The sequence below is a fragment of the Pseudomonas sp. N040 genome (assembly GCF_015637705.1).
In the GTDB taxonomy this organism is placed as follows: Bacteria; Pseudomonadota; Gammaproteobacteria; order Pseudomonadales; family Pseudomonadaceae; genus Aquipseudomonas.
Map to the genome: position 1 here is coordinate 57,062 of NZ_JADOBE010000002.1, position 57,671 is coordinate 114,732.

Sequence of the window (57,671 nt, forward strand, 5' to 3'; positions counted from 1 at the left end):
CATCGCCATGCACACCCCCGGAGCCCCCGCATGAACGTCCTCATCGTCCACGCCCACCACGAGCCGCAATCCTTCAATGCCGCCATGAAAGACCTCGCCGTCGCCGAACTGCGCAGCCAGGGACATGCCGTGGAGGTGTCCGACCTCTACGCCATGCACTGGAACCCGGTCGCCAGCGCCGCGGATTTCGGCGTACGCCAGCAGCCGGACTATCTGGTCTACGCCCTCGAGCAACGCCACAACCAGCAGCAACAGGCGCTGGCCGCGGATATCCGGGACGAGCTGGACAAGCTGCTGCGCGCCGACCTGGTGATCTTCAACTTCCCGGTCTACTGGTTCTCGATGCCAGCGATCATGAAAGGCTGGCTCGACCGCGTGCTGGTTTCCGGCGTTTGCTATGGCGGCAAGCGCTTCTATGACCAGGGCGGCCTGGCCGGCAAGCGGGCCATGCTGGCCATCAGCATCGGCGGGCGCCCGCACATGCTGGTCGAGGGCGGCGTGCACGGTGAACTCAACGACATGCTGCGGCCGATACTGCGCGGCACCCTGGCCTATACCGGGATGACGGTGCTGCCACCCTTCGTCGCCCACCATGTCCCGTATATCACCCATGAAGCGCGCGTGGAGCTGCTCGAACAATACCGTCAGCGCCTGCGCACTCTGGATAGCCTGCCGCCGCTGCAGTTCGTCCGCCTCGACCAGTTCGACGCACAGCTGCATCCGCTGCCGGCCTGAGCGGCGCGGCACCCCGCAGCGAGCGCCGCAGTTACAATGGCGCTTTGCCCGGAGCCCCTGCGATGAGCCAAGCACCCACTTACGGCGTCGGCGACGCCTCCTACCAGGCCGCCGGCGGCATCGACGGCCTGCGCCGGCTGGTCGATGACTTCTACCGGCTGATGGACCAACTGCCGGAGGCCGCGGCGATCCGCGCGATGCACCCGCAGAGCCTGGAACTGGCGCGCGACAAGCTGGCCTGCTTTCTCAGCGGCTGGCTCGGCGGGCCGCGCCTGTTCAGCGAGCGCTACGGCCCGATCGCCATCCCGGCCTTCCACGCCCAGTGGCCGATCGACCAGGCACACAGCGCCGCCTGGCTGCACTGCATGGCCGGCGCCATCGCCCGGCAGGCTTACCCGGCCGACTTTGCCGAGTACCTGCTGGCCCAGCTGCACGTGCCGGCGCAGCGCATCGTTCAGGCCAGCCGCAACCGGCATGGCGACTGACAGCACCGCTGGCTAATCCCACCGAGGTGCCGTCCTACGCCCGGGTAAACTGCACACTCACTTCAAAACCGTCTGCCCGCCCCGTTGCCGGTGAAGCCAGTGCCAGGCTGGCCCCCACACCCCGGGCGATGGTCGCGGCGATGGCCAGGCCCAGACCTGAGCCCTCCGCCACGCTGCCACCGCGCACGAAGCGCCCGGTGAGCTGGGCCAGCACAGCCGCCGGCACCACCGGCCCGGCATTAGTGATGCGCAACAGCGCATCGGCACTCAGGGCGATTTCCACCGGCTGACTGGCAGCGCCGTGTTTCAAGGCATTTTCGATCAGGTTGCGCAGCAGGATGGCGAAGGCATCGGCATCAATGCTGGCCAGCACCGTATCGGTGGCCGGCAGTTGCAGAGCGAGCCGGGCGGCGGTGTTGCTGCGGCTCAGCTCATCGACCACATGACGGAGCAGCGGCAGCAGGTTTTGCGGGGTTTCAGGCAGCAGGCTGCCGCCTTCGGCCTTGGCCAGTTGCATCAGTTTCTCCGACAGCCTTGCCAGTTCGCGCAGGGACTTCTCGATCTGCGCCGCACGCTCGCGCAGTTTGCCCTCCGGCGCCTCGCTGTGCAGGCGCTGCACCTGCGCCAGGGTTGCCGCCAGCGGCGTGCGCAGTTCATGGGCACTGTTGGCGGTAAAACTGCGTTCGGCATCCAGCGCCCGGCGCAAACGCTCCAGCAGGTGATTGACGGCCCTGGCCAGTGGATCGATTTCCGCCGGCAGTTGCACCGCCCGGATCGGTGACAGATCCCCTGCCCCACGCGCCTCAATGGCGCCGCGATAGACCAGGATGCTGCGCAGGCTGAAGCGCACGAACAGCCAGCTGCCGAGCAAGCTCAGCGGGATCAGCACAAGCAGTGGCCAGAACAATGCCAGAGCAGCCTCCAGTGCTGCCTCACGGCGATGTTCGAGGCGCTCGGCAACCTCGATGAACAGCGTTTCGCGCAGGGCACTGGCGGTGTAAATACGGTGCGTGGCGGTGTCGGTGAAGCCTTCCAGCGGGAACCGATTGAAGATTGCCGGATCCGCATCGTGCGATTGCATGAGGATCTTGCCCTGCTTGTCGCGCACCAGATACGTCAGATGTTCCTTGTGCGGTTGCAGTGCGGCAATGCGCTGCGAGCGGCCATCTTCCTCGCGGTTGACGATTTCCAGCACGGCCAGCGGCAGGATGCGCTGCGCCGTTTCCTCCAGCCCGCTGTCGAACGTCTCGTTCAGCTCTTCGCGCGCGGCCAGGCTGGCGACGATGGCCGCGATGATCCACAGCAGCGCGATCCCTGCGGTGAGGCCGATGCTCAACCGCCGTTGCAAGCTGACCGCCGGCTTCATGCCGTCACCAGCCGGTAACCCATGCCGCGCACGGTTTCGATCAGCTCGTGCCCGAGTTTCTTGCGCAGGCGGCTGATGTACACCTCGATGGTGTTGCTTTCGATTTCCGCACCGAAGGCGTACAGGCAATCTTCCAGCTGTGCCTTGGACAACAGTGCGCCGGGGCGCTGGATAAAGGCTTCGAACAACGCCCATTCGCGCGCGGTCAGGTCGACCTTCGCACCATCCCGTTCAATCGTGCGCGCGGCATTGTCGATATGCAGTGGGCCCAGCTGCAGCAGCGGGTTGGGATTGCCGCTGTAGCGCCGGGCCACGGCGGCCACCCGCGCCGACAGCTCGAACAGGTCGAAGGGCTTGACCAGGTAATCATCCGCACCGGCGTTCAGCCCGGCGATGCGGTCGGAAATCTGGTCCCGCGCGGTGAGGATGATGACCGGTGTGGCATCGCCGGCGGCGCGGCGCCGGCGCAGAAAATCGACGCCACTGCCGTCGGGCAGCATGAGGTCGAGCAGGATCAGGTCATAGCGCGTGGAGCGCAGGCTGGCTTCGGCATGATCGAGCCGCTGCATCCAGTCCACCGCATGCCCGTCATCGGCAATCTGCTCCTGCACGGCCTGCCCCAGCGCCTGCGTGTCTTCGACCAGCAATACCCGCATGAAACCCTCCTCGGCTAAAGGCAGCGTAGCGACTGTCGCTGACGACAAGCTTAACAGGCGCCATGTGCGTCTTCAGGTTGCTGTCAGCAACGGCCGCTAGGGTATGCCACATCTGTACAGACCAGAGGAACGAAGATGAACCGCCGACTCACATTCAGCCTCGCCACGCTTGGCCTGCTGCTCAGTTCAGGTGTTATGGCCGAAGAGCATTGCACCGACCCGGTGGCCGACTGGCAGCCGCGCGAAACCCTGCGCGAGCAGGTGCGGCACTACGGCTGGGAAGTGCAGCGCATCAAGGTCGATGACGGCTGTTACGAGGTCCGCGGGATTGACCGCAAGGGCAACCGCTTCGAGGCCAAATTTGCCCCGGCGACGCTGCAGGTCCGCGCCCTGGAAGTGGAGTTCGACACAACGGCAGACACCTCTGACTACCTGCTGCAACTGCAGTAATGCGGCGCCTGGAAAACGAATGGCCGCCCGTTCAGCTGGCTGTCAGCTCAGCCCGATAGGCTGACAACCATACCGATACCACCGGAGAGACATGATGAAACCTGCTCCACTGAAACAGCTCGCTGCCGCCATTTGCCTGGCCGGCGCCATTGCCCTGCCCGGACTGGCCCAAGCCCGCACGGTAACCCTGAACACCCAACTGCAAGACTACGGCGGCCGTGACGCCTACCTGGCGTTCTACCTCACCGATGCCCAGGGCCAGTACCACAGCACCCTGTGGGTCTCCGGCAAGAAGGCCAAGTACTACAAGCACCTGCGCGACTGGAAGCGCGGCAGCAGTGCTGACAGCGCGTCATTTGACGGCATCACCGGCGCCAGCGTGGGCAGCGGTGAAACCCTGACGGTCAAGGTGGAACTGGCCGATGCGTTGCTCGATGCCGGCTACGAAATCCGCGTGGACAGCGCCGTCGAGAACAAGCGTGACAACCGCGCCGATATCCAGGTGCCGCTGACCACCGCCGGCGCCGGCAAGCCATCCAGCGGCAGCGGCTACATCGAAACCTTCAGCTACGACCTGTAAACGGGAGAAGCCCATGTTACGTCGGCTGCATTCATTGCCCGGCCTGTTCGCTGCCCTGCTGGTCATGCTGCTGGCCATCAGCGGCGCGGTTTTGTCGCTCAATCCGGCACTTGAACGCCTGGACAGCCCGGTGCCGGCTGCAGGACAGCTGAACGTCGCCGAACTGGCCGGAAGGGTCGCGCAGTTCTACCCCAATGCCGAGCAGATCCAGCGCACGCCTTCGGGTTCGGTGATCGTCTATTACAGCCAGGACGGCGACACCGGCATTGACCGTATCGACCCGGCCAGCGGCAAAGGAATCGGCGCTTACGCCCCCTCCGAGTTTGCCGGCTGGGTCAAGGATCTGCACCGCTCCCTGCTGCTCGACACCACCGGGCGCGCCATCGCCGGCATTGGCGCACTGGCAATGCTGCTGCTGTCACTCAGCGGCGCGGCCATGCTGGCAAAGCGCTTGGGCGGCTGGCGGCAGTTGCTGCGCCCGCTGCGCGGCAGCTTCAACCAGCGCTGGCACGCCGAGGCCGGGCGCTTTGCCCTGTTGGGCTTGCTGCTGTCTTCCCTGACCGCGCTGTACCTGTCCGCGGCCACCTTTGGTCTGGTCAGTGATGGCACGCAAAGCGAGCCAGACTTCCCCACAGCAGTAGCCGGCGGCCGTGCCGCGCCGGTAACCAGCCTCAAGGCCCTGCAAGCGGTTGACATGAACGACCTGCGCGAGCTGGTCTACCCCAACCCGCAGGACCCGAACGATGTATTCACCCTCAGCACAGCGCAGGGCGATGGTTTTGTCGATCAGGCCAGCGGCGCGCTGTTGTCCTATCAGGCCCATGACGCCAGGCGCCGCACCTATGAATTCATCTATCAATTGCACACCGGCGAAGGCCTCTGGTGGCTGGGACTGATCCTTGGTGCCAGCGCATTGTGCGTGCCATTAATGAGCATCAGCGGTGCAGTGATCTGGTGGCAGCGCCGTCAGGCGAAGCCGCGGATTGCCCACAACAGCCCCGCGCAGACGGCCGACACGGTGATTCTGGTCGGCAGCGAGAACAACAGCACCTGGGGCTTTGCCCGCACGCTGCACTCCGCGCTGGTTGCAGCCGGCCAGCGCGTGCACAGCGCGCCGATGAACCAGCTGACCAGGGACTACCGCAACGCCAGACAGCTGCTGGTGCTCACCGCCACCTATGGCGATGGCGATGCGCCCGCCTCGGCCAACCAGTTCCTCGGCCTTCTGAACAAAGCGAGCCTTGACCAAAACCTGAAGTTTGCCGTGCTTGGCTTCGGCGACCGGCAATTCCCGCAGTTCTGCCAGTTTGCCCGGCACACCGAGGCCGCGTTGCTGGAACGCGGACTGACACAACTGCAGGAGCTGGACTGCATCGACCGCCAGTCCGCACAGGAATTCGCCCGCTGGGGTAAAACCCTTGGGGCACGCCTCGGCGTTGAACTGAATTTACTGCACACGCCCCGGCAACCCGCAACACGGCAGCTGCAATTGATCGAGCGCGTGGAATACGGCGAGCAGGCTGATGCGCTGACCTGTGTGCTGCGCTTCAAGGCCAGCCCCGCGCACACCGCCACTGAACGTGTGCTGCGCCGGTTTGGCAGCAGCGGCTTGCCGCGCTTCGAGGCTGGCGATCTGGTCGGCATAGTCCCGCCGGGCAGTCCGCTGCCACGCCTGTATTCACTGGCCAGCAGCCGCCGCGATGGCGTGCTGGAAATCTGCGTGCGCAAGCATGCGCAGGGCCTGTGCTCGGGCTATCTGCATGATTTACCAGTGGGTGGCTGTATCGAAGGTTTCATTCAGCACAACCCGGACTTCCGCCCGGCCAGCGGCAAGGCGCCGGTCATCCTGATCGGCGCGGGTACCGGTATCGGCCCGCTGGCCGGCTTTATCCGCAACAACAGCGAGCGGCAGCCAATGCACCTGTACTGGGGCGGGCGCAATCCCGACTCCGATTTCCTCTATGAGCCGGAGCTCAACGACTACCTCGCAGACCAACGCCTGACCGCACTGCAGACCGCCTTTTCCCGCGTCAACAACGGCAGCTACGTGCAGGAGCGCATCCTCGGTGATGCCCTGCAGATGCGCCGCCTGATAGAGACAGGTGCGCAGGTGCTGGTGTGCGGCAGCCGCGACATGGCCAAGAGCGTGATGCTGGCACTGGATGTGGTGCTGGCACCGATGAACCTCAGCGTAGTCACACTGAAATCCCAGGGGCGCTACCGTGAAGATGTGTATTGAAGCGCAGACCGCAACAACCCGCGCGCTGCAGCGCTACAGCCTCAACGGGCAGACCATGGGCACGCGCTACAGCGCGGTGTTCTACGCCCGCCCGGGACTGGATCAGATCGCCATCAGCCGCAGCCTGTTTGCCGCCGTTGATGAAGTCGACCGGCAAATGTCGCCGTGGAAGCCGGACTCCGCGCTGAATCGCCTGAATGCCGCACCGCTGCAGCAATGGCTGCCTATTCCCCGGCAACTGCTGCAGGTGCTGCAGTGTGCGCTGCAGGTCAGCCGGCTCTCGGGTGGGACCTTCGATATAGGAGTTGGCGATCTGGTGAATGCCTGGGGCTTTGGTGCCGAGCGCAGTCAGCCGGATCCCGCACGGATTGACCAGTTGCACACCCAGCCACGGCAACTGGCGGCCGATGTACTGCAGCTCGACATCGCCAACAGCCGGGTGCTCAAACAGGCCGCCGTGAGTCTGGACCTGTGCGGCATTGCCAAAGGTTATGGCGTCGATCAGCTGGCGTGCTGCCTGGATGACTGGGGCATTACGAATTATCTGGTCGGCATCGACGGTGAAATGCGCGCGCAAGGCTGCAAGCCGGATGGCCAGCCCTGGGTCGTAGCCATGGAAAAGCCGGTTCGCGGTGTACGTGAAGTGCTGGGCGTGCTGGAAATCGGCAACGCCGCCATCGCCACCTCCGGCGATTACCGGCACTGGGTGGAGCTGGACGGAAAAACCTTCTCTCACACCATGCAGCCAGGGCAGCAGGCGCCCGTCTCCGGCAGCCTGACGGCAGTCAGCGTCATTGAATCCAGCTGCATGCTGGCCGATGCCTGGGCCACTGCCCTGCTGGTGGCTGGCCCGCAGGCCGGGCCTGCACTGGTTCAGGCGCGAGGTATGGATGCTGTGTTTGTGCTGCGCGATGGCGATGGGTTCCGCGAGCTGTCCTCTGTGCAGGGCCGACTCCAGCCATAAGCAGGCCGCGGCAGCCCTGGGCAGGGGTGAACGCCCGCAGGCTGCAAAGGCTCGGATTTCGGCCGAACGTTTCGACATGGCCTGGCTGACCCCGATACTAGCTGCTGACCACAGCCAAAATGCGTTACAACTGACAATCACCTCCTCGCCGAGTGTCACTGGATGAACAAGGACTGGCTGAATCCGGCACTGCTGGGCTTGACCCTGCTGGCCCTGCTGGCCGGTGGCGGCGCACGCTGGCTGGACCAGCCGGCGGTGGCCGCCGGACTGTGGAACCTCAGCGCCCTGCTGGTGGCTGCGGTGCTGCTGGTGGAAATCGTGCAGCGCCTGTTGCGCCGCGAAGTTGGCGTCGACCTGATCGCCCTGCTCTCGATCGGTGCGGCGGTCCTGCTCGAGCAGGCGCTGGTCGCAGCGGTCATCGCCATCATGCTGGCCAGCGGCCGCACCCTCGAGTACTTCACCGCGCAACGCGCCGAGCGCGAACTCAAGCAGTTGATCAACCGCGCGCCGCGCTTTGCCACGCGCCTGGACAGCGGCCAGCTGGTGCAGATCCCGGTGGAGCAGGTCGCGGTAGGCGATCAGTTGCTGCTGCGCATGGGCGAGGTGGTGCCGGTCGACAGCGTGCTGCTGTCGGCCGTGGCCATCCTCGACGAGTCGGCGCTGAGCGGCGAGTCACTGCCGGTCACCCTGCATGCCGGGGCGAGCATCCGCAGTGGCGGGGTCAATGTCGGCGACCCGCTGCAATTGCGCGCCAGCCAGACCGCGGAGCGCAGCACCTACGCCGGCATCGTGCGGATGGCGCAGGCAGCCAGCCAGTCGCGGGCGCCCTTCGCGCGGCTGGCCGACCGCTACGCGCTGGCCCTGGTACCCCTGACGCTGCTGCTCGGCGGACTGGCCTGGCTGCTCAGTGGCGATCCGTTGCGCGCGCTGGCGGTACTGGTGGTCGCCACGCCCTGCCCGCTGATCCTGGCGGTGCCGGTCGCCATCATGTCGGGCATCTCGCGCTGCGCGCGGCGCGGCATCCTGGTCAAGGATGGCGCCACCCTCGAGGCACTGGCTGGCGTAGAAGTGCTGTTTCTCGACAAGACCGGCACCCTCACCAGCGGCCATGCCAGCGTGCAGTCGGTGGAAAGCAGCGGGCGCTACCCGCAGGAACAGTTGCTGCAGCTGACGGCCTCGCTGGCGCAGGCCTCGCCGCACCCGATTGCCGCAGCCATCGTCAGCGCGGCAGTCAACGCCGGGCTCCGGCTCAGCGCGCCAGCGCAGGTGCAGGAGCAACCGGGAGCCGGGCTCTCCGGCACGATCGACGGACACCTGGTCAAGCTCGGCGCGCATCACTTCATCGCCGGCCAGCAGCCGGCCGCGGAGTGGGATGCGGCCGTCCTCCGGCGCATGGACTACCAGGCCTGCAGCGGCAGCTTCATCGGCATTGACGGGGTCATGGCCGGCGCCGTGCTGTTTGCCGACCCGCTGCGCCTCGAATCCCCGTACGCCTTGCGCCGGCTGCGCCAGGCCGGCATCCGCAAGGTGGTGATGCTCACCGGCGACCGTCTGGAAACCGCGCAGATGATCGGCCTGGCGGCCGGCGTGGACGAGATTCGCGCCGGTCTCGATCCGGCCGCCAAGGTAGCCGCCGTGCAGCAGGGCCGGCAGTTTGGCCGGACGCTGATGGTCGGCGACGGCATCAACGATGCCCCGGCACTGGCGGTCGCCGATGTCGGCATCGCCCTCGGCGCCAGCGGTGCGACCGCCTCCTCCGAAGCCGCCGGCGTGGTGCTGCTGGTGGACCGCCTCGACCGCGTCGCCGAAGCCCTGCAGATCGCCCGCCGCTCGCGGCGGATCGCCGAGCAGGGCGTGCTGGTCGGCATGGGCCTGTCGCTGCTGGCGATGCTGGTGGCCGCGCTCGGCTACCTGCCAGCACTGAGCGGCGCGATCCTCCAGGAAGTGATCGACGTGGCGGTGATCTTCAATGCCCTGCGCGCCCTTGGCGCCGGCCGCAACGCCAGCACGGCAGAGCCTCTGCAGGGCACCAGCATCGACCAGCTCAAGCACGAGCACGCCGACCTGGCCCGCGTGCTGGAGGCCGTGCACAACCTGGCCAGCCAGCTGGCGAGCTATTCACCGGCGCAGGCCAGATCCGAACTGCAGGGTCTGCTGGAACAGCTGCAAACCCACCTGGTGCCCCACGAGCAGAATGACGAAAGCCAGTTGTACCCGCTGCTGACCACATACCTGCATGGCGACGACCCGCTGGCAGCGATGAGCCACACCCACCGGGAAATCTTCCGCCTGACCCACCTGCTGGCGCGCATGCACGCAGACCTGGCGAGCAGCCGCAGCAGCCTGACGCTGGAGGAAATCCAGCGCGTGCTGCTGCGCCTGGATACCGTGCTGACCCTGCATTTCGAGCAGGAAAACGAGCTCTACCACAACCTCGACCGGCGCTAGGCGCCGCTGCTGCCTGCCTCCCGAGCGCGGCGCGGGCGTCGCCTACCCATCAAGGGCCGGCGCAACAGGGCAGGCAGGTCAACGTTGACTTGGGTCATTCGTCTGACACATCGAGCTGGTAACGTCGAAAGCCCTGCCGGATCGCACGTGTTTCTACATTTTTTTCACACGAGAAAACCGACATTGGGCTATACATGATTCGTCGATGGATCCCGCAATACCCCGCACAAGCAAACTTGCAGCAATCTCAGCTGCCATCGTCCAACACAAGGAGTGCCACCACCATGAACATGTCCCGTCAATGGCTTACCGGTATAGCGCTGGGCAGCCTGCTGCTCACCGGCTGCACCTCGATGGTCACCGAAAAAAGCCAGTACTCGGGCTTCCTGCCCAACTATGACGGCCTCGAGGAAGTCACCACACCGAGTGGCGCCACAGCCATGCGCTGGGTTGCCGAAGGCTTCCAACCCTCGGCCTACAACACCGTGGTGTTCAAGGGCCTGCAACAGTATCCGGCACCCAAGCCGAATGAGCGGGTCAACACGCAGACCCTGCAGGAACTGCAGGCCTACACCGACAGCAATGTGAAGAGCACCCTCGCACAGAAATACAAGGTCGTATCCAGCCTGCAAGCCGCGCCAGCCGGTTCGCGCACGCTGGTCCTGAACGCGGCGATGACGGGGGTTTCCGCCTCCAACGAAGGCATGAAGTGGTACAACGTGATTCCGGTTTCAGCCGTGATCTCCGGCGTTCAGGTGGCCACCGGAACCCGCGATCAGGACACCGAACTGTATATCGAGGCCGACATTATCGATGCTGCCAGCGGTAAGCCGGTGGCAAAAGTGGTGCGCAAGGTCTTCGGCAAGCAACTGGACAATGACAGCCAGGAGATCACCGCCGATGACTTCAAGGAAGCCATCAAGGGCATGACCGACGACATGGCCGTCATGCTCAAGTAAGCGCACCCGCCACACACCAGGCCGGCAGCGCCAATCAGGGCTGACCGGCCTTTTTTTGGCTCCGGCCTTTTGTTGCACCGCCCTCCCACCCGGTGCCCCGCCGAAGAGAAGCGCGGCTTGCCGGCGACGACTGCATGGATGCAGGAGGTAGAGCGAAGCAGGATGCCAGAGCCGATCCGCTTCGAGCAGCAGATCGCCAGCAAGCTGGCTCCTACATAAAATCGATCTATTTGCAGGCCGAGCCTATAGATGCCCAACCTTTGCAACGCAAAGGTCCAGACATTCCGCCGGGCAAGGATTCACCTTCAGCCTTTTGCCAAGCCACGAACCTCATCACGAAATAGCCGCGGCGAGATACCTGCCCAGCGCTTGAACGCGTGGGTAAAATTCCCCGGCTCGGTATAGCCCAGCAGCACTGCGATCTCCTGCAGCGGCAAACTGGTTTCACTCAAATACTGCCTGGCCAGACTAAAGCGCACCTCGTCGAGTATCTCCTTGTAGCTGGTGTTTTCCTCCGTCAGATGCCGCCGCAGGCTGCGCTCGGACATGCCGATCTGTTCGGCAATCACGCTGACTTCCGCAAAGCGACCCGGATGACTCAACAGCAACTGGCGGACCTGCTGCACCAGCGGATTTTGTCGAGTCATACGTGCCAACAGCAGCTGGCATTGCTGACGCAATTGTTCAGAGGCAACCGCATCATGGTGCGGCAGGGGCTGATCGAGAAATCCGGCATTGAATTGCAGACTCGACGGCATGCCGCCAAACGCCACCGGGCAGCCGAAGAAATCCCGATACACCGCTTCACGTCGATGTCCGTCGTGGGGCAATGTCACCCGCTCAAGCGGCAAGCGCTGGCCGAGCATCTCGCCCAGGTCGACCCACACCGCCGCACAGTCGCGGTCGTGCAGCAGATTGCGCACATCCGCCTCGATCTGCAGCCGGTCACTCAGGGTCAGCAGCACACTGCCCTGCCTGACGCTGTAAGCCAACTCGAACCAGCTGAAACTCAGCGCCACAAAATGCGCTGCCATGTTCACCGCATGGCCCAGGGTAGCGGCGCTGAGCAGTGCATAGCCGAAGATGCCGTAGCGCTGGGGCACGAAGGCGGCACCAAGGCGCAGGCCGATTGCCGCATCGCCGGTCAACTCCAGCAAGTTGCGATAGAAACGCACCTCCTGCTGCAGGGTTACTGAGCGGGCAGGCTCATTCAGTTGTTGCACCTGCAGGCCGGTGCCCTTGAGACAAGCCTCGGCGGCATACCCTTCGCCCTGCATCATTTTCAGCGGAGGCAGCAGGCCGGCCACCGGGTGGGTCATGGCAATGGTCAGGGGCATCTGGACTCCAGCAGCTTCAAGGTTGCTGGTCTACCCTAAGCGCCATGACCGTTAATCACAAGTAGCAGGCCGCCAAGCACATTCTCAAGCCGGGGTCGGCACTCTACAGTCCTGGGTACTTCGTGTCGGGTGCACAACGCAGGGTCGCCGTGGGACGGCCGTAGGGTGGGCTTCAGCCCACCACAAGGTGCGGGCCGCTATCGGTGGGCTGAAGCCCACCCTACGTGCCCTGCGCTCGCCTGGAACAGGTAACTGGGGACATAGCCATTTCGATGCAACTCTGGAGCGAACAGATCACATGAACAACGCCGCCCCCAACCGCCAACCGCCACGGGTAGTCATCATCGGCGCCGGCATGTCCGGCCTGGTCATGGGCATCAAGCTGCGCGAAGCCGGCAACGACAACTTCCGCATCTACGAAAAGGCCGAACGGGTCGGCGGCACCTGGCGCGAGAACAGCTACCCCAACGTCGCCTGCGACGTCCCGGCGCAAAGCTATGGCTACTCCTTCGACCCCAACCCGGAGTGGAATTTCCGCTTTGGTCGCGGCGAAGAGATCCAGCGCTATTTCGAGCGCTGCGAACGCAAGTACGGCCTGACCCCGTTCATCCGCTTCAACACCGGCATCGCCTCGGCACGCTGGGAAGACGGCCGCTGGCAGATCCGCACCTGCTGCGGCGAGCAGGACTGGGCCGACGTGCTGGTTTCCGCCGTCGGCGCGCTGCATGAACCGCGCTATCCGCAGATTCCCGGTGTAGGTTCATTCAAGGGCCCGGCTTTTCACACCGCGCGCTGGGATCACACCGTGGACATCCGCAACCAGCGCGTGGGCATCATCGGCACCGGCTCCACCGCCGCGCAGATTGTCCCCGGCATCGTTGACCGAGCTGGCGAGGTCAAGCTGTTCCAGCGCACCGCACAGTGGGTGCTGGCTGTGCCGGACAAAAAATTCAGCCGCGCGCACAAGGATCGCCACCGTGAACTGCAGTGGCTGGCCAGGTTCAAACACTGGTTCGGCCTGCACCTGTTTCACGCCCTGTTCGGCAGCGCCACCCGTGGCAACCCGCTGACCCTGTGGCTGCTCAATCGCAGCGTGAAGGCCAACCTGCAGACCATCCGCGACCCCGAACTGCGCCGCAAGATGACCCCGGACTACCCGCCCGCCTGCAAGCGCCTGATCATTTCCGAGGACTTCTATCCGGCGATCCAGAAAGACAATGTCGAGATCGTCACCGACGCCATCGACAGCATCGTCCCCGAGGGCGTCAAGCTGGCCAGCGGACGTGTGGTCGAACTGGATGTGCTGGTGTATTCCACCGGCTTCATTCCCTACCACACCTCGGTCGAGGTGGTCGGTGAGAACGGCCTGACGCTGGCCGAGCGCATGCAGGGCAGCCCGATCAGCTATCGCACCATCGGCGTGCCGGGCTTTCCCAACTACTTCTCGCTGTTCGGCCCGTACAGCCCGATCGGCAATAACTCGATCGTGCAGAACTCGGAAATCCAGGTGCGCTACATCATGCAATGCCTGGAGATGATCGCCAGCGGCAAGTTGAAAAGCCTCAATCCCAAGCTGGAAGTGGCGCTGCGCCTGAAGGACGAGATTCGCCAGGGGCTGAAGGGCACGGTGTGGACCAGCGGCTGCCAGAGCTGGTATCTGGACGGCAACGGCGACCCAATCGTCTACCCCTTCGGCATCGCCCACTTCACCCGCGAATTGCGCCGGCCGAAACTGGAAGAGTTCGAGGTCGGCTGAGCCAGGCAGTGCACGGCCACTTGCGGCCATCTGCAGAGGGGTTCGGTGTCAATTATTTTGTGGCGCTCGTCGTGAGTGATTGATTAAAAAAATCACTCCAACCTCTGTCGTTACACAGTGCTCCGGGACAATCCACGCAGCGCCGCCATTGCCTCCTGCGCCTGATCGACAGGAACAAACAGGTGGTCGTGGTGAACGCCGGCAACCACATTGCAACTGATCCCGGCCTGCCCAAGCGCACTGGAAAATGCGGCAGTGAGGCCGATCGCCGCAAGATCCGAATGGACGGTCAGAGTGATCCAGGCCGCGGTGAATGCCACCGGCAAATCCAGCTCAAGCGCAACGTGCTCTGCAACAATGACCGAGAGGCCTTCTGGCTCGCGCACTGACGCCACGATCAGACTTGAATCAAGCATCACGTTGCTCGGCACGGCAACGAATGCATAGCGCCCGGAATTGAGTACCGGCTGCATGTGGGTCAGCAGTTCTTTTAGATCGGTAACAGCCTGCATTTGATTACCTGAGGTAAAGCTGAGGCAAAAGGCTCGGAGTCAATTATTTTGTAGCACTCACCGTGGGTAATTGATTAAAAATAAATCACTCCGACCCCATTAGTTGTTGGGCGGCTTAGCACCCGTAATACGACGCCAGACCGCACGCGCCGACAACACCGGCAATGCCAGAACGGCCAGCCATCCCACCCCCAACACGACTACCTCCAACCAGGAAGGTAGAAGTCCAGCATGCGGACCGGCAAGAACAAGGACAAGAAAGAAGGACAAAGCAGCGACCACGGCCAAGGAAATGACGTAAGAGACTGCAGTGACGATGATCCTCACATACTTCTCCTTCACACAATTACGCAGCCGCCCAACTACAAACAGCCCCCAAACAGGCCAATAACGCTTTCACCGGCTGGATGGATAACACTCCTTGCCCTCTTCGCTATCCCTGTCCAGACCGGGCGGTGCAGCGGGCGGATAACCCAATAAGGGCGTCATGCACCATGGCTGGAAAGCCACGATTGCTCATGCAGATGCGCGAGCAAATTCGCCTCGAACACTACTCGATTCGTACCGAGCGGGTCTATTGCGAATAAGCGCCCCCTCAGGCAGCCACTCCGGCCAGTGCCTGCAAGGCCGGGAGATCCTGCAGGGTGATGCGCGAGTAGGAAATCGACAGCACCGCCATCTTCTCCAGCGCTTTGAGTTCGCGGTTGAGGCTCTGCCGGGTCACGCCGAGCATGGCGGCGAATTCGTCCTGGGAAAGCTTCAGCGCCAGTTCGATGCCAGTCACGGCATCCCGCCCGTGCTGTTCCAGCAACAGCAGCAGCAGGCGCGCCACCCGCGCCCGCAGCGGCAGCAGAGTCTCCGAGGCCATGTTGTCGTAGATCGAGCGCGAGCGCTCACAGAGCACATCCAGACACATCAGTGCGAGGCTTTGGTCAGCCTGCAGGGCTGCCTGAAAAGTTGCGCGCGGCACATGCAACAGGACCGCCTCGGTATGCGCGCGCAGGTTATGGATTGCGCCCTTGCCGTCGAGTATCGGGATCAATCCCATCCACTGGCCAGGCGCGAGGTACCAGACGATGGAGCGGCGGCCGTCGCTGCCTTCCATGCTGACTTCCAGGCTGCCTTCCAGCACAAACAGCAAATTCGCCATGGGCTGGCCGCGCATGGAGAAGGTGCGCCCGGGCGGATGGCGCTGGATGCTGCTAGCCGCGAGCAAGTCGTCAAGGGTTGCGGCGGCAACCCGGTGAGTCAGTTCGGTCTGTTCGAGTAACCGGCGAGCCAGCGGCAGGTAGCTATCCAGCACGATGATTTTCCTTTTTCGTCACATTTGCGACAGAGCTGCCGGGCGCGGCGCTTTATCGTCCGGGGTATTTACTCGGGAGGCCATGCAATGTCCATTCTTCGCCAGACTTCACGCAAGTTCGCTGCGGCACTGCTGCTGTGTTTCTCGGCCAGCGGTGCGTTTCCAGTTAGCGCCGCCGAGAGCTTAGCACCGGCGGCCTCGCCTCCGGCAGCCACGCCGTGGAACGAAGAGTTCGCCTACCTGACCGGCATGCAGGCTTATATCTATGCGTTCCCCGCCATCATGTACGCCAACCTGCGCTACCAGTGGATCGAGAGTGGCCAGGGCCAGGTGCAAATGGGCGTCAACCAGTACTGGCATTCACGCGGTCTGTCCGACCCGAAGCTGCAGTACGGTGGTTCACCCAACCGCGAGACGCCCTACTCGCTGGCCATGCTTGATCTGCGTGAACCCATGGTGCTGAGCGTGCCGGCCAACCCGGACGAGCGTTACTACACCCTACAGCTGATGGATTTCTACTCCGACACCATCGGCTATGTCGGGGTGCGCGCGACTGACAACGTCGCTGGCGATTATCTGGTGACCGGGCCGGGCTGGCAGGGTGAGGTGCCCAAGGGCATCAAGGGCGTCATCCCGTCCTGGACACCCTGGGCCTTCATTGCCGGCCGCACCTACACCGATGGCAGCGCAGCCGATCTGCTGAAAATGCGCGCGTTCCAGGATGGCTACCAGATCACGCCCCTGTCGCACTATGGCCAACCGGCCGCTCAGGTTGCAGTGCGCCACGACGTGCTGGATGTAGCGCCGAAGACCGACCCGCTGGGCGCGTTCAAGACCATGAATGCAGTGCTGCGGGAAAATCCGCCGCCAGCGCGCGACGCCGCCCTGCTGACGCAGTTCGCCCTGGTCGGCCTCGGCCCGCAAGCCAAGGGCAGCATTGATGAGCTCGATCCAGCCATCCAGCGCGGCCTGCAACGGGCGATTGTCGATGGCCAGGCCTTGCTCGGCCGCGTGGCCAAGGCCGGCGGTTCGATCACCGGCGCCACCCGCACGCAGAACGGCTGGTTCTACGGCCCGAGCAACTGGGGGCGGATGGCGGCTGACGGCGACTTCCTCGGCCGCGCCGGTACCCAGGCGTTTTCCGGCATCACCGAACACCTGATCGAAGAGACCGTCAAGCTGCGCACCTTTGTCGACAGCGAGGGTCAGCCGCTGAATGGCGATCACCACTACGTGATCCATTTCAGCAAGGAACAGATTCCGCTGGCCAAATCGTTTTGGTCGGTGACCCTGTACGACCAGAACTTCAACCTGGTGTTCAACGAGGCCGGACGCTACTCCTTCGGCGACAAGGTGCCCGGGCTGATCTACGGCAAGGATGGCTCGCTGGACATTTATATCCAGCCCGAGCAACCCGCCGGTGACAAGGCGGCCAACTGGTTGCCATCGCCCAAAGGCAAGGAGTTCAACCTGTTCCTGCGCGCTTATTTCCCCGGCCCGAGCCTGCTCGACCAGAGCTATGCCGCGCCAGCGGTGCAAAAAGTTGCCAACTGATTCTTACCAGGAGAACGTCATGCATAACCCGCTACTTGATCGTCTGCGCCAGCTGGCACTGGGTGCCAGTCTGAGTCTGCTGGCTGTGGCCACGCAGGCAGCCGATGCGCCGAACATCGTGATGATCATGGTCGACGACGTCGCCCCCATGGACATCTCCGCGATTCACCGGGGTGTCGGCGCGGTCAACACGCCGAACATCGACCGCATCGCCACTGAAGGCCTGATGGTCAGCGACTTCTACGCGCAGCCGTCATGCACCGCCGGGCGTGCGTCCTTCCTCACCGGGCAGTACCCGATCCGCACCGGGCTGACCTCGGTCGGCCAGCCGGGCTCGCCCATCGGCCTGTCGGCCGAGGATGTGACCCTCGCCGAGCTGCTCAAGGCGCGTGGTTACAACACCGCGCTGTTCGGCAAGAGCCATGTCGGCGACCGCAACGAGCACCTGCCGACCGTACACGGCTTCGACGAGTTTTTCGGCATCCTCTACCACTTGAACATGATGGAAATGTTCGAGCAGCCGGAGTTCCCGAAAGACCCGAACTTCGTCGGCCGGCCGCGCAACGTGCTGCACACCGTCGCCAGCGACAAGGATGACGCCACGCTCGACCCGCGCTTCGGCAAGGTCGGCAAGCAGACCATCGAGGACCAGGGCACCCTCGGCGCCAAGCGCCAGGAAACCTTCGACGACGAAGTGCTGGCCCAGACCACTGCCTGGCTCAAGCGCGCCAAGCAGGCTGAGCAGCCGTTCTTCCTCTGGTTCGCACCAGTCGCCATGCACCAGCAGATCCATGTGCCGCCGGCCTTCCAGGGCAAGAGCGGGCACGGTCTGTACGCCGACGGCCTGCTGCACATGGACGATGTGATTGGCAAGCTGCTCAATGAGCTGGATGCGCTGGACCTGGCCGACAACACCATCGTCATCTTCACCTCGGACAACGGTGTGAATCTGGCCCATTGGCCAAGTGCCGGCAGTGCCTCCTTCCGTGGCGAGAAAGGCACCACCTGGGACGGCGGCTTCCGTGTGCCGCTGTTCGTGCGCTGGCCGGGCAAGATCGCGCCGAATACCTGGACTGGCGAATTCATGACCATGGAGGACTGGCTGCCGACGCTGATGGCCGCCGCAGGTGAACCGCAGATCAAGCAGCAGTTGCTGGCCGGCACCAAGGTCGGCGCACGCGACTACAAGGTGCATCTGGATGGCTACGACCAGACCGCCATGCTCACCGGTCAGGGCAAGAGTGCGCGCCGCGAGTTCTTCTTCTATGGCGAGAACAACCTCAACGCCGTGCGCGTTGACCAGTGGAAGCTGCACCTGGCGCTGAAGAACAGCTGGCTGGGCCAGCGCGAAGTGCTGGACGGCGGCCTGCTGGTCGACATCGAGCTCGACCCCTTCGAGCGCAGCCCGGAGACCGGCGGCCACCTGCTGTGGATGAAGGAGAAGAGCTACATCATGCCGCTACTGATGCCGCAGCTGATGAAGTTCCAGAAGAGCCTGCAGGAGTTCCCGCCACGCCAGGCCGGTGCCGGTATCGGCGCACAGACCTTGGGCGGCGCGAAAAAAGCCAACTGACGTAGAGTGGGTAACCGCGACGCGTTACCCGCCACGGTGGAAAAGCCGCAGTGCGGCGTTTTCCACCCTACTGGGACTGCACCACAATCCGAATGAACAGGACAAGACGATGACTGCTCCGACAAAATCCTGGCCGCGCAACCTGAGGCGCGCCGCCCTGCTACTGCTGGCCGCCCTGCTGATTGCCGTGCTTGCCAGCCCCAGCCTGCGCAACAAGGCCGGCTGCCTGTTGTTTATCAATGGCGTCAGCTCGGCCTCCTGCGTGGTGCCGATGCCCTACCGGCTGCCGGACGAGTTTGCCGAAGCCGAAGCCTTTGCCCTGGGTTACCAGGCCTATGTGGTCGGCGCTGTGTATGCCCGCTCGCAGATCCTGATGGAAAAGGACACCAACCCGGATGCGCCGCTGAATGCTCCGCTGAACGCCTTCAATGTCTACCCGGGGCTGGCCACGCCAGCGGCGGCGATCGACTTCACGCCGAACAACGACACCGTCTACGGTCTGGCCTGGCTGGACCTGAGCCAGGGCCCGGTGCTGATGACCATCCCCGAGACGCCGACGCGCTACTGGACCGTGCAGGCCACCGACTGGGCGCTGAATACCTTTGCCTATGTTGGCAAGCGCGTGCACTCCGCGCCCGGCACCTATGCCTATGTGGCGCCGGGTTGGCAGGGCGAGTTGCCGGCGGGCGTGACGCGGCTGGAGTCACCCACCAACGGCGTGTTCCTGCAGGCGCGCACGGTGGTCAAGCCGGAGGTCGAGGCCGACATTGCGCCGGTGGTGGCGCAGCTGAAGACCTATCGCCTGCAGCCGCTGAATGCGGATGCGCAGTACCCGCTGATTGCCCCCGGCACCCCGGTGCCCAATCCGAAGCTGAACAACCCGCTGTGGCAGTCACTGGAGTTCTACAGCCTGCTCAACCGCGCCTGGAGCTTCGGTGGCGTACGCGCGCAGGACCAGGAAGTGGTCGGCCAGTTCGCCAAGCTGGGCATCGGCCCGGGCCTCACCTTCGACCCCGCCGCGCTCACCGAGGCCCAGCGCAAGGGTCTGCAACGGGCGGTCGAGACGGCCTACCAGCGGGTCATGCTGCACGGCCAGGAAAATGGCGAGGTACGCAATGGCTGGCGCTTCGCGACGAACCTGGGCGCCTATGGCAACAAACACTTGCTGGCCTCGGCCATCGGCCTGATGGGGTATGGGGCCAACCGGGCGGAAGAGGCACTCTACCTGCCGGCCTTCCTCGATCACGAGAATCAGCCGCTGGTGAGCGAGCGCAACTACCGCATCCACTTCAGCGCCGACAACCTGCCGCCGGTGAACGAGTTCTGGTCGATCACGCTGTACAGCCGCCCGGAAAACCAGCTCAAGGCCAATCCGCTCAACCGCTATGCCTTTGGTGACCGCACCCCCGGACTCAAACGCAATGCGGATGGCTCGATCGATATCCATGTGCAACAGAACAAGCCGGAGGGCGACGCGGCTGCCAACTGGTTACCCAGCGGCGAATCCGGGCCGATCTGGTTGATCCTGCGCATGTATGGGCCGCAGGAAGCGGCCCTGTCCGGGAAGTTCGTGCCGCCGCCAGTGGAGCGTGTCCGGGACTGAGCGGCGCAGCCCTGCTCAGCCCTGCAGGCGCTGGATCAGGCGCGCCTGCAGTTGCGCCAGCTCGGCCGGATCGGCCTTGTGCGCCGCGTGGATGCCCAGGCCCTGACCGGCATAGCGCGGCACGATGTGCATGTGCAGATGGAACACCGTCTGCCCGGCCGGCGCGCCGTTGAACTGCGCCACCTGCACCCCGTCCGGCTGCAGTTCGTCGACCAGCACGCGGGTCAGGCGCTGCACCACCGCCATCAGCTTGCCGAGGGACTCGGCGTCGACATCGAGGATGTTGCGCGCCTGTACCCGCTTGGGAATCACCAGGGTGTGGCCAGGGGCTTGCGGAAACAGGTCGAGGAAGGCCAGCACCTCGTCGTCTTCGTAGAGTTTGTAGCAAGGGGCCTCGCCGCGAATGATCAGGGCGAAGATGTTCTGCGGGTCGTAAGTGCCATGCAGGCTCATGGGGGCTCCGGGTGCGGTTGATCAAAGGCAGCACCATACCCCTGCGGCGCGCCGGGGAAAACCCGCCTTGCAACACGTCATGGCCCCTGGCCCAAACCACCCTGCCTGAACCAGTACAGCGCCTTGATGTGCAGGAGCGGCGCCCTCGCCGCGATGCGGCTGTTAAAGCCGAGGGGGTGACTCATGCACTACGTCACGGGTACAGGGACTTGCTCAACCACCGGTCAGCCTTCGGTGCGCTGCCGCTGGCGCCACTGCAGCGGCGACTCGCCGGTCCAGGCTTTGAAATTGCGGCTGAACACCGCCACCTCGGCATACCCCAGGTTCAATGCCAGCTCGGTGATGCTCAGGCGGCTGTGTCGCAGGTGCTGCTGGGCAATCTCCAGCCGGGTGTCGCGCAACAAACCGGCAAAACTGCTGCCGACGGCCTGCAAGCGTTTCTGCAAAACCCGCGGATGCAGACTCAACGCCGCAGCGACGCTACCGACAGTGCATTCGCCATGCGGCAACAGATTGCTGATCAGGTGACAGACCTGCGCCTGCAGGTTGTTGGGATAACGCGATTCAAGGAACTGGATGCGCTGCTCCAGATGGTCAGTCACCAGTGCTTCCAGTTTGCGCGGGCTGCGTGCCAGCCAGCTGGCCGGGAAGCTCACACCATCCAGATGGCTGTCGAACAGCAGTTGCCCGGCGGGCACATCCCAGTGCCAGTTGCCTTGGCTCGGGCGGGATTGGCGCAGGTGGAATTTCAGTTGCTGGCCGGCGTTTTCCAGCATCACCCGCATGCCGTTGAACAGCTGGCAGACGCTCAGCTGCTTGAGCTGCAGCAGACCGCTGGCATTGCTGAAATCGAAGCTCAGGCTGACCTCGGCGAGTTCGCCGCGCACCAACTGGTGCACATGCACGCCGCGTGAATGCAGGTGTGCGTGCTGGTCGTAATAGCTCAGTGCGGCGCTCAGCGTCGGTTGGTGGCTGACCGGAAGGGCCAGTTCGCCGACCACCATCAGGTTCTGCCCAGCGGCCAGGCGCAGACCGAAGAGTGGCTCATCACACAGCACGGCACTGCTGTCGAGCAGACTGGCCAGCTTGCTATACGACACATAGGTGTTGGGCTGGTGCAATTGCGCCGGGCTGAAACCGGCCTTGCGCAGCAGCTGCGGCGGGTTCTGCCCCAGCTGGCTGACCAGCTTTTCATAACCCTCGATGGAGCCGGTGCGAACCAGAAACATGCCTGCCCTGCCGGTGGATGGCCGAATGTTCGTGAAGTATCAAAAAACATTCGCGATAAATCAATTTATCCGTACTGCCGGGGCGTAGATTGATTGCCCTTGGCCTGCATCCAGGCCAGCCACCCCGATGATCTGGAGAACACCAATGAGCGAAGCCAAGAACCCCGTATTCGAAATGCTGGCCGCCGCCATGCAGGCCAATGGCGTGGTGTCGCGCCAGCACACCCGCGAGGCGATTCTGCTTCACGACGAGGATCTGCCGTGGGTATCGCTGCCCGATGGTTCACAACTGCAACTGCTGCAGGTCGACCTGAACCAGAACCTGTGGGTGGTGCGCAACCGTCTGAAGCCGGGTTTCTGCATCGACACCCACTACCACACCGGCCCGGTGTTCGCGGTGACCCAGTCCGGCGAGTGGTTCTACAAGGAGTACCCGGACAAGATCAACAAGGCCGGCTCCTACCTCTACGAGCCGGCGCATTCGGTGCACACCCTGACCGTGGCCGAAGACGCCAAGGAAGACGCGGTGGTCTGGTTCGCCATCTTCGGCAGCAACGTCAACATCAATGAGAAAGGCGATGTCATCAGTGTGCTGGATGCCAAGACCATCCTGATGGTGTATCGCGCCCTGTGCATGGCCGAAGGCAAGACCTGCGACAAGGTCATCGTGTTCGGCGAATAACCCATGAGCACACTGACTTCCGCTTTCGTCACCGGTGCCGGCGGCTTTATCGGCCGCCATCTGGTGCGCCAGTTGCTGGCCGAACAGGTCGCCGTGGTGGCGCTGATGCTGCCCGGCGAACCGGTGCCGGCCGAATGGGGCACACGGGTGCGCTGCGTCACCGGCGATGTGCGCACGCTCGCCGCGCTGGGCGAACAGATCGGCCGGGTGGATGCGCTGTTTCATCTGGCAGCGGTGGTCAGCGACTGGGGCGCGCAGCAGACGCATGTCGACATCACCGTGCATGGCACCGAACAGGCGATCGAGCTGGCGCTGGGCTGGGACGCGCATTTCGTCGTCACCACCAGCGTCTGCGCGTTTGCCAGCGCGCTGGCCAGGGGCCGGCTGGACGAAGACAGTCCGCTTGGCGTGCCGTCCTCGCCCTACGAGTTCTGCAAGCAGGAACAGGAGCGCGTGACCCGCGAAGGGGTGGCGCGCGGGCTCAAGGCGACCATCGTGCGCCCGGCGAATGTCTATGGAGTCGGCAGCGTCTGGGTCAATTCATTCCTGCCGATGCTGCGTGAAGACAAACCCTGCCTGCTGGGCAGCGGCGACTGGGATGCCGGGCTGGTGCATGTGAACAACCTGGTGTCGCTGCTGATCGCCGCCGCACGCTCAGACCACACCCGCGGCGAGGTGTTCATCGCTGCCGATGGCTTCGGCATCCACTGGAACACCTACCTCAATTGCCTGGCTCGCGTCGCCGCTACGCCACCCCCGCGAAGCCTGCCCAACTGGCTGGCGCGGGTGCTGGCGCCGACGCTGGAGTGGCTGGGACATCTGACCGGGCGCAAGGAGCGGCCGCTGGTTACCCGGCAGTCCTATCGGCTGACCGGTGGCCCCAATGAATTCTGCACAGACAAGGCGCGACGCCTGCTCGGCTATCAGCCGCGGGTCGGCTTTGAACAGGCCATGCAGGAACTGGCGGAGCACTTCGCCGCCCGTCGCTGAGCCGCCGCAGCGCGCCCTTTTCTACTGAATTCGGAGTCATCTATGAGCAACTGGAAAAAGGCTGCGCCACGGGTCGCGTTTGTCTCGGGCGGCGGTAGCGGCATCGGCTTGCACATGGTCAGGGCGCTGCTTGCCGAAGGCAGCAGCGTGGCGATCTTCGACCTGAAGGTGGCGGCCGAATTGCTCACTGAGTTGCAGGGTCTGCAGGTCAGACCCGGGCAACGTGTCGCGGCCTGTCTGGTCGATATCACCGATCCGTTGGCCGTCGAGGCGGCGATCGATAAGGCTGCCGCCGAACTGGGCGCGCCCGATCTAGCCTTCAACTCGGCCGGCATTCTGCGCACGGCAGTGTTCACCGAACTGCCCTACGAGACCTTCGAACTGGTGGTGCGCATCAACCTGCTGGGCAGCCGCAACTTTGCCGCTGGCGTGCTCCGGCATATGCAGGCTGGCGGCCATCTGGTGCTGGTGGCATCACTGTCCGGCATTGTCGGCAGCTATACGCAGGCGGCCTACGCCGCGTCCAAGTTCGGCGTGGTCGGTCTGGCCGATGTCCTGCGCACGGAACTGAAACTGCGCGGCATCGATGTGTCCGTGGTGTGTCCGGGCGAAATCAGTACGCCGCTATTAGCCTATGAGCGCGAACATGGCAGCCCGATCACCGAGGCAATGAATGCCTTCGCCGGCGTGCTTTCGGTGGATGAGGCGGTGGCGGGCATTTTGCGCGGCGTGCAGCGCCGCCAGTTCATGATCACCCCCGGCTGCAGGGCCAAGCTGACGCGCTTTCTGGCGCGCAAGACCACCGGCTTGTTCCACTGGATCGTCGACCGCAAGCTGGCCAGGGCGTACGCCCGGGCACAGGCCGGAGGCTGACTGGCAGCAACGCAACAGCGCATATCCGCCGCCGCTCAGGCACCCTTGCAGTTACCTGCATCGTCCCCATCTATTCCCTATCGAATGGAGGGCTTTCCATGAACAGCATTCGCCACGCGGCCGTTGCCGGCCTGTTTTACCCCGCCGACCCGGCGCAACTGGCCCGGGAGGTACGCCAGTTGCTGGCTGCTGCCGCCGCCCCCGCCAGCCCGGCGAGGGTGCCGAAGGCGCTGATCGTCCCGCATGCCGGCTATGTCTATTCCGGGCCGATTGCCGCACAGGCCTATGCGCGCCTGCAGCCGCTGGCCGGACGGATCAAACGTGTGGTGCTGCTGGGCCCGGTGCACCGGGTGCCGGTGCGCGGCCTGGCCCTGCCCGCCTGTACGACCTTTGCCACCCCGCTCGGCAGCGTGCCGCTGGACAGCGCCGGCATCGCCGCCATCGCCGACCTGCCACAGGTTTGCCGCAGCGCCGCGGCGCATGCCCAGGAGCATTCGCTGGAAGTGCAGCTGCCGTTCCTGCAGGAGGTACTCGGCGAGTTCCAGCTGGTGCCACTGGCGGTAGGCGATGCCAGCGCGGCCGAGGTGGCCGAGGTGCTGGAACGCCTGTGGGGTGGCGCGGAGACGCTGGTGGTCATCAGCTCGGACCTCTCGCACTACCTGAGCCATGCCCAGGCCCAGCGCAGCGACAGCGCCACGGTGCAGCAGATCCTCGCCGGCCGGGCCGGCCTCGACCACCAGCAGGCTTGCGGCGCGACCCCGGTCAACGGCCTGCTGGCGTTTGCCGCCCGCCACCCGCTGCGCGCCGAGCTGCTCGACCTGCGCAATTCCGGCGACACCGCCGGCGACAAGGCCCGCGTGGTCGGTTACGGCGCCATCGCCTTCCATGAGGCCAGCGCGCCGGCCCGGCTGGATGACACGCAAGGCGCCGCGCTGCTGCAGGTCGCCCGCGCGGCGATCAGCCAGCACCTGGGCGCGCCGGCGCAGGCCGCCGGTGAACAGGCCTGGATGCAGCAACCCGGGGCCAGCTTCGTCACCCTGACCCAGCGCGGTGAGCTGCGCGGCTGCATCGGCAGCCTGCAGGCGCACCGCGCGCTGGTCGAGGATGTGCGCGGCAACGCGGTGGCCGCCGCCAGCCGCGACCCGCGCTTTGCGCCACTGAGCCGCGCCGAGCTGGCGCAGACGCGCATCGAGGTGTCGCTGCTGTCGCCCAGTGAACCAATGCACTTCGACAACGAACAGCACGCGCTGGCGCAACTTCGCCCCGGTATCGATGGTCTATTGCTGGAGTACCGCCACGCCCGCGGCACCTTTCTGCCGCAGGTCTGGGACAGCCTGCCGCGGCCGGCGGAGTTCCTCGCGCAGCTCAAGCGCAAGGCCGGCCTGCCCGCCGACTTCTGGCATGCCGAGCTGCGCCTGGCGCGCTACACGGTGAGCAAGTGGCAGGAGCAGCAACATGTCTGACCTCGCGCAGAACCATCCGGGCCGCTGGTGGCACCCGTTGCCCGACGGGCGCATCCAGTGCGACCTGTGCCCGCGCGACTGCAAGCTGCATGACGGCCAGCGCGGCGCCTGCTATGTGCGCCAGCGCGAAGGTGCGCAGATGGTGCTGACCACTTACGGGCGCTCATCCGGCTTCTGCATCGACCCGATCGAGAAGAAGCCGCTCAACCACTTCTACCCCGGTTCTGCGGTGCTGTCCTTCGGTACGGCCGGCTGCAACCTGGCCTGCAAGTTCTGCCAGAACTGGGACATCAGCAAGTCGCGCGACATGGACCGCCTGATGGATCAGGCCAGCCCGCAGCAGATCGCCCGGGCTGCCAGGGACGCCGGCTGCACCAGCGCGGCCTTCACCTACAACGACCCGGTGATCTTCGCCGAGTACGCCATCGACACCGCCCGTGCCTGCCAGGAACTGGGCATCCGCACCGTGGCGGTGACTTCCGGCTATATCCACGCCGAACCGGCGCGCGAGTTCTTCGCCGTGATGGATGCGGCGAATGTCGACCTCAAGGCCTTCACCGACGAGTTCTACTACAAGCTCACCGGCGCGCACCTGCAGCCAGTGCTCGACACCCTGGTCTACCTGCACCACGAAACCAAGGTCTGGACCGAGATCACCACCCTGCTGATTCCCGGCTACAACGATTCGAGCGCCGAGATCGAGGCGCTGTGCCAGTGGGTCTACCGCGAACTGGGGCCGGACGTGCCGCTGCATTTCAGCGCCTTCCACCCCGACTACAAGATGCCCGACGTGCCGCCCACGCCGCCGGCCACCCTCAGCCGCGCGCGGCAGATCGGCCGTGACCAGGGCCTGCATTACGTCTACACCGGCAACGTGCATGACACCGAGGGCGACACCACCTTCTGCCCCGGCTGCAACGCAGCGCTGATCGTGCGCGACTGGTACCGGATACTCGACTATCAGCTGACCGCCAGCGGCCACTGCCCGCACTGCCAGACCGCGATTGCCGGGCGTTTCGCCGCCAGCGCCGGGCACTTCGGCGCGCGCCGGATACCAGTGCGCCTGAACCCGGTCAGCTGAACCGCGCACCCGGTACAATCGGTGGTTATGTCGCAGTTATAGATTGGTTCATCTGTAGGGTGGGTCAGGCCAACGACCGTAACCCATCAAGCGGTCGCAAGGCCGGCCACTCAGCTGGCCAGTGCCTTGCGCACGATGCCGTCGCTGACGCGGCGCAGCAACCCGGGGAACCAGCCGGCAAGCCGGTAGGTCAGGCGTGCCCGTGCGCCCGGAATGACCATGTAGCGGCGCTCCAGCAGCTGCTCGAGGATTTCGCGCACGGCCGGTTCCACCTGCAGCGTGCCGGCAAATTCCTTCAGCTTGGCGGTGGCCTTCGGCGACATGCGGCGCTCCTCCTCCACCATCGGCGTTTCGACCTCGGGCGGACACACGCAGGAGACGCAGATGCCCTTCGGTGCGCACTCCAGGCGCAGCGCCCCGGCCAGCCCGACCACGGCGAATTTCGAGGCGTTGTACGGGCTGTAGCCGTAGGTGCCGACGATGCCTGCCAGCGAGGCGATCAGCGCCAGCTGCGCTCCCTCCTGCAGGTACGGCAGTACGCCTGCGGCAAAGTTGCGCGAGCCCATCACGTTGATTTCCATCACGCGGCGGAACTGCTCTTCGCTGATATTCTCGAATTCGCCGACGTGCTGCACGCCAGCCGAATTCAGTGCCAGGTCGATGCGGCCCAGCGCCGCGAACGCCTCGGCCGCCGCCCTGGTCACCGCCTCGCCCTGGCGCATATCCACCTGATAGCGCCACACGCGGCCTTCCAGGTTGCCGCCGGCAGCCTTGGTCAACCGGGCCAGGGCGGCCTCGCCATAGGCGAGATCGAGCAGGGCCACCTTGCCCCCGGCGCTCAGGCACTCTTCGGCCATGCGCAAGCCAAGGCCGCTGCCGCCGCCCGAAATTACTGCTGTTTTCCACATGGCTGCCATCTGTTTCACCTGTCTCTAGCTTGGTTCGTGAGGTTTGGCACGGCGCGCACGGGGCGCGCTGCCAGGAATTTCCAGTTACTGAGTGCTGCTGTTCAGACAAACGCCATCATGATTTTCATCAGGATGCGATCGAACCAGTTGGCCGGGCGAAAGCCCATCACGCCGTCGAGCCAGGGCTTGACCATCAGCAGTTCGACGTTGAAGCCCTGTGGGTCATTGAGGTAGGTCACCAGCACCTGACCTGCGGAGCTGACCAGTTCGGTATTGGGCCTGAAGCCGGCAGCCACCATGCGCTGGTAGAGCCCGCGGAGTTCGCCGGCATCGCGCGAACCGAAGGCCACGTTGAGCAGGCCGTGATCGCTGATGCGGTAACCCGCCGGCCAGGGCGCCGGGGCCGGGTTCTGGTACTCGCTGATTTCCAGCCAGCAGGTGCCGGCATCCAGCAGCACGCTGCGCTTCTCGCCGGGCGGCTCATCCCACAGCACGCCCTTGTCGGCCGGGGCCGAGTCGAGCAGCGGGCAGCCGATGGCGTGCTGGAACGATTGCACGGCGACGCCCAGGTTCGGCACGGACAGCGCCACGCCGACCAGTCGCGCACCGACGCCGGCGCCGATCGGCCGGCTGGCCCTGCCGACTTCGATCAGCACGCCGTTGGGGTCGGTCATCACGAAATAGTCTTTGCCCGCGACCTGCCGGATCGGGCCAAGTCCCTGGACGCCGCGTGCCACACAGCTGGCATGGAAGCCCGGCAGGTCGGCGACTTCCACCGCCAGGCGGCTGTAGCCGATATCCCAGGGCTGGCGATTGGCTGCATAGGCACGCGGCACCGGCGTGCTGAACTGGAACAGCTCCAGCTGGAAGAACTCGCGGTCATCCATCAGCCAGGCGACATCCGAGGTGGCACCGGGCATGCCCTGCACCTGCTCCGTCACCTTGCCGGTGAAATGCGTGCCACCGACATGGGCAAGCTTGAACAGCGCGGCGTAAAAGGTCTTGGAGGCCTCGCGGTCAACGACGCTCAGGGCGATCTGGTTCATGCGCGGTTTCAAGGGCGTGCTCCTCTGGGATTGCGGGGCTGAATGGAGTGGTGCTGTGGGCGTCATGGATGGAATCAACTGTGCGGGCTGCTTACTGGATCTCGCCGGTCTCACGCAGCCAGGCTGCGGAGCGTTGCAAGCCTTCCGCCAGCCCGACTTGCGGCTGGTAGCCCAGCAGCCTCTGCGCCTTGGCAATCGAGTAGCCACCCTTGCGCGCCAGCATGTACATGGCGTCGGGACCGGTTTCGTCCTGCCGCCCGAGCAGCCGGTTAACCTTCTCGATGGCGCTGGTCAACGCCACGGCCACCGGCGTGGAAACGCAACGCGGCGAGCCGCTGCGGCCCGCCCAGTGCCAGTGGTTGCTGAAGAATTCCTTGCAGCTGACCGTATGACCGCCGCTGATATGGAAGATGTTGCCGCTGCCGGCATCCAGACCGGCGGCGAGCATGGTGCCGTCGAGCAGGTCGTCGATGTACACCGGGCTGAACAGCCCCTCGCCGTTGGCCGGCAGCGTCATCATGCCCTTGCGGCACATCTCCAGCGGCACGTTCAGCCAGGCCCGCGAACCCGGTCCGTAGACATCGCCGGGGCGGACGATGGTGCAGGCAATTTCACCGGCCGCATGGGCCGCCAGCACCGCATGCTCGCTGGCACCCTTGGCCACGCCGTAGCGGTACTGCTCGCCGATGATGACCGGCTGCTTTTCGTCGGCATCGCCGGTGGACTCCCAGCCCAGCACCGCAACGGTGGAATAGTGCAGAAAGCGCTTGGCGCCACCGGCAATCGCCACGTCCAGAGCGTTGCGTACGCCCTGGATGGTGACGTCGCGGTACAGCTGCCACGGAGCATTGGTCGAAACGATCGCCGCGGTGTTGATGAACAGTTCGCAGCCCTTGGCATGTTTGGCCCAGGACTTGGGGTCGGTCAGGTTGCCAGCGACTATGCCGTTCTGCTTGTCGGCACGCAGATCCATGCCGCGCACCTCGGCACCCAGCGCGCGGTAGCGCTCGCCCAGGGCGCGGCCGATAAAGCCGCTGGCACCGGTGATGAAGACCGATTGCGGTGCGCTGATCGGCAGCTTGCCTTGCTCGGTTGACGCTTTGCTACGGGCCATGATGAGTTCCTGATCTGTGTCTGCGGGCAGGTTTCGATGGCATGCATAATGAGGTCAAACGCCGGACAATTCTTTTTCCTGCGAGTCAATTTTTTTAGAATCAAAGACAGAATCAGGCGCCGTTCCGCCACCACCGGGACCATGCTCAGGCGGCGTTCCTGCGGGCCTCCGCGCGATCGAGCGCGGCCCTGACCCTGGCCACAGGCTCTTCGCCGCCATACAAGCGGATCAGGCCATGTTCGATCAGTTGCGCGACAGTGAGGCTGCGGCTGATCCAGGCCTGCAGGGCCGCCGGCTCGGTCACCATCACCACATCGTCCGGCTCGGGGCCGCTGACGTGCATCTGCAGGCCGAGGCGCTCGCCCTGCGGCGACAGGCGCGACCACATGACTGCCGGGGTGAAGACGATGGCCAGCGTCGGCAGTTCCGGCGCACCGGTCAGGTGCCGGCGCAGCTGGTACAGCGTGCGCATGGCTTGCAGGCGCGCGTCCTGCCCCGCGCGCATGGCCGCCTCCGGACCGGTTGCCGGCGGGTTGGCCTGCGGCGGCAGCAGCCCGTTCTGGCGTGCCTGCCAGACGGCCGTGCCGACGTACAAGGCATTCGGGTAGGTAAAGTTGAGTGAACCCAGCGCGACACTCGCCGGGTCCTCGTAACCGCAGGCGAGCAGCGGCCCCGGCAGCTGCGTGCCGGTGCAGAGCACGACCAGGGCGACTGCCCGCAGGCCTGCCCGAGTCAGTGTTCGCCGCGGATAATCAGCCATTGCCCGGGGTGTACCAGACCGGCGAGGTATAGGCGCGGTCCTGCAGGCTGGTGGGGGCTTCCTTGGGTGGTGTGGTACCGAACACCTTGGCGTCGTGGACCGTCCAGGTCGGGGTCGGGATTTCCAGCACGCGCACGTAGTAGAAGGCCTTCTGGTCGGCCTTGAACGCCGGGTCCTGCCAGTAGGCTTCGAGTACCGGCGCGCCGATGCTGTTGCTGTAAGTGGCGTTTTTCACGTCGACGGTGTTGCCCACCGCCGGCAGCTTGCCGTCCTTGCCCGGTTGGCGCGTGCCGGACCAGGCCACGTCATAGACCTTTTCCTGGGTCTGGCCCTTGCCATCCAGCCAGCCCTTGACCACCTGGATGCGATCGAGGTTGGCCCCGTCGGCCGAGCGTGACGCCTTGATCAGCAGGCTGGGGGCTTTGCCAGTGCCCTGCCCGTTCAGGTCACCGCCCATCGGCACGCCTTTGGCGTAGCCGTTGGCGACCCAGTCGTCACGGGTCAGGTCAGCCGGGCTGAAATCACCGGCAAACACGCGCACTTGCAGACGGGTACCGGTGGTGGCGTAGACCTCCTTGCGCGCCAGTGCGTCCCAGATTGCTTCCCGAGTGTTTTCCCGCGCCCACACCGCGGCTATGCCCGAAGCCAGCGATTGCCAGGCGTACTGGCGAATATCCTTGCCCTCCGGGTTCGGCGAGCGGCCGGCAATCACTTCATTGAAGCGGTAGGCCACGTTGGTCGAAGGCTCCAGCAGGGAGACCTTGCCGAAGAAGTTGTCTTCTTCGCTGGTGGACAGCGAAGTGTGCGCATCGGTGGAACCGATCATGCCGAACTTGAACGGGTTGGCGCCCAGCTTGGCCTCGTAGGCCAGGCCGCGCTTGAGCGCTTCGCGGGCATACTCACGCGGCAGCATCTCTGCGGTCTTGGCCTGTGGGCCGAAGCTGCCCTTGTCCCAGGTACCGAAATCGGCAAACTCGTCGCTCGGCGAGAGCGCTGGATGGGATTCGCCATCGCCCTTGATCTGCGTGACCTCATAGATCGGCTCCCAGCGCATGCGCCGCAGGGCGTAGTCCTTGTCCAGCGGCTTCTTGTCGGACAGGGTGACGTCGTCGAACATCAGGCCATTGGACAGGTTGCCGTTGTGCGCAATCGCCAGCAGCTTGCCGCCGGTTTTCTTCTCGTAATCGGCCATCCACTCCCAGAGTTTTTCCGGGTCTTCGGTGTCATAGGCGGAGAGCGGCACGATCTGGTCGGCCTTGGCCTTGTCGTCGCGGAAGATCACATTGCGGTGCAGGTTGTTGCCACCCGGCATCGAGGTCCACTCGTAGCCGATCAGTGCGGTGAAGCGCCCCGGCTGGTTGTACTTTTCCGCCGCGGCGGTCAGGCGCTGCCAGTAGGTCTGCTGCAACGGGCTGCCCTTGAGCGGGTCCTGGCGCACGTAAATGGCCTTCATCCAGGTCATGTAGGCTTCCGGAGCGGCACCCGACATCACCAGGTCATAGAGCTGCTTGCCCCACGGATTGCTCAACAGGTCGGCATTCTTTTCCATGATCGCCGGGGCCAGGCCAAGGTTTTCCGAGTGATCCGCGACCACCAGAAAATCCAGCGGCCGCGCCAGCCTGGCTTTCATGCCCATGCTCGCGGTGACTTCTTCGCCCAGGGCAAACCGGTAGGCCTGCTCCGGGCCGAGTCGGTTGCCGGCCATGCCGGCGTCGGTCGAATAACTGCTGTGCAGGTGGGTGTCACCAAACAGCACCTGGTTGGGGAAAGTCTGGCCGACATTGGGCGAGTATTCGGCAGTCAGCGTGGCGCCGGAGCTGGTGGCCAGCGCCAGGGCAACCGACAGCGTGATGGGATTGAGCTTCATGGACAATTCTCCTGTTACAGGCTGTTGACCCACACCGGCGAGGTGTAGGCACGGTCTTGAATGGCGGTCGGCGCTTCGTCAGGCAGCGTGGTGCCGAACACCTTGGCGTCGTAAACGGTCCAGCGCGGGGTCGGGATTTCCAGCACGCGCACGTAATAGAAGGCCTTCTCGCCGGCCTTGAATGCCGGGTCCTGCCAGTAGGTTTCCAGTTCCGGCGCGCCGATGCTGTTGCTGTAGCTGGCGTTTTTCACGTCGACCGTGTTGCCCACCGGCGGCAGCTTGCCGTCCTTGCCGGGCTGGCGTGCGCCTGACCAGGCCACGTCATAGACTTTTTCCTGGGTCTGGCCCTGACTATCCAGCCAGCCCTTGATCACCTGGATGCGATCCAGGTTGGCGCCGTCCGCCGAGCGTGAGGCCTTGATCAACAGGCTTGGGGCCTGGCTTTGCGCATTCACCTGCAGGTCACCGCCCATCGGCACACCCTTGGCGTAACCGTTGGCTACCCAGTCGGCGCGGGTCAGGTCGGCTGCGGTGAAATCCGTCCCGGCAAATACGCGCACTTCCAGGCGGGTGCCGGTGGTGGCGTACACCTCCTTGCGCGCCAGTGCGTCCCAGATCGCTTCGCGGGTATTTTCGCGCGCCCAGACCGCCGCCAGACCGGAGGCCGAGGCTTTCCACATGGCCTGCTGGATGACCGCTGGCGCATTGGGCATACGCCCGGTGATCAACTCGTTGAAACGTTCGGGCCTGGGGCTGGGCTCAACCGGGGTGACCTTGCCGAAGAAGTTGTTTTCCTCCGACGTGGCCAGCGAGGTGTGCGAATCGGTGGAGCCGATCATGCCGAACTTGAACGGGTTGGCACCCAGTTTGGCCTCGTAAGCCAGGCCGCGTTCGAGGGCGGCACGGGCATATTCGCGCGGGTACATCTCCGGCGTGGTCGGCACCGGGCCGGCCAGCGCGGCTTTATCGAGCAGCTCGAAGTTGGCGAACTCGTCATTCGGCGACAGCAACGGGTGGGTCTCGCCAGTGCCTTTCATCTGCGTGACTTCGACCACCGGCTCCCAGCGCGCGCGGCGTTCGGCATAGGCCTTGTCGAGCGGCTTCTGCGTGGTCAGGGTGACGTCGTCGAACATCAGCCCGTTGGACAGGTTGCCGTTGTGCGGAATCGCCAGCACCTTGCCGCCGCTCTTGGCTTCATAGTCGGCCATCCACTGCCAGAGCTGTTCCGGATCAGGGGAGTCGTAGGTGGAGAACGGCGTGATGCTGCCGGCCTTGCTCTTGTCGTCGCGGAAGATCACGTTGCGGTGCAGGTTGCGGCCGCCCGGCGCGGAGGTCCACTCGAAGCCGATCAGTGCGGTGAAGCGCCCCGGCTGGTTGTACTGGTCGGCCAGGGTGGTCAGCTGGTCCCAGGCATCTTTCTCCAGGCCCAGGCCGGCAGTTGGATCAGTGCCGGCCATGCGCTGGCTGCGCCAGTAGGCAAAGGCTTCGGCAAACTGTTTGGCCTTGACGAATTCGATCATTTTCTGTCCGAAGGCATTACCCAGCAGCTTGGCATTGCCTTGCGCCAGCTGCACCGGAAAGCCCAGATTCTCGGCATGATCGGCGACCACCAGAAAATCCAGCGGCCGTGCCAGCTTGGCCTTCACCCCGGTGCTCGAGGTGACCTCCTCGCCCATGGCAAAGCGGTAGGCTGCGGCCGGCCCGAGACGATTGCCGAGCATGCCGGCATCGGTCGAATAAGCCGTGTGCAGGTGGGTGTCGCCGAACAGCACCCGGTTCGGCAAGGCCTGGCCGACGTTGGGCGAATATTCGCTGGCCGCCTGGCTCATCCAGGACAGCGACGACAGGGTGATGGCGACGGAAAGCCGTGTGATTGTTGTTTTCATGTAGTCCTTTCCCGCCCGGTTATTGGATTTGAATCTTCACCCGCTCCAGCCCGCCAGCAAAAGCGAACGGCGGCTGGTACAGGTGGCTGACCGGCGTGCCGGTGTTGCGCCCGATCAGCAGGCCATAGCCGGTAACGGCGCTGTACTGCCGGGCAACCTTGATGCCCTTGAGCTCGCCGACCTGCTGGCCATCGATCGACAGCGTCACGTCGCCGGTGAAGAAGTCCGGCTTGAGCGACTTGCCGGTCGGGGTGAAGCTGACACTCACCTCATGCTGGCCCGCTGGTACGGCCTTGGCGGACGACACCAGGTATTCCTCGATCTTCAGGTAGTTGTGCGCGTAGTGCAGCTTGCCGCCCTGAATGAACAGCGACCAGCCGCCAAACTCGCCACCGGAACAGGCCAGCACACCCTCGGCGCCTTGCGCGGGGATGTCGACCTGCGCGCTGATAGTGTGCGCGCGGCCATTCAGTTGCGGTGCGGCCAGCGGGTGCAGGATCGAGGTGCCGGGATAGAACACGTATTCGCGCTTGGCAATCGCCGTCACCGGACGTGTGGGATCGGCGGCGCGCTCATAGCGGCGGTCATCCAGCGGCAGCACGTTGTATTTCTCGGCCTCGGCCTGCCACAGCTGTTGCAGCGCGGCGAGTTTTTCCGGGTGCTGGCTGGCCAGATCGTTGGACTGGTTGAAATCGATATCGGTGTTGTACAGCTCCCATTTATCGGCTTCCCACGGGGTGTCCTTCTGGTGCCAGGCCACCGCACTCCAGCCATCGGACCAGATCGCCCGGCTGCCGAGCATTTCGTAGTACTGCACGTGCTTCTTGGTAGGTGTGTTTGGCTCCGTCAGGGTGTACGCCATGTTCACCCCTTGCAGCGGCATCTGCGCCACGCCGTTGATCAAGGTGGGCATGGGTACTTTCGCGGCTTCGAGCAGCATCGGCATCACGTCGACCAGATGGTGGTACTGGCTGCGAATCGCGCCGGCATCCTTGATCTTCGCCGGCCAGGAAATGATCAGCGGGTCGGTGTTGCCACCGCTGTGGGTGTCCTGCTTCCAGCGCTTGAACGGGCTATTGCCGGCGGCCGCCCAGCCCATCGGGTAATGCGGATCGGTCGCAGCGCTGCCGGCCTGATCGAGCTTGCCTAGCATCTCCGGCACGCTCTCGGGGGTGAAGTTGCGGAAGCGGTCGGTATTCATCGCGCCGTTCTGCAAACCTTCTTGCGAGGCGCCATTGTCGGAAACCAGCAGGATCAGCGTGTTGTCGCGCAACTGCATGGCATCGAGAGCAGCGAACAGGCGGCCGAGGTTGTGGTCGGCGTGATCGAGGAAACCGGCATACACCTCCTGCAGGCGGCTATAGACCTTGCGCTGCTCGGGAGTAAGGGAATCCCACGCGGCAACGCCGGGGTTGCGTGGTGGCAGCACGGCATTGGCCGGGATGATGCCCAGGGCTTTCTGCCGGGCGAAGGTTTCTTCGCGCAACTTGTCCCAGCCCTGATCGAACTTGCCACGGTATTTGTCGATGTATTCACGCGGCGCATGCAGCGGTGCGTGCGCCGCGCCCAGTGCGACATAGGCGAAGAACGGCTTGCCGGTATTGCTCTGCTGCTGGTCGCGGATGTAGCTGATGGTGCGGTCGACCAAGTCTTCGCTCAGGTGATAGCCGGGGCGCACGGGCGTCTCGATGAAGCTGTTGTCCTGCACCAGCAAGGGTGCCCACTGGTCGGTTTCGCCGCCGAGGAAGCCGTAGTATTTCTCGAAGCCCATGCCCAATGGCCAGCGATCAAACGGGCCGGACGCGGTGTACGCGGTATAGGGCGCCAGATGCCACTTGCCGGTAGCAAAAGTGTTGTAGCCATTCTGCTTGAGGATTTCGGCGATGGTGCCGGCACTCTTGGGAATGCTGCCGTAATTGCCGGGGAACCCGGTCGCGGCTTCGGTGATGGCAGCCATGCCCACCGCATGATGATTGCGCCCGGTGAGCAGCGCCGCGCGCGACGGCGAACACAGCGCGGTGGTGTGGAAGTTGTTGTAGCGCAGGCCCTGGGCAGCGAGGCGGTCGATATTGGGCGTGTCGATCGGCCCGCCATAGGCACCGAGCTGGCCAAAACCGACATCGTCCAGCACCACCACCAGGATGTTCGCTGCGCCCTCGGGAGCCTTGAGCGGCAGGGCCGGGTTGAAGTCGGGCGTGGATTCCTTGTAGTTGTTGCCGATCTTGCCGGCGAACGCCGGCGCCGCCGGTGGCAACACCTCGCGCGAGATGCTGGTTTGGGCATGACCGGTCAGCGTGAAAAACGCGGCCAGCAAGGCAATGCACAGTTGTTTCATATCAGTCTCCGGGTAACCGTGTTCGCAGCAGCCACGTCAATTAGCGCGGCGGCTGCCAGTGGTAAGTGGTCATGGCGATCAGCGTGGCGCTATCCACACCGGCGAGGTGTAGGCACGCTCCTGCAGCACCAGCTGTGCATCGGCCGGCAGCGGCAGGCCGAACTGCTTGCGGTCATAGGCCAGCCAACTGGGCGTTGGAATCTCCAGCACGCGCACGTAATAGAAGGCGCGCTGCTGCGGGTCGAAATCCGGATCGCGCCAGGCGGCCTGCAGCATCGGTGCGCCAATACTGTTGCGGTAACTGGCTTGCTCGACATTCACGGTATTGCCCACCGCCGGCAGCTTGCCGTTGGCGTCCGGCTTGCGCTCGCCGGACCAGGCCACATCGTAGACCTGCTCCTGTTGCGCGCCGTTGCTATCCAGCCAGCCCTTGATCACCTGGATACGATCCAGATTGGCCCCGTCCGGCTCACGCAGGGCCTGGATCAGCAGCATCGGCGCGGGTTTGCCGGCATCGGCCTGCAGCTGGCCACCCATCGGCACGCCTTTGGCGTAGCCATTGGCGGCGAAGTCGGAGCGGTTGAGATCATCGGCACTGAAATCCTGCCCGGCAAACACCCGCACGGTCAGACGGGTGCCGGTACTGGCATAGACTTCCTTGCGCGCCATGGCATCCCACAGGGCTTCGCGGGTGTTTTCATGGGCCCAGATACCCGCCAGACCACCGGCCATGGCCTTGTAGTGCTGCATGGTGATTTCGCCCTGGTTGCCTGGCCGGCGATCCTGAATCACCGGATCGGTATAGCGGCGCTCGCCGGCACCGGGTTCGACGCCGGTGAACTTGCCGAAGAAATTATCCTCCTCGGCGCTGGCCAAACCGGTATGGCTGTCGGTGGCACCGATCATGCCGAACTGGAACGGGTTGGCCCCGAGTTTTTCTTCATAGGCCAGACCACGCTTGAGCGCGGAGCGCGCGTACTCTCTGGGCAGCATGTCCGCGGTCTTGGCCGAGAAGCCAAAGTCGCCCTTGTCCCAGGTATAGAAATCGGCAAACTCGTCCGTCGCTGACAGCGCCGGATGCGTCTCGCCATCACCCTTGATCTGCGTGACTTCGTAGAGCGGCTCCCAGCGCATGCGCCGCTCGGCATACGCCTTGTCCAGCGGACGCTTGTCGGTCAGGGTGACGTCATCGAACATCAGGCCCTGAGAAATATTGCCGTTGTGCGGAATCGCCAGCACCTTGCCACCGGTTTTCTGCTCGTAGGTTTCCAGATAGTCCCAGAGTCTTTCCGGGTCATTGGTGTCGAAGGTCGACAGTGGCAGGACTTGCAACGCCTTGTCCTTGCCATCGCGAAAAATCACGTTGCGGTGCAGGTTGGCGGCGCCCACCGTCGAGGTCCATTCAAAGCCGTGGAAGGCGGTGAAGCGCCCGGGCTGGTTATGCTGATCGACCTGCTCGACGATGTCCTCCCAGGCGATGCGCACCAGCTTGGGGTTGGGCATCGGATCCTTGCCCTTGGCCATGCCCTCCATGCCCCACTTGGCATAGGCCTGCCAGCCCTTCCCCGCCTTGACCAGATCATGCACGGCCTTGCCCCACGGCTCTTTCAAAAGCTCCGGATTGGATTCGCGGATCAGCACCGGCAAGCCGAGGTTCTCCGCATGGTCGGCGACCACCAGAAAGTCCAGCGGCTGCCTGAGCCGGGCGCGCATGCCCAGCGAGGAGGTGACCGTCTCGCCCTTGGCAAAGCGCAGCGCGTCGTCCGGCGACAGGTTGTTGCCAATCATGCCGGCATCGGTGGAATACATGGTGTGCAGGTGCGTGTCGCCCCAGTACACATGGTCGGCCAGCGGCTGCTTGAGGGTTGGCGAGAAATCCGCGGCAACAGCAATCGCTGGCAGCGCGCAGGCAATGGACAGACCGAGGAATGTGCGTTTCATGTGCTGACCTTTCTTGGAATTATTTGATCACGTCGTTATTCAGGCACCCGGGTCAAGGTAACCGTTGTCGCGTGCGCCACGTATGGAGAACCAGCGCGCCAGTCGACGTGAGAAGCGCACGGCATAGATGCCCAACTTGGCCTTGGGACCGGTGTAACAATAGGCGATACCCTGCTGTGTGGCCTTGACCACAGCGCTGGCCACTTCGCTCGGGTGACAGCCGTGCGTGCGGTAGTAATCCGCCTGCATCTGCAACTGGCGCTCGGTGATATTGGCCCCGGCATTGCGTCCGCCCAGCAGCGGCGTGTTGATGACGCCCGGACAAACCACGGTGACGCCGACATTGCTGCCGGTCAATTCCATCGCCAGCGCTTCGGAGAGGCCGACCACGGCGTGCTTGCTCATGGCATAGGCCGAGATATTCGGTGCGGGCAGAAAGCCCCCTAACGAGGCGATGTTGACGATGCGCCGTGCGCCGCTGGCGGCACGCATGGCTGGCAGGAAGGCGCGCGTCATCTCCACAACGCCCAGCACATTGATCTGGAACATGCGTTGCCAGATGGCCGCATCGGTCTCCATGAAGCCGCCCAGATAGAAGATCCCGGCATTGTTGACCAGCACATCCAGCGCGCCCCACTCCTGGCTCACCGCTGCGGCGCAGGCACTGATCGAGGCGCTATCACCGACGTTGCACAGCAGCGCCAGACAGGGCACACCCAGCGCACTGATCTCGGCCCTGGCAATTTCCAGCGCCGCCGCGTTGATATCCGTCAGCACAATGCGCGCGCCCTGACGGGCATAGGCCTTGGCGCATTCCAGACCGATGCCGGAGGCCGCACCGGTGACCAGGACAGTTTTTCCGTTGAGTGTGGCAAGTGCGTTGGACATTGCTGGATCCTGTAAAAAGTCAGATTGGCGTAGGGTGGCCTGAAGCCCACCCTACGCCCTACCCGCCGGCCGCAACCGGCACACCCTACTTGAGCTGCACCGGCAGCTGATGGGCCGGGATCAGGCTGCTGTGGTCATTCACGTCCGGCTGGATGCAGAAGAAGGCTGGCAGGCCGTCTTCATGGGCATAGGCCGGCAGATTGGAGTTGCTGGTACAGACCTTGCCGTCCTTGGTGAACTCGAAGTCGCGGAACCAGATGACCCGGTTGGGCATTGCGTACATGACGAACTTCTTCTGGCTCGGGATGTAACGCGCGATACGGTCCTGCTGGTTGGTGGCGATCCACACATCACCCCTGGCATCGACATTCAATGCGTAAGGGATTTCGTATTCGTTCTGCGCCAGCAGCGGCAGGTCGATGGTCTCGAACTGCTTGGTGGCGGGGTCGAACTTCATCAGCTTGCCTTCGTCGAACGACGGGATCCAGAGCATGCCGTCCTTGTCGAAACGCAGGCGGCGCGGGCCTTTGTGCGGCACGTCGTACTCGGTGACTTCCAGCGTCTTGGGATCGACATGGCCGATCTTGTTCGACAGCAGCTTGCTGTACCAGATACCGCCATCGACCGGGTTGACGTCGATACCGTAAGGCCAGTTGAAGATGCCGATGCCACCGTTCAGCCATTTGTGGTGGGACAGCGCCAGGTGCACGTTTTGCTGCGGGAACCAGGCGGCGACCTTGAGGATAACGCCCATGAAGGTGTCGGTCAGCCAGCGCATCACGCCGTTGCTGGGCAGGGCGATGTCAGTGAACTGCTCGGTCTTGATATCGAACTTGACCAGACGGTTGGAGGACATCGCGGTGAACCAGATGTTGCCTTCCTTGTCGGCGCGGATGGTGTGCGGGTACAGCCCCTTGCGCCAGAGGAACCCACGCGGAATCTCGTAGACTTTCCACTCCTTGGTGGCGGGACGGAACATGATCAGGCTGCTCGACAAGGCGCCGGTGATGAACATGCGGCCATCGGCGGTTTCGACCGCGCTGTGCGGGCCCTGATTGCCGGTGAAAATACCGATGGGCAGTTGCAGGCCGGCGAAATCGCCGCCGACCGGGTTGCCGTTCGCCGGCATCTGGCTCTGTTCGATCTTGCCCGTCTCGCGGTCCAGGATGTACATGATGTCCTGGGCTTCATCGATGCCGTAGAGCTTTTCATCGGAGCCGACGATGGTGTCGTGCAGGAACGACATCGGCGTGGCGGCATGCCATTCCTCGATGCGCGCCTTGGCCAGCTCCGGCGCGTAATCCTGGGTCTGGATCGCGTTCACCGGCTTGCCATCGTAGGTCTCGTCCATCATCCGGGCGATACGCTTGTGCTCGCCGTGGGTGATGTAGGCGCCGTAGCCTTCCATACGCCAGACCGTGGAATTCCACTGTTCCGGGGTGTGATTCATGCGCGTCAGGGCATTGCCCTGCTGGTGGCAGTAATTGCACTGGTTGATGAACGCCGCCTTGGTCTGGTCATCGGGGAATTTCAGCGTTGCGGCATGCGCCGAAGCCGGAAAGCTGGCAGACAACTCATCCAGCGAAGCGATTTTCTCCACCGCAAAATCGACGCTGCTGCTGGTATCCGCGGCGAGTTCGAGGTCCTGCTTCACATCCTTGAAATAGGGTGTGCGGGCGCGCAGCACGAGCTTGCCGGTAAAACCGGTGTTTAGCGTGTAGTGGCCCTGGTCGTCGGTGTAGACGGTCTCTTTACGGTTCTTCTCGGCATTCCACAGGGTCACCAGGGCGCCGGCTACCGGCTTGTCGCCTGCCGTCACCGTACCGCTGATGGTTCCGGCCAGGGCCGGCAGGCTGCTGCCGAGCACCAGACCGCTGAGCGCCATGGGCAACACGAAGGATCGATTCATGGCTGCTTCCTCAACCGAAGTAGTAAAAAATGACATGCCCGGTCGCCACGACGGCGACCGAGACGAGGATGTTCAACACAACATGCTTGCCGAGTTTTCTGATTATTTGCATGGCAATGGGTCTCCTGGACATGGGGCACTCATGGCTGCCGTTGCTGCGTAAAGGCAACCTGCTGCGGTGGCAACGGCACTGCCGTCGACAGTACTCACTGGACGGGCACCGGCTGGATGGCCCTGCTTTGCGGGTCGATCAGGATCTTCGCGTGCTTCTCCGGATCGCCCAGTGCGCTGAAGGCGTTTTCCACCCCCTCCAGGCCGACCACCCCGGTGATCAGCGGGGCACAATCGAGCTTGCCCTCGGCGATCATGTGCAGGCAGTCGCGGAATTCCAGCGGCGTGTAGCCGAGGACGAAACGCAGGTCGATTTCCTTGTTGATCGCCATCGCCGGCTCAATCCGGTCCGCAGCCATGCACACCCCGACCACCACGATGCGCGCGTACAGCGGCGCGCCATTGATGATGTGCTGCAGGATGTTCGGCGCACCGACGCACTCGAAGATCACCGGGCGCTTGGGTTCGGCGAAACCAAGGGTTTCCGCCACGCGCCAGGTGTGCCACCAGGGGAAAGGCAGCTTGCCGAGCTTTTCCCGGGTGCTTACGCCCAGTTCGAAGTTGGCCGACAGGTCGCCGATAAAACCGTAGTCGTCCCAGTTCTTGAATGGCGTGTCGGTGCTGCCGTCGATGACGATGTCGGCGCCGCACTGCTTGGCCAGCGCGCGGCGGCCGGCCGAAAAGTCGCTGGCGATCACCGTCCTGACGCCTTGCGCCTTGAGCACGCTGATGATCGACAGGCCCACCGGCCCGCAACCGATGACGATGGCCACGCCATCCTTGGGCACTTCGCCGCGGCGCACCGCGTGATAACCCACGGCCATCGGCTCGGTCAGTGCCGCCAGGTCCGAGGACAGGCCGTTCGGTACCGGCAGCATCAGGGACTCCTCGACCACCACCTGCTCGGCATAGGCGCCGGCACTGCGCGCGGTGAAGCCGAGCATGTCGACCGCCTGGCCCTGGCGGCGAATCGGCAGGGCCACCACGCGGGTGCCGGGCTTGATAGCCTTCGTGCAGCCCAGGCCATGCTCGACGACTTCGCCGCAGAACTCATGGCCAAGGATCACCTCTTCGCTACTGCGCATGAACTGCGGGTAGCCGGTCTTGGCCATCAGGTCGGCCCAGTGATCGCAATGCGTGCGCGCATGCAGGTCGGAGCCGCAGATGCCGCAGCGCAGCACATTGAGCAGGACATGACCTTTGCCGGGTTGCGGGTTGGCTTTATCGACAACGCGAAGCGTCTTGTCCTTGCAGATGACGGCTTTCATGCGAGCTCCGGGAAAACAAATGAATTTGGGGTTCGCTATAAGAACTGAATGCCAGCAGCCTGTAATGTGAAAACGCGCCATACATTTGACATTTTCCGCCAGATCGGTGCACTGTTCAGCAACCCGCTTGGGGCGCCGGATCCAGCCCGGCGCCTGCGCAACATCAACCAGCCGGAACGCCTTGCCATGACCGATTTTGCCCGCGCCAGTGCGCTCCACGGTTTTGCCGACTACGCGGCAAGCCAGCACCTCGATGCCCAGGAGATGCTCGCCCTGGCGGGGCTGCCGATAGATATCCTGGAGCAGTCGGAAAGCCTGATTTCCTACCGCAAGCTGGTCAGGCTGCTGAACCTCTGCGTGGCACGCACCGGCAACCCACTGTTTGGCTTGCAGTTCGGCCTGCACCAGGGGATCGGCATTCTGGGCCCCCTGCTCTACCTGATTCGCAATGCAAAGACCGTTGGCGAAGCCCTGCACGAGCTGTCGGCTTTCTATCACCTGCACTCGGGTGCCAATGACGTGGCGCTGGAGACGGACGGACGCTATGCCCAGCTGAGTTTTACCGTGCTCGACGACAGCATCGAGGATGCCCGCCAGGGGGTGGAGCTGGCGGTCGGGGTGGGCTGGCAATTGATGCACATGCTGCTGGGCAAAAGCTGGGTGGCCGAGGCCTTGCTGCTGCAGGGAACGCCCTCGGGTGATCCGGCTGCCTACAAGCGCCTGCTCGGACACACGCCGCAATTCAATGCGTCCAGCAATGCCTGGCTGTTCAATGCGCGCTTACTGGAAATGCCGCTGAGTTCGGCCGATGAAGCCCTGCACCGGCTGATCAAGCAGCACCTCGAAGCCCTGGACGACATGTCCACCCAGGAGCTGCCCGATCATGTGCAAAGGCTGCTGCGCAGCCTGCTGCCCAATGGCCGGGTCAGCATCGAGCAGATTGCCGACCTGATGATGCTCAGCAGTCGCTCCCTGCAGCGTTACCTCGCCGATGAGGGAACCTCCTTCCAGCAGTTGCTGGACAAGACCCGGCAAGGCATGGCCAAGCGCTACCTGACCGACTCGTCGATCAGCATGACGCAGCTGGCCAGCATGCTCGGCTACTCGGATCTGAGCGCCTTTTCCCGGGCATTCCAGCGTTGGTTCGGGCTGTCCCCGAAAAACTGGCAGACCCGCTGCCTGCCGAAAAAGCCCAGGAAGTTGCACCTGCGCCACTAACCGCCTGCCGCGCTATTGCCCGCCGAGCATGCGCAGTGCGCCCATATCCTGCTTCTCAGCCAGGCCGCCGTCGTCTTCCTCGGTGAGCATCTTGCCCTGGAACTTCATGAAGCGCAGTTGCGAGACCAGCCACTTGGAGGGTGCCTGCTGATTGCCGTAGGCGTCGAGAATGGCCATCAGCTCCTCCACCACCGCCGGGTTGTCCCTGGCCACATTGGTCTTTTCCGAGAGGTCCGCCTGCAGGTCATACAACTCGGTCTTCTGCGGCCAGGTGGCGGTGTGCAGCAGCTTCCATTTGCCTTTGCGCACGCTGCCGCGGAAGGCTTCGACATTGATCAGGATGTCGCTGTGCGGGCTGGCCGCCTTGCTGGTCAGTACCGGCCAGATGTCCTTGCCATCCAGCGGCTTGCCACCGTCCAGCGTACCGCCGGCCTGAGCAATCAGCGTCGGGAACCAGTCGACCATGTGCAGCGGCTCGTCGATGACCTGCCCGGCCGGAATATGCCCGGGCCAGCTGATGATCGTCGGTGTGCGCACCCCGCCCTCGTACAGCGTGCTCTTGCCGTCGCGCAGCGGTGCGTTGATGGCCGGCATCTTCAACCCGGCCGCACTGCCACCGGTGCCCGAGGCGATTTCCGCTGACAGCGGGCCGCCGTTGTCGCTGGTGAATACCACGATGGTGTTCTCCAGCATGCCTTTCTGCTTCAGGGCGGCCAGCACGCGGGCGATCGAGTCATCCATGGCGGTGACCATGCCGGCGTAAGTGCGCCGGGTCGGATCCTGGATGTCCGGGTAGCGGTCCTCGTACGCCTTGGGCGCCTGATACGGTGCGTGCGGCGCGAGGAACGGCATATACATGAACAGCGGCTTCTTGCCGTCATCGGCGGCAATCACCCGGACCATTTCATCGGCCAGCTGGGTGGTGTGGTAGCCGGTTTCCTTGAGGAACTCGCCGTTGCGCTGCCAGTCGACAAAGCCGGCCTTTTCCTTGGTGAAGTAATCCACTTCGCCGAGGATGCTGCCGTAGAAATGGTCGAAGCCGCGGTTCTGCGGCCAGTAGGCTTTCTTGTAGTGGCCCAGGTGCCACTTGCCGGTCATCACCGTCTTGTAGCCGGCTTCCTTGAGTGCTGCCGGCAACGTGCGTTCCTGCAGCGGCAGGCCATAGGCGTGCGCGGGGAATACCACGAACGTCTGCAGGCCGTAGCGCATCGGGTAGCGTCCGGTCATCAGTGCCGCACGCGCCGGCGTGCACACCTGCTGGCCGTAGAACGACTGCAGCCGCGCACCGCTGGCGGCCAGTTGATCCAGCGTCGGCGTCTGGATGTCGCTGCCGTTGAAGCCGACATCGGCATGGCCAAGGTCATCGGCGAGGATGAACAGGATGTTCGGCTGCGAGCGGGTTTCGGCAGCGCTTGCGCTGGCTGTCGCACCAAGGCCACAGAGCAGGAACAGCAGAATCAGCAGCGGGTTGGGTCGACGGTACATGGGCTACTCCTGGAGGCACTGGGTTGAACATTCTGTTGAGCCGTCAGCTTTTGCAGGCCTCATTTGCCTGCAGCACGCTGCGCAGCCGCGGCCGCATTGATCTGCTGCATGGTGCCCCAGACCATCTTGCTCACGTCGCCGGACATGTTGACCTGGCGTGGCGGGAACGCCTTGAAGCTTTCCAGGTGCTGCTGCAGCAGGCCCATGACCGGCAGGTAGACCCAGCCCTTGGCCTCGATCCAGGCGCGGTTGACGTCGCCGTCCTGCCGCTCGAACGGGTCCATCAGCAGGTTGGTGATCAGCGGCCGGCCATAGGATTGCAGCTGGTCATCCCACTTGCCGCCGCGCTTGGAGGCCAGCGAGACCTTCCAGGGGCCCATGCGCACGGCGGTCAGGTTGGCCTCGTCGTAATAGAAGACATGGTTGCGCGCCGATTTCGGGCTCTTGCCGGTGAGGAAGTCGGTCTGGTCGAAACCATCCAGGTGCACCTTGTAGTCCATGGCGCCGTACTTCTGCCCTTTCAGCAGCTTGGCCACGGTATCCGGCTCGCCGGCCAGGGTGGCCAGGGTCGGGAACCAGTCTTCCATCGCCACGATGTCGGCCGAGACCTGACCCGGTTGAATGTGCCCGGGCCAGCGGATCAATGCCGGCACGCGCACCCCGCCTTCCCAGGTAGTGCCCTTGTCGCCGCGGAAGGGCGTGGTGCCGCCTTCCGGCCACATGTACTGATAGGCGCCGTTGTCGGTGGTGTAGAGGACGATGGTGTTGTCGGCAATGCCGAGATCATCGAGCTGCTTGAGCAATGCGCCGACATGCCCGTCATGTTCGGCCAGCCCGGCGCCGTAGTTGTCGGATGCCGAGGCGCGCGAGGTGCCTTTCACGCCATCCTTGAGATGGGTGAACACGTGCATGCGGGTCGCGTTGTGCCAGACGAAGAACGGTTTTTCCGCCTTGACCTGACGGTCGATGAAGTCCTTGGCGTGGGCCAGCACTTCGTCATCGAAGTTTTCCATGCGCTTGGCGGTCAGCGGGCCAACGTCCTTGGTCTCGCCATCCGCCGTGCCGGCAATCACCCCGCGCGGCAGGAAGGCCGTGCTCTTGCCCATGATCCGCGCACGATCGGCATCTTCCGGTTCTTCCTGGGCATTGAGGTGGTACAGGTTGCCCCAGAACTCGTCGAAACCGCGGCGGTGCGGCAGGTTCTCTTCCAGGTCACCCAGGTGGTTCTTGCCAAACTGGGCGGTGGCATAACCCTTGGTTTTGAGCACTTCGGCCAGGGTCAGGTCTTCCTTCTTCAGCCCGGTCGTCGAGCCTGGCAGGCCCACCAGGGTCATGCCGGTGCGCACCGGCAACTGCCCGGTGATGAACGCGGCGCGGCCGGCGGTGCAACTGGGGTGGCCGTAGAAGGAGGTCAGGCGCATGCCCTCGCGGCCGATGCGGTCGATGTTCGGTGTGGGCACGCCCATGATGTCGCCACCGAAGGAGGAGATGTTCATATAGCCGATGTCGTCGCCAAAGATCACCAGGATATTCGGCTGCGCCGGAGCAGGTACCGCCCAGGCAGACGGACCCGGTAGCGTGCAGGCGAGCAACAGGCAGAGCAGGCGGGTAAGCATTTTTGTAGTCTCCTTGGCTTTACCGGTGATGGGTGGCGCATGCCGCGACAGGCACGGCTCGACGCAGGCAAGTACGGTTGCTCGAGAGTAAAGGGATAGCGCGCGCTTTTATTGTTTATCCGAGCCAAGTTATTTAGTATCCGAGACATGAAGAGAACACCGGCAATAACCGCCTATCACTCCCGCGCGGAGTCGCTGTATGGCATCGTCGAGGTGGCTGTCGCGCTTGGTCGCGAGCCGCAGCTGGACGCCATGCTGCAACGCCACGGTTTTTCCCGCGGCCTGCTGGCCGATCCCGAAAGCCGGATTTCCTTCAATGCGCTGTGCCAACTGCACGAAGACTGCGCCGCCGAATGGGATTGCGCGGATTTCGGCCTGCGCCTGGCGCGCATCCAGAACCTCAACATTCTCGGCCCGGTCGGCCTAGTCGCACGCCTGAGCGACAACGTCGGTGCAGCACTGAAGGCGCTGGCTGACCGCATGAGCATCCATTCCACCGGCTACACCGCCAGCCTCGACGAGGGTGACAGTGCCAAGGGCCGGCCGGCCTCGATCAGCTTCCTGCCCAGGCCCGGCTCGCAATCGGGCCGGCAAATCCAGGAACTGTCGCTGGGCATCGCACGCAACATCCTGGTCATCGCTACCGGCCAGGCCGACTTCCGGCCCCTGCGCGTCGACTTTCAGCATCCGCCGCCGGCCGACCCGGAGCCGGCCAGGCAGTTCTTTGCCGCGCCGGTCAATTACGCCAGGCCCGGCAACACGCTGTACTTCGACCCGGCCCTGCTGGCGCTGCCCACCGCCATCCGCGACACCGCTTACGCGCCGATCATCAACGCCTACCTGGAGCAGATCCGGCCCAGCGTGGAGAAGGACATCCTGGCCTCGACGCGGCAGCTGATCGGCAAGCTGCTGGCCACCGGTCGTTGTTCGCGCGAGCACGTGGCCGACTGCCTGCACCTGCATCCACGCACCTTCCAGCGCCGCCTCAGCGATGCAGGCGTGACCTTCAACCAGTTGCTGGATGACTATCGCAAGACCCTGGCCATGGATCTGCTGACACAGCAGGACCTGCCCCTGATCCAGGTTGCCGATGTGCTCGGCTATGCCGACCAGAGCACCTTCAATCAGGCCTTCCGGCGCTGGACCAGCAGTACCCCGATGAAATTCCGCGCCGCGCAAACAGCCCGCTGAGTGGTGCCGCAGCAAGCGCCAGCCAGCCGCCGCGCGCAACCAGCCACAGCCGGGCAGCAGCGTGCTGGCGGCAAATGCCAAACTTATGGCATGTCTTCACAATCCAGCCGGCGTGATCTCGGGTTTCATGCAGCGATCCTCATCCTCGCCTGCTGAAGACATTCCCGAATGAACCCGAACACCTCGTTACCACTGCCCCTGAACCAGATAGCGTTCTCGGTCATCGACCTGCGCCGCACTGAAGCCTGGTGGCGCGAAGGGCTGGGCTTTCTGCCCGCCGGTGGCAATCGCCTGCTGTTTCGCGGCCCGCTGATCTCGGCCATCCAGAATGTGCCTGGCGCGGCCATGACCTGCTGGTGCCTGCTCGGACGCAACGACTGGAGCCAGATCGAGATGTTCCAGTACGAGTCACCCACCTCGAAGCTGCTGCCGACCGACTTCAAGCCCAACGACATCGGCTACACCCGCTGTGGCGTCTGGGTGGCGGACTTCGACTCGGCTCTCGCGCGGCTGGCCCGCCTGGACACGCGACCACTGGCGCCCCCCATCGGCAGCCTTGGTCAACGCCGCGTCTGCGTGCGCAACCCGGACGGCGTGTATGTCGAACTGATGGAAGCAGACCCGCTACCCGCACAGAATCGCCTGGGGCGCCAGGACTGCCCGGTGGCATTGCGCTATGTCAGCATGTCCACCCCGGACATGGCCCGCTCGCTGGCCTTCCTGGTCGACGGCCTGGGCCTGGCGGAACTGGACACCCAGCTGCATGACGACGCGCACGAGGCCCTCTGGGGGCTGGCGGGTGCCCAGTGCACGCGCCGGGTACTCGGCGGCCCCAGCCTGCTGCTGGAGGTCGTCGAATACCAGCAGCCCAGGGGCCAGCCGTGGCGCCAGGGTTATCGGGTCTGTGACCAGGGCATCCTAAACATCTGCTTTGGCGATCCGCTCAACCGCCACGGGGTGAATGCCATGCACCAGCGGGCGCTCAAGGCCGGGGCCAGAGCAAACTCGCGGCCGATCCACACGCTGCGGGCGGGCTGCGTCTACGCCAACGACCCGCTCGGGTTTTCCTACGAATTCATGTGGGCGGCGCCCGGACGCGGTCACCGCAACTACGGCTTCAGCGTCCTGCCGGTCAACCGGCGCCCGCTGCCGGACAACCAGCGCGCCGGCAGCAGCCTGGTGATCAACGCACCGGCCGCCGAGCTGTTCCAACTGGTGAATGACAACGCGGCGCTGAGCCGCTGGTCGGGGCTCGGCCGTTTCGCCCAGATCGCCACGCCCTCCGGCGCCGCATGCGGTGTGGGTGGCGAGCGCAGCGTGGCGACCCCGCTGGGCACCCTGCGTGAGCAGATCACCGCGTGGCAGCCCGGGCACTGCGTGCGCTACCGGATTGTCGGCAGCCGGCTAATGCGCAATCACCAGGGCCTGATCAGCCTTGCGCCGGAGACCGGTGGAACCCGCGTGACCTGGATCATCCGCTTTCGCTGCGGCATCCCCGGACTCGGCGGCCTGCTGCGGCGGGTCATGCAGGGCAAGCTGGAAAAAGCCCTCGCCGGCCTGCAGCAATACCAGGCCAGCCACCCCAAACAGCACTGAATAACCCGTCAGGCGCCCGCAGAGCCTGGCTCGCGGGCCTTCCACAGGCCTCAGGCAGACGTGGCACTTCCCCCATGCTCCTCGGGAGGATGACCGGACTGCTTGCGATACTCCTGGGGCGAACAGCCGGTCCAGCGGCGAAACGCCCGCGAAAAGGAGCTGGGTTCGTTATAGCCGAGCATCAAGGCCACATCGGTCAGCCGATAGGCCCCCTTGCCCACATATTCCAGCGCCAGCGCCCGCCGCACATCCTCGACCAGATCGCCGAATTCCAGGCGCTGTTCGCTCAGGCGCCGTTGCAGGGTGCGCACGCTCATGCCCAGCGTGTCGGCAATATTCACCAGCCCGCTGCGGTTGCTCTCGAGCCCGGCAGCGATGGCCTGTGAGACATCGACCAGCAGGGAGTCCGACTCGTACTTTTCTTTCTGCGACTCGAGAAAAGGTTGCAGCGCCTTGAACAGCCGCCGATCCGCGGTAACTATCGGCATCTCCAGTACCGACTTGTGGATGTACAGGCCGCTCACCGGCTGCTCGAAATACAGCGGGCAACCGAAGAACTCGCGCAGCGGCCCGGTATCAGCCGGCCGCTGATGGGTGAAGTCAACCCTGAGCGGGGTCAGCCGGCTGCCGGTCACCTCGCGCCAACTGGCCAGCATCAGCGACAGGATGTATTCCGAATACTGGCGACTGAGGCTGGTGGCCGGGTCGGCAAGCCGGTAGGAAACGAAGATCTGGCCAGCGCTCTCTTGCACCTCAACCTGCTCGATTGTCCCGCGCACGATCAGATAGCGGCTCAACCCGTACTGGGTGTCACCCAGCTTGTCCAGGCTGCGCAGCGCCTGTCCGAGCACCCCCAGGTCGGTGGACAGCGTCTGCTGGCCGATGTGCAGCCCGACCGAGTCATCCGCCTGCGCCGCCAGCTCCAGCAGCAACACCATCTGCGCGGTAAAGCACTCGTATTCGGAATCGGTGAAGAAACCCTCATCGAGCCCCGCCTGGGCAATGTAGGGTCGAAGGATGTCTGCAAAGCGGCGGAATATCCTTTCTGGCCGAGCATTATATTTTTTATTTTCAGCTGACATTTTCCATCTCTTGAACATCTAGCAGCCAATGCTGCATTCGGCACGCGCACGCGGCAGTTGGACCCATTCAGATTCAGGCAGGCAGCAGGCTTGCGCGGGCAGAGCTCGTCTGCGTCCAGCCGGGCGAAACCACCAGGCCGCACCGATTGTTGATCGGCGCAGTATGCCCCCCACCTGACATCAAATGCCAAGAAGTTGGCACGAAATACCCAGCACCCGCAGCCACCTTTCAGAAGAATACCCATCCACAACTGGCGGGGCAAAGGCTGTCCGGTTCCGCTGTGAGTGCCAGGTACCACCAACACCACTTCATGGTGATTTACGGTGGCGGTCAATGACTGCCACCGTTTTTTTCTAATGAATACAAGCCCTGTCAGCTACGCAGTTGCAGGGCATCAGGCTGACCGACAGAGCGGGTCGCGTAAGCCCCGGCTCTTAAAACAATACCCACAAAACTGTCAGGTACTTGGTTTGGCAATACAACTCCATCAATCAGCGACCCTGATGTTCCCAGAACCCGGCAAGGCATCCGTCCGGGTCCCAGGCAGCGTGTGCGAAGCATCAAGTTTCCGGGCGTTCACCGGCATTGGCCAGCACCTGCGGGTGCGCAGCGGGCGCAAACAACAGAGGTTGTTCCAGGCTGCGCCGGGACTGGGCGGTAATTCATTTTTTTGTCCGAAACACTACAGATTTCCCCGCTTCACGACCCTAGTGTTGCGCCTGAGCAAACGCTCAGCTGCATGGATAGCCACAGGGGGCGCCCAGCACCCCGGTCAGGTTAATCCACCCAACGCCACCGCGTTTGTCCATCCATTTCAGCCTGCAGAGCAGCGCATGGCCTGTCTCTTCATGTCGCGCCATGCACGCTACAGATCCCTCATTCGCTTCGACAGATGTGCGCAATAACAGCACCAACGTATCCATGCCTGGATGCGCCAGCAGCAAATTTTTTTTGAACCCGTCACAAAAACCAGGTGAGTAAGCACCATGAAGAAAAACAAGAGTCAAACCGTCAACCTGCGCCGGGGGCTGTTGGCCTCGGCCGTGCTGGCAGGAATGGGGCTGTCCTCCGCCCAGGCCCTCGAGCTGGATACCGGTAACAGCGACTTCGCCGTCCGCTTCGATAACACCATCAAGTACAACTACGGTGTACGCACCGAAAGCGCCGATAAAACCATGTTGGCTACGCCAAACAGTAACGACGGCGATTACAACTTCCGCAAAGCCGGCACCAATATCACCAATCGCGTCGATCTGCTGACCGAGTTGGATGTGGTGTACAAGCAAAACATGGGCTTCCGCGTCAGCGCCGCCAGCTGGTACGACAAGGCCTATGCCAACACCGGTTCCAATTCGAATCCGTTCGTCAATGGCAATGATTCGGCAACAGGGTTGGTCGCGCCTCACCCGGTGAATGCTGCTGTGACTGCGGATGATATCGGCTACGGCAGTTCGCATTTGAGCAACTATGCCCAGCGTTATTACAGCGGCCCATCCGGCGAGATTCTGGATGCCTTCGTGTTCTACAGCACCGAGGTGGGTGAGGAGTCCTTGCTCAGCGCCAAGGCCGGCCAGCACAACATCTTCTGGGGTGAGACGCTGCTCAACCCGGTGCATTCGGTCAGCTACGGCCAGTCCGGCCTGGACCTGGCCAAGCTGGCAGCCTCCCCCGGCACCGAAGCCAAGGAGCTGTTTGTGCCGCGCAATCAGTTTTCCACCAGCTTCATCGTCAATTCCGAGCTGACCCTGGCTGGCCAGTATTTCTTCGACTGGGATGCGGCGCGCCTGGCGGAGGCCGGCACCTATTACGGCGCCAATGATTCGGTGGGCTTTGGCGCGAAATCCAATTTACTTGGTAGCACCAATCTGAACCCGCTTACTGGACAGGCTACTCCGGGGACAGTCGGTTGTGGTCTTTTGCCCTGCGCGGCTCAACTCAGTGTCCGCCGCGGCGACGATATAACCCCGGACGACAGCGGTGACTTCGGCCTGATGGCCAAGTGGTCGCCGGAGTGGCTGGATGGCACCTTGGGCGTCTATTACCGGAAAACTTCGGACATCCTGCCCCAGGCGGTATTGGATGGTAATAGCCTTGCCGCACCGACTCCTCTTCCCGTGGCCAACTTGCTGAACTCGACTGCGAATGCCTCTTACAGTTTTGCCTATGCCGAGGATATCGATATCTATGGCCTCAGCCTGTCGAAGAACATCGAAGGGGTCAGCGTCGGGAGCGACCTGAACATCCGTCACAACATGCCGCTGGCCAGCATTGCCATGGTGGTCAGTCCGGGTCTTGCCGCTGGCTTTCCGTCTATCGCCCTGCCGGCCCGTACTCCCGAGACCGGCGTGGTGACGGCAGTACCGGGGCACAGTTACAGCGCCACCGGCGATACCCTGCACTGGACCCTCAACGGCCTGACCACCTTCGCCGACACACCGCTGTTCGACTCCGCGGTGCTGCTGGGCGAGTTGTACTACAGCAACCTGCTGAGCATGAACAACACCAATTCGGCGCTGTACAAGGGTAACGACAGCTACCGCGGGATTGACAAGGCGGACCGCGATAACGTCGGTGTCGCAGTCAACTTCACTCCCACCTGGTACCAGGTTTCACCGGGGGTGGACATGACCATGCCGATGGCGATCAACGTCGGGATCGACGGTAACTCGCCCGTCAGCGGTGGCGGCGCCAAAGACACTGGCAACTATTCGCTAGGCGTGGGCGCGCAGATCTACAACCAGTACTTCGTTGACCTGAAATACGTGGACTCCTTCGGCAAGACCAACAAGTGCAAAACCAGTGGCTATGGCACGGTTGCCGGCAGTGGCGACGGTGCGGCGCCGGGGGCGTTCAGCAATGCCGAGAACTACTCCTGCTATGCCGGCGGCTACTCATCCTTCTCCGGCCCGGGAGCGGCTCTGGAAGATCGCGGCGCTGTTTATCTGACCCTCAAGACCACCTTCTAAGTAAGCCCCATGGCGGGGTCCGGTCCACAGGGGCCCGCCATGAACTGACTATTGCGCAGGAGAACTATCAAGATGAAATTCGTGCAAACTCTGCTGGCTGCCTCTCTGGCAGTCGCCGTTACCGGCTTGGCCAACGCGGCCGTATCGCCGGAAGAAGCGGCCAAGTTGGGCACCAGCCTGACACCTACCGGTGCTGAAATGGCCGGTAACGCTGATGGTTCTATCCCGGCCTGGACGGGTGGTCTGACCACCGCGCCGGCCGGCTTCACGCCTGGCGAGTCCTACCGACCCAACCCCTACGCTGGGGAAAAACCGCTGCTGTCCATCAGCGGCGCCAATGCCGCCGAACACAAAGAGCACCTGACCGCAGTCAGCCAGGAACTGCTCGCGCGCTACCCCAGCTACCGCATCGATCTGTACCCGAGCCACCGTAGCGCCGTGCTGCCCCAGGCCAATCTGGACAACACCCTGAAGAACGCGACCAACGCCAAGTCGGTCAACGAAGGTCTGGCGGTGGAAAACGTGCTGCCTGGTGTGCCCTTCCCGATCCCGCAGTCGGGCAACGAGGCCATGTGGAACCATCTGCTGCGCTACCAGGGCCAGACCATCGGCAACAAGTACGACAACTACAACGTTGACGGCTCCGGCGTGGCAACCTTGGCCACCACAGGTGAAGGCTGGGTGAACTACCCGATCTACGAGGACATGAACAAGCCGATCTCCGGCAAGGACATCTACTACCGGATCAAGATCAGTTTCAAAGCCCCGGCTCGCCGTGCCGGCGAAGCGACCATGGTGCAGGATGCCGCCAACCCGCTGGTACAGCCACGCCGCGCCTGGCAGTACCTGCCTGGCCAACGCCGGGTGAAACTGGCTCCGGAGCTGGCCTACGACACGCCAAACCCGGGTTCCGCCGGCGCCTCAACCTATGACGACGCCTTCGTCTTCGCCGGCGCGATGGACCGTTACGACTGGAAGCTGCTGGGCAAGAGGGAGATGTACGTCCCCTACAACTCCTACGACATCACCTACATCAAGGATTTGAAACCACTGGTCACCGCCAAACACATCCAGCCGGACCTGGTGCGTTGGGAGAAGCATCGCGTGTGGGTAGTGGAAGCAACCCTGAAGCCGGGCAAGCGCCACATCTACCACAAGCGCACCTTCTACCTCGACGAAGACAGTTGGATCGCCCTGGCCTCCGACGAGTTTGACGCCCGCGGCGGGCTGTACCGTGGTTCCTTCGCCTTCACCACCCAGAGCTACGACGCCAAGGTGATGGACGCGACGCCGCACATGATCTACGACCTGGTAGCCGGCAGCTACAGCGTCTCCGGAATGGGCGGCCCTTACGGTGGCATCCGCTACCTGCCGAACCTGTCCAAGGCACAGTGGACTCCTGATGCGTTGGCCGGCGCTGGCATCCGCTGATAATCGAGTTGTCCTGATCGATGCGTGACCGGCTGGCTGCTGGTGTTGCTGTTCATCTGGAACATGGTCGGCGCGCTGGTTCTGTTGCCCGCGATTGCCTCCCTGCTGATGACCAGCAAGAACACCCGCTGAGCGAAGCGCGCTGCCCGGGCACTCGGCTGAAAGCCAGTCCCGGGCGCAATGCCCGACACCTTTCACGATACTCGATCACCCCCTCCCCGCCGCACAATCGGCAACCGCGCCTTGCCGGGCCAGTATCTGGCTGGAGTACTCCCAGGCGGCAGCAGCTGCCTGGCGACGACCTGTCCCGGCAGGCGCATTCGGCCGGTCGCACGGCAGACCTGACAAGCCTGGCCTGGACCTGCGAAGATGGCGGCAAGCAGCACCGCCTGCACGCCACCTGCGGCCCGGGAACACGCCATGATCGAACTGCACAACATCAGCGCCTGCCAGCAGCAGACCCGGGTCTTCGAGGGGCTGTCGCTGGCGATTGGCGCGCACGAGCGCGTGGCCATCCTTGGCCCCAACGGCGCCGGCAAGAGCACCCTGCTCAAGCTGCTCAACCGCGAGCTCTATCCAGTGCAGCAGGCCGACAGCTGGCTCAAGCTGTTCGGCAGCGACACGGTGAACCTGTGGCAACTGCGCAGCCGCATCGGCTTCGTCTCGCAGGACCTGCAGGAGGATTACACCCCCTACACCAGCGCGCTCGAGGTGGTCATCTCGGGGTTTTTCGGCGCCATTGGCAGCCATGCGCACCTGCAAGCGACAGCGGCGCAGGTGGCCCGGGCCAGGGCACTGATGGAGCAGATGGGCATCGCCGGCATCGATGCGTGCATGTTCCAGCGCCTCTCCACCGGGCAGAAGCGCCGCCTGCTGCTGGCGCGGGCGCTGGTGCACAACCCGCAGGCACTGATTCTCGACGAACCCGCCAACGGCCTGGACATGGGCGCCGGCCTGGCCCTGCTGAGCCTGCTGCGCAACTTCTGCGGCAGCGGCCACGCCATGCTCATCACCACCCACCATATCGACGAGATCATCCCGGAGATCGAGCGCGTGGTACTGCTGCGCGAAGGCCGCATAGTGGCCGATGGGGCCAAGGCCGAGATCCTCACCAGCGCGCAGCTGTCGAGCCTCTACCAGACCCCGCTGCGGGTGACCGAGCAGGACGGCTGGTATCGCTGCTGGCAGGGCTAGCAGGCCACCCGCTGCAGGCACTCGCTACCGGCGGACCGCCACGCATGCCGCGCAATGGCCACCTGCAGTGTCTCCAGGGCGTGCTCCAGACGGCGCTCCAGTTCCGGCGCGAGTAGCACGCACTCCTCCAGTGCGCGCACCTGTACTACCTCGGCGAACACGCCGGGCAGCACCGTTTCCGCCTGCAGTGCCGCGAGCACCGGCCGCAGCGCCTGGTCCAGCGCCAGTTCCTGGGTGCGGCTGCCGGCGCTGGCGATGGGCAGTATCACCTTGCCCTGCAGGGCACCGGCGGGCAGCAGGTCAAGCAGTGCCTTGAGTGCCGCGGAAAACGAGGCATTGCAGATCGGCGAGGCAATCAGCAGCGCATCCGCCCGCGCCACCTGCTCGCTCAGGTGCCGCACCGCCGGACTGTGGACGCGCACCTGCAGCAGGTCCTCGGCAGCGAAATCCGCCACCTGGAAGCGGTGCAGTGCGGCACCCTGCCTTTGAAGCCAGAATTCGGCGTGCTCGAGCAACGCCGCGGAGGGGGACGTCCGGCTCGGGCTGCCGGACAGGCTGACAATCTGC

Annotated in this window: 46 protein-coding genes (1 of these 46 cut by a window edge); 24 read left to right on the forward strand and 22 right to left on the reverse strand. The window is 64.0% G+C overall.

The window, feature by feature from the left end:
* Nucleotides 1–30: 30 nt before the first annotated feature.
* Both ISX93_RS03140 and ISX93_RS03145 read left to right on the forward strand, forming a co-directional pair.
* Nucleotides 31–735 (forward strand): NAD(P)H-dependent oxidoreductase, encoded by a 705-nt coding sequence (locus ISX93_RS03140; RefSeq protein ID WP_195777257.1) that lies wholly within the window; start codon nt 31–33, stop codon nt 733–735.
* A gap of 62 nt (nt 736–797) precedes the next feature.
* Nucleotides 798–1,220 (forward strand): group II truncated hemoglobin, encoded by a 423-nt coding sequence (locus ISX93_RS03145; RefSeq protein ID WP_195777258.1) that lies wholly within the window; start codon nt 798–800, stop codon nt 1,218–1,220.
* 34 nt (nt 1,221–1,254) lie between these two features.
* On the opposite strand, the gene ISX93_RS03150 is transcribed toward ISX93_RS03145, so the two are convergent.
* Both ISX93_RS03150 and ISX93_RS03155 read right to left on the reverse strand, forming a co-directional pair.
* Nucleotides 1,255–2,586 (reverse strand): sensor histidine kinase, encoded by a 1,332-nt coding sequence (locus ISX93_RS03150; RefSeq protein ID WP_195777259.1) that lies wholly within the window; start codon nt 2,584–2,586, stop codon nt 1,255–1,257.
* Complete coding sequence (locus tag ISX93_RS03155; protein WP_195777260.1) at nt 2,583–3,242, reverse strand: response regulator transcription factor; 660 nt, start codon at nt 3,240–3,242, stop codon at nt 2,583–2,585. Before ISX93_RS03155 ends, ISX93_RS03150 begins: the two co-directional genes overlap by 4 nt.
* Nucleotides 3,243–3,377: 135 nt before the next feature.
* Between ISX93_RS03155 and ISX93_RS03160 the strand changes: the two genes are divergently transcribed.
* The 6 genes from ISX93_RS03160 (at nt 3,378) to ISX93_RS03185 (ending at nt 10,882) form a co-directional block, all read left to right on the forward strand.
* A complete protein-coding gene (locus ISX93_RS03160; protein ID WP_195777261.1) occupies nt 3,378–3,692 on the forward strand; it encodes a PepSY domain-containing protein in 315 nt (104 codons plus the stop codon).
* 109 nt (nt 3,693–3,801) lie between these two features.
* Nucleotides 3,802–4,272: a DUF2271 domain-containing protein gene (locus tag ISX93_RS03165; protein ID WP_195777692.1), complete on the forward strand. Its 471-nt coding sequence runs from the start codon at nt 3,802–3,804 to the stop codon at nt 4,270–4,272.
* Nucleotides 4,273–4,285: 13 nt separating this feature from the next.
* Nucleotides 4,286–6,511: a PepSY domain-containing protein gene (locus ISX93_RS03170; protein ID WP_195777262.1), complete on the forward strand. Its 2,226-nt coding sequence runs from the start codon at nt 4,286–4,288 to the stop codon at nt 6,509–6,511.
* Nucleotides 6,501–7,475, forward strand: a complete 975-nt coding sequence (locus tag ISX93_RS03175) for an FAD:protein FMN transferase (RefSeq protein WP_229732042.1) — start codon at nt 6,501–6,503, stop codon at nt 7,473–7,475. Before ISX93_RS03170 ends, ISX93_RS03175 begins: the two co-directional genes overlap by 11 nt.
* Nucleotides 7,476–7,637: 162 nt before the next feature.
* The gene (locus tag ISX93_RS03180) at nt 7,638–9,923 is read left to right on the forward strand and encodes a heavy metal translocating P-type ATPase (RefSeq protein WP_195777263.1); all 2,286 of its coding nucleotides are present in this window, start codon (nt 7,638–7,640) and stop codon (nt 9,921–9,923) included.
* A gap of 284 nt (nt 9,924–10,207) precedes the next feature.
* Nucleotides 10,208–10,882, forward strand: coding sequence for a DUF3313 domain-containing protein (locus tag ISX93_RS03185; protein ID WP_195777264.1), 675 nt, complete (start codon nt 10,208–10,210; stop codon nt 10,880–10,882).
* A 305-nt stretch (nt 10,883–11,187) separates the two neighbouring features.
* On the opposite strand, the gene ISX93_RS03190 is transcribed toward ISX93_RS03185, so the two are convergent.
* Complete coding sequence (locus ISX93_RS03190; protein ID WP_195777265.1) at nt 11,188–12,219, reverse strand: AraC family transcriptional regulator; 1,032 nt, start codon at nt 12,217–12,219, stop codon at nt 11,188–11,190.
* Nucleotides 12,220–12,517: 298 nt separating this feature from the next.
* Here ISX93_RS03190 and ISX93_RS03195 point away from each other — a divergent pair, with 298 nt between their 5' ends.
* Nucleotides 12,518–13,975 carry a flavin-containing monooxygenase gene (locus tag ISX93_RS03195; RefSeq protein WP_195777266.1) on the forward strand — a complete coding sequence of 486 codons (1,458 nt, stop codon included), beginning with the start codon at nt 12,518–12,520 and terminating at the stop codon, nt 13,973–13,975.
* A gap of 110 nt (nt 13,976–14,085) precedes the next feature.
* On the opposite strand, the gene ISX93_RS03200 is transcribed toward ISX93_RS03195, so the two are convergent.
* Nucleotides 14,086–14,487, reverse strand: coding sequence for an ACT domain-containing protein (locus tag ISX93_RS03200; RefSeq protein ID WP_195777267.1), 402 nt, complete (start codon nt 14,485–14,487; stop codon nt 14,086–14,088).
* 595 nt (nt 14,488–15,082) lie between these two features.
* On the reverse strand, nt 15,083–15,790 hold the full coding sequence (locus tag ISX93_RS03205; protein ID WP_195777268.1) for a Crp/Fnr family transcriptional regulator: 708 nt from the start codon (nt 15,788–15,790) through the stop codon (nt 15,083–15,085).
* An 87-nt stretch (nt 15,791–15,877) separates the two neighbouring features.
* Here ISX93_RS03205 and ISX93_RS03210 point away from each other — a divergent pair, with 87 nt between their 5' ends.
* From ISX93_RS03210 to ISX93_RS03220, 3 genes are all read left to right on the forward strand, one after another.
* On the forward strand, nt 15,878–17,344 hold the full coding sequence (locus ISX93_RS03210) for a DUF1254 domain-containing protein (protein WP_195777269.1): 1,467 nt from the start codon (nt 15,878–15,880) through the stop codon (nt 17,342–17,344).
* A 19-nt stretch (nt 17,345–17,363) separates the two neighbouring features.
* On the forward strand, nt 17,364–18,917 hold the full coding sequence (locus ISX93_RS03215; RefSeq protein WP_195777270.1) for an arylsulfatase: 1,554 nt from the start codon (nt 17,364–17,366) through the stop codon (nt 18,915–18,917).
* Between the two features lie 109 nt (nt 18,918–19,026).
* Nucleotides 19,027–20,520, forward strand: coding sequence for a DUF1254 domain-containing protein (locus ISX93_RS03220; protein ID WP_195777271.1), 1,494 nt, complete (start codon nt 19,027–19,029; stop codon nt 20,518–20,520).
* A 15-nt stretch (nt 20,521–20,535) separates the two neighbouring features.
* Here the strand turns inward: ISX93_RS03220 and ISX93_RS03225 are convergent, their stop codons facing one another.
* Complete coding sequence (locus ISX93_RS03225; protein ID WP_195777272.1) at nt 20,536–20,973, reverse strand: HIT family protein; 438 nt, start codon at nt 20,971–20,973, stop codon at nt 20,536–20,538.
* 224 nt (nt 20,974–21,197) lie between these two features.
* A complete protein-coding gene (locus tag ISX93_RS03230; RefSeq protein ID WP_195777273.1) occupies nt 21,198–22,202 on the reverse strand; it encodes a helix-turn-helix transcriptional regulator in 1,005 nt (334 codons plus the stop codon).
* 145 nt (nt 22,203–22,347) lie between these two features.
* Between ISX93_RS03230 and ISX93_RS03235 the strand changes: the two genes are divergently transcribed.
* From ISX93_RS03235 to amrS, 5 genes are all read left to right on the forward strand, one after another.
* Complete coding sequence (locus ISX93_RS03235) at nt 22,348–22,884, forward strand: 2,4'-dihydroxyacetophenone dioxygenase family protein (protein ID WP_195777274.1); 537 nt, start codon at nt 22,348–22,350, stop codon at nt 22,882–22,884.
* Between the two features lie 3 nt (nt 22,885–22,887).
* The gene (locus ISX93_RS03240; RefSeq protein WP_195777275.1) at nt 22,888–23,874 is read left to right on the forward strand and encodes an NAD-dependent epimerase/dehydratase family protein; all 987 of its coding nucleotides are present in this window, start codon (nt 22,888–22,890) and stop codon (nt 23,872–23,874) included.
* Nucleotides 23,875–23,916: 42 nt separating this feature from the next.
* Entirely contained in the window at nt 23,917–24,747 is an 831-nt protein-coding gene (locus ISX93_RS03245) for an SDR family NAD(P)-dependent oxidoreductase (RefSeq protein ID WP_195777276.1), read from the forward strand.
* Between the two features lie 98 nt (nt 24,748–24,845).
* A complete protein-coding gene (gene amrB / locus ISX93_RS03250; protein ID WP_195777277.1) occupies nt 24,846–26,210 on the forward strand; it encodes an AmmeMemoRadiSam system protein B in 1,365 nt (454 codons plus the stop codon).
* Nucleotides 26,203–27,291 (forward strand): AmmeMemoRadiSam system radical SAM enzyme, encoded by a 1,089-nt coding sequence (gene amrS / locus ISX93_RS03255; protein WP_195777278.1) that lies wholly within the window; start codon nt 26,203–26,205, stop codon nt 27,289–27,291. The genes amrB and amrS overlap by 8 nt, the downstream gene beginning before the upstream one ends.
* 110 nt (nt 27,292–27,401) lie before the next feature.
* On the opposite strand, the gene ISX93_RS03260 is transcribed toward amrS, so the two are convergent.
* From ISX93_RS03260 to ISX93_RS03305, 10 genes are all read right to left on the reverse strand, one after another.
* The gene (locus ISX93_RS03260; protein ID WP_195777279.1) at nt 27,402–28,208 is read right to left on the reverse strand and encodes an SDR family NAD(P)-dependent oxidoreductase; all 807 of its coding nucleotides are present in this window, start codon (nt 28,206–28,208) and stop codon (nt 27,402–27,404) included.
* Between the two features lie 92 nt (nt 28,209–28,300).
* Nucleotides 28,301–29,257 carry a VOC family protein gene (locus ISX93_RS03265; protein ID WP_195777280.1) on the reverse strand — a complete coding sequence of 319 codons (957 nt, stop codon included), beginning with the start codon at nt 29,255–29,257 and terminating at the stop codon, nt 28,301–28,303.
* 79 nt (nt 29,258–29,336) lie between these two features.
* Nucleotides 29,337–30,359, reverse strand: a complete 1,023-nt coding sequence (locus tag ISX93_RS03270) for an NAD-dependent epimerase/dehydratase family protein (RefSeq protein ID WP_195777281.1) — start codon at nt 30,357–30,359, stop codon at nt 29,337–29,339.
* A gap of 145 nt (nt 30,360–30,504) precedes the next feature.
* The gene (locus tag ISX93_RS03275) at nt 30,505–31,119 is read right to left on the reverse strand and encodes a hypothetical protein (RefSeq protein ID WP_195777282.1); all 615 of its coding nucleotides are present in this window, start codon (nt 31,117–31,119) and stop codon (nt 30,505–30,507) included.
* The gene (locus ISX93_RS03280) at nt 31,112–32,986 is read right to left on the reverse strand and encodes a DUF3604 domain-containing protein (protein ID WP_195777283.1); all 1,875 of its coding nucleotides are present in this window, start codon (nt 32,984–32,986) and stop codon (nt 31,112–31,114) included. Before ISX93_RS03280 ends, ISX93_RS03275 begins: the two co-directional genes overlap by 8 nt.
* Nucleotides 32,987–33,000: 14 nt before the next feature.
* Nucleotides 33,001–34,872, reverse strand: coding sequence for a DUF3604 domain-containing protein (locus tag ISX93_RS03285; RefSeq protein WP_195777284.1), 1,872 nt, complete (start codon nt 34,870–34,872; stop codon nt 33,001–33,003).
* A 19-nt stretch (nt 34,873–34,891) separates the two neighbouring features.
* The gene (locus tag ISX93_RS03290; RefSeq protein ID WP_195777285.1) at nt 34,892–37,207 is read right to left on the reverse strand and encodes an arylsulfatase; all 2,316 of its coding nucleotides are present in this window, start codon (nt 37,205–37,207) and stop codon (nt 34,892–34,894) included.
* Nucleotides 37,208–37,285: 78 nt separating this feature from the next.
* On the reverse strand, nt 37,286–39,148 hold the full coding sequence (locus ISX93_RS03295; protein WP_195777286.1) for a DUF3604 domain-containing protein: 1,863 nt from the start codon (nt 39,146–39,148) through the stop codon (nt 37,286–37,288).
* Between the two features lie 39 nt (nt 39,149–39,187).
* Nucleotides 39,188–40,036, reverse strand: coding sequence for an SDR family NAD(P)-dependent oxidoreductase (locus tag ISX93_RS03300; protein WP_195777287.1), 849 nt, complete (start codon nt 40,034–40,036; stop codon nt 39,188–39,190).
* Nucleotides 40,037–40,121: 85 nt separating this feature from the next.
* Complete coding sequence (locus tag ISX93_RS03305; RefSeq protein WP_195777288.1) at nt 40,122–41,945, reverse strand: carboxypeptidase regulatory-like domain-containing protein; 1,824 nt, start codon at nt 41,943–41,945, stop codon at nt 40,122–40,124.
* On the opposite strand from ISX93_RS03305, the gene ISX93_RS03310 reads away from it, so the two are divergent.
* Entirely contained in the window at nt 41,944–42,108 is a 165-nt protein-coding gene (locus tag ISX93_RS03310; protein WP_195777289.1) for a hypothetical protein, read from the forward strand. The two genes, ISX93_RS03305 and ISX93_RS03310, sit on opposite strands and share 2 nt — an antisense overlap.
* Nucleotides 42,109–42,151: 43 nt before the next feature.
* Here ISX93_RS03310 and ISX93_RS03315 read toward each other — a convergent pair whose 3' ends face one another.
* Nucleotides 42,152–43,324, reverse strand: coding sequence for a zinc-binding dehydrogenase (locus ISX93_RS03315; RefSeq protein WP_195777290.1), 1,173 nt, complete (start codon nt 43,322–43,324; stop codon nt 42,152–42,154).
* 66 nt (nt 43,325–43,390) lie between these two features.
* Between ISX93_RS03315 and qhpR the strand changes: the two genes are divergently transcribed.
* Nucleotides 43,391–44,542, forward strand: coding sequence for an AraC-like transcriptional regulator QhpR (qhpR, locus tag ISX93_RS03320; protein ID WP_308705285.1), 1,152 nt, complete (start codon nt 43,391–43,393; stop codon nt 44,540–44,542).
* Between the two features lie 12 nt (nt 44,543–44,554).
* Here qhpR and ISX93_RS03325 read toward each other — a convergent pair whose 3' ends face one another.
* Together ISX93_RS03325 and ISX93_RS03330 are read right to left on the reverse strand one after the other, a co-directional pair.
* A complete protein-coding gene (locus ISX93_RS03325; RefSeq protein WP_195777291.1) occupies nt 44,555–46,027 on the reverse strand; it encodes an arylsulfatase B in 1,473 nt (490 codons plus the stop codon).
* A gap of 59 nt (nt 46,028–46,086) precedes the next feature.
* A complete protein-coding gene (locus tag ISX93_RS03330) occupies nt 46,087–47,643 on the reverse strand; it encodes an arylsulfatase (RefSeq protein WP_195777292.1) in 1,557 nt (518 codons plus the stop codon).
* Between the two features lie 147 nt (nt 47,644–47,790).
* Between ISX93_RS03330 and ISX93_RS03335 the strand changes: the two genes are divergently transcribed.
* Together ISX93_RS03335 and ISX93_RS03340 are read left to right on the forward strand one after the other, a co-directional pair.
* On the forward strand, nt 47,791–48,834 hold the full coding sequence (locus ISX93_RS03335) for an AraC family transcriptional regulator (RefSeq protein ID WP_195777293.1): 1,044 nt from the start codon (nt 47,791–47,793) through the stop codon (nt 48,832–48,834).
* Nucleotides 48,835–49,002: 168 nt separating this feature from the next.
* On the forward strand, nt 49,003–50,430 hold the full coding sequence (locus tag ISX93_RS03340) for an SRPBCC family protein (RefSeq protein WP_195777294.1): 1,428 nt from the start codon (nt 49,003–49,005) through the stop codon (nt 50,428–50,430).
* Between the two features lie 50 nt (nt 50,431–50,480).
* Here the strand turns inward: ISX93_RS03340 and ISX93_RS03345 are convergent, their stop codons facing one another.
* Nucleotides 50,481–51,512: an AraC family transcriptional regulator gene (locus tag ISX93_RS03345; RefSeq protein WP_195777295.1), complete on the reverse strand. Its 1,032-nt coding sequence runs from the start codon at nt 51,510–51,512 to the stop codon at nt 50,481–50,483.
* A 987-nt stretch (nt 51,513–52,499) separates the two neighbouring features.
* On the opposite strand from ISX93_RS03345, the gene ISX93_RS03350 reads away from it, so the two are divergent.
* The 3 genes from ISX93_RS03350 (at nt 52,500) to ISX93_RS03360 (ending at nt 57,104) form a co-directional block, all read left to right on the forward strand.
* The gene (locus ISX93_RS03350; RefSeq protein WP_195777296.1) at nt 52,500–54,479 is read left to right on the forward strand and encodes a DUF1302 domain-containing protein; all 1,980 of its coding nucleotides are present in this window, start codon (nt 52,500–52,502) and stop codon (nt 54,477–54,479) included.
* 72 nt (nt 54,480–54,551) lie between these two features.
* Nucleotides 54,552–55,910 carry a DUF1329 domain-containing protein gene (locus ISX93_RS03355; protein WP_195777297.1) on the forward strand — a complete coding sequence of 453 codons (1,359 nt, stop codon included), beginning with the start codon at nt 54,552–54,554 and terminating at the stop codon, nt 55,908–55,910.
* Nucleotides 55,911–56,330: 420 nt separating this feature from the next.
* The gene (locus ISX93_RS03360; RefSeq protein WP_195777298.1) at nt 56,331–57,104 is read left to right on the forward strand and encodes an ABC transporter ATP-binding protein; all 774 of its coding nucleotides are present in this window, start codon (nt 56,331–56,333) and stop codon (nt 57,102–57,104) included.
* Here the strand turns inward: ISX93_RS03360 and ssuE are convergent.
* Nucleotides 57,101–57,671: the 3' portion of an NADPH-dependent FMN reductase gene (ssuE, locus tag ISX93_RS03365; RefSeq protein WP_195777299.1), read on the reverse strand. Its footprint extends 2 nt past the window's final position; only the last 571 of its 573 coding nucleotides appear in the window; the start codon is cut by the window's right edge — 1 of its three bases falls inside, at nt 57,671; it ends in the stop codon at nt 57,101–57,103. The two genes, ISX93_RS03360 and ssuE, sit on opposite strands and share 4 nt — an antisense overlap.

What these genes read in the sequence shown, in the direction of transcription:
- ISX93_RS03140 (WP_195777257.1), top strand. Translation starts at nt 31, where the DNA reads ATGAACGTCCTCATCGTCCACGCCCACCACGAGCCGCAATCCTTCAAT.
- ISX93_RS03145 (WP_195777258.1), top strand. Translation starts at nt 798, where the DNA reads ATGAGCCAAGCACCCACTTACGGCGTCGGCGACGCCTCCTACCAGGCC.
- ISX93_RS03150 (WP_195777259.1), bottom strand. Translation starts at nt 2,586, where the DNA reads ATGAAGCCGGCGGTCAGCTTGCAACGGCGGTTGAGCATCGGCCTCACC.
- ISX93_RS03155 (WP_195777260.1), bottom strand. Translation starts at nt 3,242, where the DNA reads ATGCGGGTATTGCTGGTCGAAGACACGCAGGCGCTGGGGCAGGCCGTG.
- ISX93_RS03160 (WP_195777261.1), top strand. Translation starts at nt 3,378, where the DNA reads ATGAACCGCCGACTCACATTCAGCCTCGCCACGCTTGGCCTGCTGCTC.
- ISX93_RS03170 (WP_195777262.1), top strand. Translation starts at nt 4,286, where the DNA reads ATGTTACGTCGGCTGCATTCATTGCCCGGCCTGTTCGCTGCCCTGCTG.
- ISX93_RS03175 (WP_229732042.1), top strand. Translation starts at nt 6,501, where the DNA reads ATGTGTATTGAAGCGCAGACCGCAACAACCCGCGCGCTGCAGCGCTAC.
- ISX93_RS03180 (WP_195777263.1), top strand. Translation starts at nt 7,638, where the DNA reads ATGAACAAGGACTGGCTGAATCCGGCACTGCTGGGCTTGACCCTGCTG.
- ISX93_RS03185 (WP_195777264.1), top strand. Translation starts at nt 10,208, where the DNA reads ATGAACATGTCCCGTCAATGGCTTACCGGTATAGCGCTGGGCAGCCTG.
- ISX93_RS03190 (WP_195777265.1), bottom strand. Translation starts at nt 12,219, where the DNA reads ATGCCCCTGACCATTGCCATGACCCACCCGGTGGCCGGCCTGCTGCCT.
- ISX93_RS03195 (WP_195777266.1), top strand. Translation starts at nt 12,518, where the DNA reads ATGAACAACGCCGCCCCCAACCGCCAACCGCCACGGGTAGTCATCATC.
- ISX93_RS03200 (WP_195777267.1), bottom strand. Translation starts at nt 14,487, where the DNA reads ATGCAGGCTGTTACCGATCTAAAAGAACTGCTGACCCACATGCAGCCG.
- ISX93_RS03210 (WP_195777269.1), top strand. Translation starts at nt 15,878, where the DNA reads ATGTCCATTCTTCGCCAGACTTCACGCAAGTTCGCTGCGGCACTGCTG.
- ISX93_RS03215 (WP_195777270.1), top strand. Translation starts at nt 17,364, where the DNA reads ATGCATAACCCGCTACTTGATCGTCTGCGCCAGCTGGCACTGGGTGCC.
- ISX93_RS03220 (WP_195777271.1), top strand. Translation starts at nt 19,027, where the DNA reads ATGACTGCTCCGACAAAATCCTGGCCGCGCAACCTGAGGCGCGCCGCC.
- ISX93_RS03225 (WP_195777272.1), bottom strand. Translation starts at nt 20,973, where the DNA reads ATGAGCCTGCATGGCACTTACGACCCGCAGAACATCTTCGCCCTGATC.
- ISX93_RS03230 (WP_195777273.1), bottom strand. Translation starts at nt 22,202, where the DNA reads ATGTTTCTGGTTCGCACCGGCTCCATCGAGGGTTATGAAAAGCTGGTC.
- ISX93_RS03235 (WP_195777274.1), top strand. Translation starts at nt 22,348, where the DNA reads ATGAGCGAAGCCAAGAACCCCGTATTCGAAATGCTGGCCGCCGCCATG.
- ISX93_RS03240 (WP_195777275.1), top strand. Translation starts at nt 22,888, where the DNA reads ATGAGCACACTGACTTCCGCTTTCGTCACCGGTGCCGGCGGCTTTATC.
- ISX93_RS03245 (WP_195777276.1), top strand. Translation starts at nt 23,917, where the DNA reads ATGAGCAACTGGAAAAAGGCTGCGCCACGGGTCGCGTTTGTCTCGGGC.
- amrB (WP_195777277.1), top strand. Translation starts at nt 24,846, where the DNA reads ATGAACAGCATTCGCCACGCGGCCGTTGCCGGCCTGTTTTACCCCGCC.
- amrS (WP_195777278.1), top strand. Translation starts at nt 26,203, where the DNA reads ATGTCTGACCTCGCGCAGAACCATCCGGGCCGCTGGTGGCACCCGTTG.
- ISX93_RS03260 (WP_195777279.1), bottom strand. Translation starts at nt 28,208, where the DNA reads ATGGCAGCCATGTGGAAAACAGCAGTAATTTCGGGCGGCGGCAGCGGC.
- ISX93_RS03270 (WP_195777281.1), bottom strand. Translation starts at nt 30,359, where the DNA reads ATGGCCCGTAGCAAAGCGTCAACCGAGCAAGGCAAGCTGCCGATCAGC.
- ISX93_RS03275 (WP_195777282.1), bottom strand. Translation starts at nt 31,119, where the DNA reads ATGGCTGATTATCCGCGGCGAACACTGACTCGGGCAGGCCTGCGGGCA.
- ISX93_RS03280 (WP_195777283.1), bottom strand. Translation starts at nt 32,986, where the DNA reads ATGAAGCTCAATCCCATCACGCTGTCGGTTGCCCTGGCGCTGGCCACC.
- ISX93_RS03285 (WP_195777284.1), bottom strand. Translation starts at nt 34,872, where the DNA reads ATGAAAACAACAATCACACGGCTTTCCGTCGCCATCACCCTGTCGTCG.
- ISX93_RS03290 (WP_195777285.1), bottom strand. Translation starts at nt 37,207, where the DNA reads ATGAAACAACTGTGCATTGCCTTGCTGGCCGCGTTTTTCACGCTGACC.
- ISX93_RS03295 (WP_195777286.1), bottom strand. Translation starts at nt 39,148, where the DNA reads ATGAAACGCACATTCCTCGGTCTGTCCATTGCCTGCGCGCTGCCAGCG.
- ISX93_RS03300 (WP_195777287.1), bottom strand. Translation starts at nt 40,036, where the DNA reads ATGTCCAACGCACTTGCCACACTCAACGGAAAAACTGTCCTGGTCACC.
- ISX93_RS03310 (WP_195777289.1), top strand. Translation starts at nt 41,944, where the DNA reads ATGGCTGCTTCCTCAACCGAAGTAGTAAAAAATGACATGCCCGGTCGC.
- ISX93_RS03305 (WP_195777288.1), bottom strand. Translation starts at nt 41,945, where the DNA reads ATGAATCGATCCTTCGTGTTGCCCATGGCGCTCAGCGGTCTGGTGCTC.
- ISX93_RS03315 (WP_195777290.1), bottom strand. Translation starts at nt 43,324, where the DNA reads ATGAAAGCCGTCATCTGCAAGGACAAGACGCTTCGCGTTGTCGATAAA.
- ISX93_RS03325 (WP_195777291.1), bottom strand. Translation starts at nt 46,027, where the DNA reads ATGTACCGTCGACCCAACCCGCTGCTGATTCTGCTGTTCCTGCTCTGT.
- ISX93_RS03330 (WP_195777292.1), bottom strand. Translation starts at nt 47,643, where the DNA reads ATGCTTACCCGCCTGCTCTGCCTGTTGCTCGCCTGCACGCTACCGGGT.
- ISX93_RS03335 (WP_195777293.1), top strand. Translation starts at nt 47,791, where the DNA reads ATGAAGAGAACACCGGCAATAACCGCCTATCACTCCCGCGCGGAGTCG.
- ISX93_RS03340 (WP_195777294.1), top strand. Translation starts at nt 49,003, where the DNA reads ATGAACCCGAACACCTCGTTACCACTGCCCCTGAACCAGATAGCGTTC.
- ISX93_RS03345 (WP_195777295.1), bottom strand. Translation starts at nt 51,512, where the DNA reads ATGTCAGCTGAAAATAAAAAATATAATGCTCGGCCAGAAAGGATATTC.
- ISX93_RS03350 (WP_195777296.1), top strand. Translation starts at nt 52,500, where the DNA reads ATGAAGAAAAACAAGAGTCAAACCGTCAACCTGCGCCGGGGGCTGTTG.
- ISX93_RS03355 (WP_195777297.1), top strand. Translation starts at nt 54,552, where the DNA reads ATGAAATTCGTGCAAACTCTGCTGGCTGCCTCTCTGGCAGTCGCCGTT.
- ISX93_RS03360 (WP_195777298.1), top strand. Translation starts at nt 56,331, where the DNA reads ATGATCGAACTGCACAACATCAGCGCCTGCCAGCAGCAGACCCGGGTC.